Genomic DNA, 41,177 nt, shown 5'->3' on the forward strand with positions numbered 1-41,177 from the left:
TTTTCGCTGTCAACAAGTTTTTTTCATTTTCGCGAAAGTTTTTTTCGCGGCCCCGTCGGGGCAACTCGTTGGCGCGAGGGAGACTTATGTCTCATTTTCAAACCCGCGTCAAGAACTTTTTTTGCCATCCGGGAAAATTTCTTTTCCCGCCGCCCTTTCGGACGTGGCCGGCTCGTTGGCGCGAACGGCTTTATGCGCCTTTTCGACCCCACCGTCAAGCATTTTTCCGCAAAAAATTGAAAAAATGTTTTCGAACCGTCAAAAAGGCGCTTCCGCGTCGTGCAGCTCTGTTTTTCAACCAGCTGTTTGTGACAGTACGTCTTCCCCCAGAAAAAGTAAAGCGCTTCATGACATTTTTCATACAATATGTTTGCAGTACGGATAAATCAAATAAAAACATTATGATATGACATAAGAGCCAGCCTCCCGCAAACAACAGAAAGGCAGCCGTCACAAGCCGGACAGTACGGAAGGAGCCCCTCCAGGCAGTCCGGGACACGCCGCCGCAGTCATGAAGTCCCCTGGCTGCCACAGGCAAGCCCGCATCCTGCCGGTGTGGACAGCCGCCATGCCTGGATTGGCATATCCCTCTCATGCCCTGCCTGTGCATCCATGCTCTCGAAGCACTCCAGGACCACTGGAATATATGGATTTTTCTGACCATATCACAGTTTTCAGGAACCTCACGAAGCATATAAAAAAGGCGCCCTGCCTTGCAGCAGGGCGCCTTCATCAGTTCCTGGGGTGCAGGATTATTGCGCAGGGCTTTCATCCATATCGATGACACGGCCCTGCAGCCAGACATAGGCATCCACTTCATCGCCTTCCTGGGGATCGTAATCCCGCAGGACCATCTTGCTGGCGTAGATGGGCAGCACCATGTCCGGACGCTGGTCGAAGGGGAAGCGCACGTACAGGACCTTGATGTCCATTTTTTCCAGCTTCACGTCGTCCACGCGCTCCACCTTGGTGCGCACCTGGTATTCGGCAAAGCGGCGGCCGGGCATGATGAGCTGACGGCCGGTCATGGAGATCTTCAGGGGCGGCACGTCCAGGCGGGTCTTGCCGGAGTTCTCGGCCAGCCACTGGGCGGCCCAGGCTTCGTACTGGGGGCCCTGGGTGATGTTCACGTCATCCAGCAGGGCCTTGCGCAGGGCGATGGCCAGACCGGACAGCAGGAAGGTCTGGGTGACGCCGGGGGTCAGGTCATCCTTGTCGCGCAGATACAGGGGATCATAGAACCACATGGGGTTCTTGCCCTCGATCATGCTCACGGCCACGTTGGCACCGCCCCCCTGGCTCCAGGGATGGATGTCTTCCACGGTCAGGTCATTGGGCAGGCCTTCCAGGAAAGGCACGGCGGACAGGGGCTTGAACTTTTCCCCTTCGTCAGCCTGCATGAGCACGGCAGCACGCGACGGCTGGTCCTTGGGCCAGGCCATGAGCACATAATCCTTGCCGCTGCGCTTCCACTGCCAGGCGGGGCGGGTGCCGCCATCGTGCAGCACCGTACCCACCACCTGCGGCATGACGGCCATGGGGTTCTGGCCCAGCAGCACGGCCCAGGCATCGCCCAGGGCCTCGTCATGCTGGCGGTTCTCGCCGCGCAGCATGGCCTTCAGCTCTTCTTCCGAGGGCTGACGGGCAGCGTCGGCGCCTTCCATCTGTTCCGCCTGTTCGGCAGCGGGAGCAGCGTCCTGCACTTTTTCTTCGACCTGTTCGGCCTTGCTCTTCTTGGTCATGGCTCGTGCCTCCGATTAACGACGGTCGCCCCTGCCGCCACGGTCGCCACGGTCGCCGCGTTCACGACGGCCGCCACGATCGCCACGGTCACCACGATTGCCGCGGTCACCGCGATCGCGCTGGGGACGGGCGGTCTCTTCGGGGTTCCAGGGATGGCCCTGTTCTTCCAGCAGCACAGCCTTGCGGCTGGCGCGGATGCGGTCACCGTTGATCTCGATGACCTTGACCACCATGTCTTCGCCCAGACGGGCCACATCGCCGGGCTGTTCCACGCGGTTCACGTCCAGCTGGGAGACATGCACCAGGGCTTCCACGTTGGGCAGCACTTCGACGATGGCACCGATCTCCATGATCTTCTTGACCTTGGCGGTGTAGTTCTTGCCCAGTTCGGGACGCTGGTCATAGTAGGTGACCATCTCGCGGGCCTTTTCCAGGGCGTCGGCCGTGGGGGCGAAGATGGACACGCGGCCGGAATCTTCGATGTCCACGGAGGCGCCGGTGGCGGTGGTGATGGCCTTGATGTTCTTGCCGCCGGGGCCGATGATCAGACGGATGATGTCAGGATTGACGAAGATCTCGGCATGCTGGGGAGCGTAGCGCGACAGTTCCTTGCGCGGCTCGGGCAGGGCCTTGGCCATCTCGGCCAGGATGTGCAGGCGGCCTTCGTGGGCCTGCTGCATGGCCTGGCGCATGATGTCGGTGGTCAGGCCGGTGATCTTGATGTCCATCTGCACGCCGGTGACGCCTTCGGCGGTACCGGCGATCTTGAAGTCCATGTCGCCCAGGGCGTCTTCATCGCCCAGGATGTCGGTGAGCACGATGAACTTGTCGCCTTCCTTGATCAGGCCCATGGCCACACCGGCCACAGGGGCGCTGATGGGGATACCGGCATCCATGAGAGAGAGGCAGCCGCCACACACGGCAGCCATGGAAGAGGAGCCGTTGGATTCCACGGTCTCGGAGACCACGCGCACGGTAAAGGGGAAGTCGGCGTCGGCCGGCATGACGGGACGCAGGGACTTCTCGGCCAGGGCGCCGTGGCCGATCTCGCGACGGGAGACGCGCACGGGCTTCACTTCGCCCACGCTGAAGGGCGGGAAGTTGTAATGCAGCATGAAGCGCTTGGTCACGTCGCCGCTCAGGCTGTCCATGCGCTGTTCATCGGTGGAGGAGCCCAGGGTGGTCACCACCAGGGACTTGGTCTCGCCGCGGCGGAAGATGGCCGAACCGTGGGCGCGGGGCAGCACGCTGGTCTGGATCTGGATGGGGCGCACGGTCTTGGTGTCGCGGCCGTCGATGCGCACGCCTTCGTTGACGATGCGGGCACGCACGATCTTCTTTTCCAGGTCGCCGATGATCTCGCCCACTTCCTTCAGGGCTTCGCTCTCGGCCCAGGCGGGGTCATTGAGCAGGGCTTCCATGACCTTGTCCTTGACGGCCTTGCGGGCGTCCTTGCGAGCCAGCTTTTCGGGCACGCGCAGGGCTTCTTCGATGCCGGCCTCGCGGGCCAGTTCCTGCACGCGGGCCACCAGCACCGGATCGTCCTGATGGGGGGTGAAGGGCATCTTTTCCTTGCCGGCCAGTTCGCGCAGCTTGAGCTGGGCGTCGATGAGCGGCTGGATCTCCTTGCGGCCCCATTCCAGAGCGTCGATGATGACGTCTTCGGGCACGAAGGTGGCTTCGCCTTCCACCATGGTCAGGGCATCGCGGGAAGCGGCGAACACGATGTTCAGGTCGCTGCGCTCCTGCTCTTCAAAGGTGGGGTTGAGCACGAACTGACCGTCGATGCGGCCGATGCGGCCACCGGCCACAGGGCCTTCGAACGGCAGGGGCGAGAGCATGACGGCGGCGGAAGCGCCGGTCAGGGCCAGCACGTCGGACTCGTTCTCCTGGTCGGCGGAGATGACGCTGGCCAGCACCTGCACGTCTTCGTTCAGGCCCTTGGGGAACAGGGGACGGATGGGACGGTCGATGAGGCGGGAGACCAGGGTCTCACGCTCGGAGGGACGGCCGATCTCGCGGCGGAAGAAGCTGCCGGGGATACGGCCGGCGGCGTACATCTTTTCGGAATATTCCACGGTGAGGGGGAAGAAGCCCTTGTCGAACTCCAGAGCCTGGGAGCAGACGGTCACCAGCACCACCGTGCCGCCGCACTGCACCCAGACGGCGCCGTGGGCCTGGTTGGCCAGACGGCCGGTCTCGAAAATGATTTCCTTGCCGCCCACGGTGGCCGTGACGCGGGTAGGATTGAAGATATCCTGGTTCATGTGGACCTCGTATGAAGGGGATTCCGGCAAAAGCGGGCAACAGCGCCCCGCTGTGCGGCCCTGGGCCACAGGTGCTGCCCGGTCTTCCCGGACCCCCCTTCCTGCTAAATGTTGTCGTGAGGCGAGATTGCAAAAAGGGGGGGCTTGGCCCCCCCTCTCAAACCATCGTAATTACTTGCGCAGGCCGAGCTTGGCGATCAGCGCACGGTAACGCTGAATGTCCTTCTTCTTCAGGTAGTTCAGCAGCTTGCGGCGCTGGCCAACCAGCTTCAGCAGACCGGTGCGGGAGTGGAAGTCCTTCTTGTGCACCTTGAAGTGACCGGTCAGGCCTTCGATGCGGGCGGTCAGCAGGGCCACCTGCACTTCCGGGGAGCCGGTGTCGCCTTCGTGTTTGGCGTGAGCGTCGATAACCACTTTCTTCTGTTCAGCGTCCATAGCCACAGCAGTTCTCCTTTACGGATGTAAGTTAATTCCAGAGGCCCCTCAGCACGGTCCAGCAGGGACCCTGGGGCGTTTCGGAACGGCGGGCCAGAGCCAGGGGCATGCCCTGACGCTGCAAAAGCGCCTTGTCGCCCACATCGTCGCGGCAGGGGATGGCCATGCCGTTACGGATGCGGGCCTCGGCGGCTTCGTCCAGCTCCAGCACCGGCCAGTGGGGCAGCGCCTCGGCAAGGGGGCGCAGGTGCTTCACCAGCAGGCCCGGATCGGCCGACAGTTCGTCCAGTCCGCAGGCCACTTCGAGACCGAAGGGGTGACTGTACTCCCGGGTCAGTTCCGTGAGCACGGCTCCGCATCCCAGTCGCATCCCCAAGCTGTGGGCCAGGGAGCGTATATAGGTGCCGGAACTGCATGCGACCCGAAAGCGTACAAACGGCAGCTCGACCTCGAGCACGTCCGCTTGCGAAATTTCCATGCTTTTGACCTTCTTGGGCACTTCCTTGCCCTTGCGCGCCAGCTTGTAGAGGGACTGGCCCTCGTGCTTGGCCGCGGAATAGGCGGGCACTTCCTGCTCGTGCAGGGTCAGCCAGTGGGCCACCTCGGCGCGCACATCGGCTTCGGTCACCTGCTGCCACGGGGATTCCGTCAGCACCTCGCCCTGGATGTCCCAGGTATCGGTGGTGAGGCCCAGGCGCAACTGGCCGCTGTAGACCTTGCCGCCGTCGGCCAGAAGATGCGAGGCGATCTTGGTGCCCTGTCCCAGCAGCACCAGCAGCACGCCGGAAGCCATGGGGTCCAGGGTGCCCGCGTGGCCGATCTTGCGCTGGCCCAGGCGCTTGAGCGCCGAGAGGCAGCGGGCCGACGTGGGGCCGGAAGGCTTGTTGAGCACCAGGACGCCGTCCAGCTGGGGCAGCGGCGCCGGTTTGCGTGCGGCGGTGGAAGTCTGTTCGGTCATACGCAAAAAATAATGATAGCAAGCCTGCGGCATGAAGTCAAAAGCGCAGGCATATGGCGGCAGGCAATAGCCTGTTGCGGGCCAAAGGTCAAGCGATTTGTGGGGCCCCGCCGCGCGGCGGGGGCGGCGAACTGTCCGGGAAATCTATAGACGCTGCCCGCCTTGCCGGACTTTACGGAGATGCCACATACGGCCGCCGGACCAACCGGATGCGCGCAGGATCCTCCCACGCGACCGCTTGCCGGGCCCTGCCCCGGGCCCGACCGAAAGCCTGTACCCGCCATCCGCATTGATGTAGCATCCGGCATCCAAGCCAGTATGGGGGCAGACCATGAACAACTACAGGCAGATAGTCAGCATCGCCCTTCTCATCACGTCCGTCGTGCTCATCCTGACCGGAGGGCTGATCCTGCTCCACCTCGATTCGCTCACCGTCATGCATCTGCACAAATATTTCGGCGTGGCTTTCATGGTAACGGCCCTGCTGCACATGGGCATCAACAGCAAGCCCCTGCGCCATTACCTGGGCATGCGCTCGCTGGTTGTCCCCCTGCTGGTGGCGGCCGTCCTGCTGGTCGCGGCCGTCGCGGCCTACGACATGACCCGGCACCACGGCTACGGGAGATATGCCCGCGACACGACGTTCTTCTGCCGCTAGACCGGACATTCGCAGCAGCCATCCGGCATCCCGATACGCCGGGACAGCCCCGGCACGCTGTCTGCCTAAAAAAACGGCCCGCCGGAAAGCATCCGACGGGCCGTCCTCTCTTTTCGGAAAATCGTCTGCGGCCTAGGCTTCGGCCTCGGCCTTGAGGGCCTCGGTCTGGGCGGCGGTGGCCAGAGCCTCGAACAGGGGCTCGACTTCGCCTTCCATGATGCGGTCCAGAGAGTACAGGGTCAGGTTGATGCGGTGGTCGGTGCAGCGGCCCTGGGGGAAGTTGTAGGTACGGATGCGCTCGGAGCGGTCACCGGAGCCCACCTGGGCCTTGCGGTCGGCGGAAAGTTCGTTGTTCTGGCGCTCGCGCTCGGCGGCCAGGATACGGGAGGCCAGAACCTTCATGGCGCGGGCCTTGTTCTTGTGCTGCGAACGTTCGTCCTGGCAGGTCACCACGGTACCGGTGGGGATGTGGGTGATGCGCACGGCGGACTCGGTCTTGTTGACGTGCTGGCCGCCGGCACCGGAGGCGCGATAGATGTCGATGCGCAGGTCTTCGGGGCGGATCTCCACGTCCACTTCCTCGGCTTCGGGCATCACGGCCACGGTGGCGGCGGAAGTATGGATGCGGCCCTGGGTCTCGGTGGCGGGCACGCGCTGCACGCGGTGGGTACCGGCCTCGAACTTGAGGTGGCTGTACACGCGGTCACCGGAGATGAGGCAGATGATTTCCTTGTAGCCGCCGCTGTCGGAAGGGGATTCGCTCATGATCTCCACCTTCCAGCCCTTGATCTCGGCATAGCGGGTGTACATGCGGAAAAGGTCGGCGGCGAACAGGGCCGCTTCTTCACCGCCGGTACCGGCGCGGATTTCAAGGATGGTGTTCTTTTCGTCCAGCGGGTCCTTGGGCAGCAGCAGCACCTTGATCTTGTGCTCCAGCTCGGGCAGCTCGGCTTCGGCGGCGGCGATCTCTTCCTGCGCCATGGCCTTGATGTCCGGATCGCTGTCGTGCAGGAGCTGCTTGTTCTCTTCCAGTTCCTGCGTGAGGCTGCGATGACGGCGGAACAGCTCCACCACGTCGCGCAGGTCCGCATGCGCCTTGGTCAGCTTGCGGTACTGATCCTGGTCATTGTAGACGTCAGGCTGGGCAAGCGCCTGTTCAAGCTCCATATACTTTTTTTCAAGACCTTCCAGCTTGGCAAACATGCGAACTCCAGAAAATGTATGGCCCCGCCGGGGCGACTAGGCGTCGCGCCGGTAGGGAGCCGTGATGATATTGTCGCCCGCCTGGGCGCCCAGGGCTTCGCGCAGGGCCACCACCGCCACGTCGAGCTGGCGCTCGTCGGGCTCGGCTGTGGTCATGCGCTGCAGGGTCAGGCCGGGGGCCCGCAGCAGCGTGGCCATGAAGCCGTCGGGCATGTGGGCAGCGTAACGGATAAGCTCATAGGCCAGCGCGCTGATGGGCACCATGAGCAGCAGTTTGAACACGATGGTCAATGCCTGCTTGGCCACCGCCCCTTCCGGGCAGTAGATGAACAGCAGCAGGGGCACCAGCACCGCATGCAGGATGATGGAGATGCTGATGACGAACAGCAGGAACGTGGTGCCGCAGCGGGGATGCAGGCGGCTCATGCGGGCCGCCGTGGCGGCGTCCACGTCGCCCCCGGCTTCGAAGGCATGGATGACCTTGTGCTCCGCGCCATGGTACTGGAACACGCGCCGGATATCGGGCACGAAGGAGATGGCCCAGATATAGCCCATGAAGATCAGGCACTTGAACAGGCCGTCCCACAGATGGAAGGTGAGCCCTTCCACCCCGCCGCCCAGCTCCAGCCACTGCATGAGCAGCGACAGCAGGTGCGGCACGACCACGAACAGGCCCACGGCCATGGCCAGGGAAAGCAGCAGGGTCAGCACCAGATGCCAGCCCTTGAGCTCTTCCTCGGTGCCTTCGGCCTGATGTTCCGCGGAACGGTTGAGCGCCTTGATGCCGTTGACCAGGGTCTCGATGAGCACGGGAAAGCCGCGCACGAAAGGCTTTTTCAGCCAGGGATGCCGTGTCAGCGAGAACCAGGGCATGCGCCGGGCCACGATCTCGCCGTCGGGACGGCGCAGGGCCAGCGCGTAGGCGTCACCATTGCGCATCATGACGCCTTCCAGAACGGCCTGCCCGCCCACGGTGGGGCAGCCGGCCGTCAGCATCAGGGAAACAAGACGGGACAGGCGCATAGACTCCCTCAAAAAAACGCCAAGCCTCCGGCGGGAGCGTGAAACCAAAGATTCCAACGCCTCCGCCAGAGGTGGGATAACGTTCGCGTCCAGCAGACGCGGGGCAGCACACCGCTTGCGCGGCAGCGCCTACTTCTTTTCAAATTTGGCGTACTTCTTGCGGAAGCGGTCGATACGGCCGGCCGTATCCAGGAAGCGCTGCTTGCCGGTGAAGAAGGGATGGCAGGCGGAGCACACTTCGACGTGCACTTCTTCGCCCTTCGTGGAGAGCACCTGTTCCTGATTACCGCAAGCGCAGGTAATGGTGGCGTTGAACACCTTGGGATGGATATCTTTCTTCATGATCCTTACCTCGTATGGCAACGGCATATGCCGTCAATAGTCGTCTTCTGCGCGGCTTTTGCGCATCAGGGCCCAAATCAATAGCCCATAAACGCAGCTTTGGCAAGTCCCCTGCCCCGGCGGAAGGGCGTTTTCCCGGAGTTTTTTCCCGCTCCGGGCAAGGCCGGGCCGCCCGTCACGGCAGGGGCCCGAAGATAAGGACGTTTGCTGCGGACAGCGGACAGCAGGCAAAGGCCGTGCCCCGGCAGGCACAGCCGGGAGGGCATCCGGGGCAAGATGGCCGGCCATCCAGACGAAGATACGGGGCAGGGACCTCCACCGCCGATCCCGTCACACGGGGCCACGCCGGTAATCTCCACCGAAAAACGGATACGCCCCGCCCATGTATGCGGGCCCCGGCCTGCCCCCTCCGCCCGGGGCCGGTTGCCAGCGCCGGGCCGACAGGCTACAGTGCGGCCATGTGTGCAAAAATCGCCCGCCAGCGCGCGGATCAACTGGTCTTCATGCAGGGCCTGGCCGAAAGCCGTGAACAGGCCCGCCGTCTCATCATGGCCGGCAAGGTGGCGCTCTCCTCCGAAGGACTGCCCCCCGGCGCCCCGCCCCAAAAGGTGGACAAGCCCGGGCATCCCTATCCCGAAGGCACGGTCTTCGAGCTGCTGGGGCAGGAGCGCTTCGTCAGTCGCGGCGCCTACAAGCTGCTGACCATCCTGGACAATTTCAAGCTCGACGTGAGCGGCATGGTCTGTCTTGATGCCGGTGCCTCCACCGGCGGTTTCACGGACTGTCTGCTCCAGCACGGCGCCACGCGCGTCTATGCCGTGGACGTGGGCAAGAACCAGCTGCACGAGAAGCTGCGTGCCGACGAGCGCGTCATCAATCTGGAAGGCGTCAACCTGCGCGCCGCCGCGCCCGAGCTCATCCCCGAGCCCGTGGACCTGGTGGTGGCCGACGTGTCCTTCATCTCCCTGACGCTCATCCTGCCGCCCTGCATGACCTGGCTCAAGCCCGGCGGTCTGGCCGCCGTGCTCATCAAGCCGCAGTTCGAACTGGGCCCCGGCGAGACCGTCAAGGGCGTCGTGCGCGACGAGGCCGCCCGCCAGCGCGCCGTGGACAAGATCGTCCGCTTCTGCACCGAGAACCTGCACCTGGAGAGCCGGGGCGTGCTGCCCGCCGCCATCAAGGGCCCCAAGGGCAACCAGGAATATATGGCCCTCTTCGCCCGGCCCTGACCGGAGCTGTGAGGGGGTGTTTTTTTGAGGGGAGGGGGAACCCCTCTGCTAGCGCGAGAGGGGTTCCCCCTCCCCTCAAGCTCCCCTCCTCTTCCCCAGCGCGTTTTATTGGGGAATAGGGGAAAGCAGGGGACGCCCTCCGGTATCAGCAAGGCTCCATGACGACCGCTACAAACGATAAAAAGCCCTGCCTTCGTTGAAGGCAGGGCTTTTTATATTTACCGGGCTACCGGCGGCAGGCATCAATCCTGTGAGGCCGTCCCACCGGCATGGCTTTCCTAAAAGCTGTACAGGAAGGCCGGAGTCTCGCGCCCCAGCAGGGCATCGGCATCAAGGCCGAACCAGGTCTTGAGGCTCTTTTCCCACCATTCGTCTTCGCTGGGGGGCGTCAGCAGGGGCTGGTCCACGGGCACCTTGCAGACATCGGCCAGCCAGCGGTGCGCGGCCTGCTGGCCGCCCAGCTCGTCCACAAGGCCCAGCTCCACGGCTTCGCGGCCGGTGAAGATCTTGCCCGTGGCCAGACGCGCGGCGCGGGCGCGATCCATATGACGGCCCTGGGCCACGATGTCCACGAACTGCTCGTGCATGTCCTTGAGCACGCCCTGGAAATAGGCCTTTTCTTCCGCGGTGAGCGGCTCCAGCATGGAACCGGCGTCCTTGTAGGGGGCGGTGGTCAGGGTCTGGCGGCCAAGGCCCAGCTTGTCCAGCAGGCCCCGGATCTGGGGGATGTCCATACGCACGCCGATGGAGCCGGTCACGGTGGAGGCATTGGCGAAGACGCGCTTGCCCGCCATGCTGACCATCAGGCCGCCGGAGGCCGCTGTGCTGCCCATGCTGACGGCGATGGGCTTGTCCTTGCCCAGACGGGCCAGGGCCTCATACAGTTCCTGCGAGGCGGCGGCACCGCCGCCGGGGGAATCCACACGCACCAGCACGCCCTTGACGCCGGGCATGCGGCCCAGTTTGTCGATCCAGCGCAGCTGGGCGTCGATGTCCATGATGGGGCCGGTCACGCGCACCAGGGCGATGCGCTCGCTGCCCAGACCGGTGGCCTGGGAGACCATGAAGGCCGCGATGCCGCCCAGCAGCAGGATCAGCAGGCCCCAGAAGATCACGGGATGACGTTTGCGGAAAGGCACCCGGAAAAGGTGCAGCCAGGCCTTTTGCGGCACATGCGAAAGCGGGCAGGACGTGGAGCAGGAGAAGGAAGGAGCCGCCGGGGCGCCCTTGCCGTTGCGGACGCTTTTGCCGGCCGGGGCCTCGCCGTTCATGCTCAGGGGATGTTCCGTGAAGTCGTCGGCTCCGGGAGCATCCAGACGCAGCTCGGGCGCAGCCTGCCGGGTACGTTCGGGATCATTGATTTGCATGGGAGTGTTCGGGTAAAAAATGCCGGGATGGCCGCCAAAGTGCGGCCCCTGCCCCAGCGGGACAGGCTCCAAGGACACGCCGCCCGCGACGCACCGGAACGTGCCGTGCGGCAGGCGGGGAATGCGTCCCGACCCTAAGCCCATCCAACAGGAAAAACAAGGAGCCATCATGGAGACATTGTCCGTGGCCACGCGCAGCCGCTGCGAAATGCGCGACATCACCGCCCAGGTCCGGGAACTGGTGGCCCGCGGCCGCCAGCAGGGCCGCCGCAACGGTGCCCTGCTGCTTTTCTCGCCGCACACCACCTGCGGCCTGACCATCAACGAAGGGGCGGACCCCGACGTCCGCCGCGACATGGTGCGCTTTTTCAGCGCCATGGTGCCGCAGGACGCTGATTTCGACCATGCCGAAGGCAACAGCGACGCCCACATCAAGACCACCCTGCACGGCCCCAGCCTGATGCTCATCGTGGAGGACGGCCAGCTGCAGCTGGGCCGCTGGCAGTCCATCTATCTGTGCGAAGGCGACGGCCCCCGGCAGCGCACGCTCTGGGCCCGGTGGCTCCCCGGCGCGGAGGATGCACGCCCATGAGCATGCCGCACGACATTTCCCTGATCCTGACCCTCACCGGAGGTCTGGGGGCAGCCCTCGTCCTGGGCTTCGTGACCCAGAAGCTCCGTTTGTCGCCCCTGGTAGGCTACCTGCTGGCGGGCATCCTGGTGGGGCCGCATTCGCCGGGCTTCGTGGCCGATGCGGGGCTGGCCTCGCAACTGGCCGAGATCGGCATCATCCTGCTCATGTTCGGCGTGGGCCTGCATTTCCATCTCAAGGACCTGCTGGCCGTACGCGGCATCGCTCTGGGCGGGGCCGCAGTGCAGATCACGCTCACGACACTGTCCTGCATGTTCCTGCTCCAGTTCTGGGGCTTTTCCCTCTGGGCGGGCGCGGTCTTCGGCATGTCGGTCTCCGTGGCCAGCACGGTGGTGCTCACCCGCGTCCTGGCCGACAACCATGTGCTGCATACCCCTACCGGCCATGTGGCCCTGGGCTGGCTGGTGGTGGAGGATCTGTTCACCATCCTGCTGCTGGTGCTCCTGCCCGTTGTCCTGGGCGCCGGAGAAGGCAATATCTGGTGGATACTGGGCAAGACCCTGCTCAAGCTGGGCGCGCTCACGGTCTTCACCCTCGTGGCCGGGCAGCGCCTGATCCCCGCCCTGCTGGGCTATGTGGCGCGTACGGGCACCCGCGACCTGTTCACGCTGGCGGTCATCGTACTGGCATTGGGCATCGCCGTGGGGTCGGCCCTGTTCTTCGACGCTTCCATGGCCTTCGGGGCCTTCCTGGCGGGCATGGTGGTGGGCCAGTCCGATTTCAGCGCCCGCGCCACCGCCGAGGCCCTGCCCCTGCGTGATGCTTTCGCGGTGCTGTTCTTCGTATCCGTGGGCATGCTCTTCGACCCCGCCGCCCTGCTGGAACAATGGCCCCTTTTCCTGCTGGCCCTGGGCGTCATCGTGCTGCTCAAGCCCCTGCTGGCCTTCCTGGTCTGCCTCGCGGCCCGCAAGCCGCTGCGTCTGGCCGTTTCCGTTGGCCTTTCGCTGGGGCAGATAGGCGAGTTCACCTTCATCCTCATAGCCATGGGGGTCAGCTTCGGCCTGTTCGACAGCAGCATCAGCAACGCCGTCATCCCGGCGGCCCTGCTCTCCATCACGCTCAATCCGCTGCTCTTCCGGCGCGTGGGGGCCCTGGCCCGCCTGCTGGCACGCCTGGGCCTGGGCGCCCGTCTGCCCCGTATGGAGCACGGACAGACCGATGCCGACGGGCTGCCGCGTGTGGTGGTCGTGGGCTTTGGCCCCGTGGGCCGCAGCCTGTGCCGTATCGTCCGGGCGCACGGCATGCTGCCGGTGGTGGTGGAAGCCAATATCGACACGGTCCGTCGCCTGCGCGGGCTGGGGCGTCCGGCCGTCCACGGCGACGCCACCCAGGCCGAAGTGCTGCGCGAAGCCGGTCTGGCACAGGCGCAGGCCCTGCTGCTTTCGGCCCCGGCCATCCCGGCCAGGGAAGTGGTGCCCATCGCCCGTGCCATCAACCCGGATCTGCGCATCTTCGTCAACACGCCCTTTGCCAGCGAGGCCGACAGCCTGCGCAGCATGGGCGTAGAGGGCGCCTTCAGCGGCGAACGCGAGGTGGCCCTGAGCATGTCCCGTTTCCTGCTGGACGATCTGGGTGTGGGGCGTACCGGCCTGGAAGCGGAACTGGAACGTGTACGCGAAGTCTTCGCCGAGAGCCCCTCGACGCAAAAAAGCTGATCGACGCCGGGCCGTCTTGACCGCGGCCCGGCAAAGGATGCCTCATGCGGTCTTTGTCCGATCCTTTTCCCCGCATCATCCTGCATCTGGACATGGATGCCTTCTTTGCCTCCGTGGAGCAGATGGATCACCCGGAGTGGCGCGGCAAGCCTGTCATCATCGGCGGCGAGACGCGCGGGGTGGTCTCCACCGCGTCCTATGAGGCGCGGCGCTTCGGCGTGCATTCGGCCATGCCCATGACTACGGCCCGGCGGCTGTGTCCGCAGGCCATCTTCGTGCGCGGCAACCGCCGGCGTTATGTGGAGATATCCGGCCGCATCATGGCCGCCCTGCAGGACTTTTCCCCGCTGGTGGAACCGGCCAGCATCGACGAGGCCTATCTGGACGCCACCGGGCTGGAACGTCTGTTCGGCCCGGTGGAGCAGCTCATCCCGGCCATCAAGGCCCGGGTACGCGAGGTCACCGGCGGCCTGACCTGTTCCGTGGGCGCGGCGCCGGTCAAATTCCTGGCCAAGATCTGTTCGGACATCAACAAGCCCGACGGCATCTACATCCTGCGGCCGGACGACGTGGACAGCTTTCTGGGCGGGCTGGACGTGCGCCGTCTGCCCGGCGTGGGCAGACGCATGGTGGCCGAGCTGGAGGCCCTGGGCATCCGCCGCGTGGAGCAGCTGCGCCGCTACGGCCCGGAGCTTCTGGAACAGCGTTTCGGCAAATGGGGACGGGAGCTGCACGCCCGGGCCCGGGGCATCGATCCCCGGCCGGTGGTGCCCGAACACGAGGCCAAGAGCGAGAGTGCCGAGACCACCTTTGCCCGCGACACCCGCGACCGGGAATTCCTCAAGACCATGCTCCTCGGTCATGCCGAGCGCGTGGGGGCCTCGCTGCGCCGTCACGGCCTGCGCGGCCGTACCGTGACCCTCAAGGTCAAATTCGCGGATTTCCGTCAGATCACCCGATCCCGCACCCTGCCCGAAGCCACGGACAGCACCGAGACCATCTACGAGACCGGTACCGCCCTGCTGGAAGCCGAAGCCCTGCCCCAGCCGGTGCGGCTCATCGGCCTGGGCGTGTCCGGTTTCGGCAACGCCCCCACCCAGGAGCTGCTGCCCGGCGTGTTCCGCGGCGTACAGGGCCGCGACCCCGAGCAGGAGGCCCGACGCCGCCGTCTGGACGCCGCCCTGGACAACCTGCGGGGCAAATTCGGCAAACAGGCCGTCCAGCGCGGCCGCCTCTTCCGCCCACGCGATGATGGCGAGGATGATTAAGATGATGTTTTGAGGCGAGGGGTTCCCCCTCCCCTTCCCCAGCGCGCTTTACCAGACAGGCCGCCCCTGACGAGACGGCCTGTCATGCGTCGTTCTCTGGGGCATTCCTATAAGACGCAGAGTGCCTGCAGGATCTCACAGCGGCCCAGAATCCAGTAACTGTTGCTCCACGCATATGGACTGTCTGGCCCCTGTGCACTGCGATCCTTGCCGCCTACAGGCTGTCGTCCCGTGTATTGAGCGCGCCGCTTGGGCGGCGTGCGCCGAAGGCGCTGTGCTGCCCCGCCTACGGCGCGCCGTCACAGCACTGGGGACCAAGGCGGGGCACGGGGGTGCAGGGGGCCTGGGGGCGCCGAGCCCCCGGCCCCTTGCCGCCCGCCGCGCAGGCGACCCGCCCCTTTCCCCACAAAAACAAAAAAGGCCGGAAGAAGGAGAATTCTTCCGGCCGGGCCGCCCCCCAAGGCAGCCCCGCACTGCCTGCCCGCCTGTGCGTCGGGCGCAGGTAGTCGGCTGTGGAGAAATATGGTGTGCGCTGTCAGGCCATCTCCGCAAAAAGATGCCCGGCAGGACGCAATGGCTAAAATTCAAAGCGTTCCAGTTCCGGCACGGAAAGATCGGCATGGAACAGGGCCGAATCCCCGGCATCGGGCCGCAGCAGCAGGCGCAGGCACAGGGAGACCATCAGGCAGGCCACCCCGGCCGGGGCCGTGGCGATGACGCCTTCGTGGCGGGCACTGCCCGCTTCCTCGCTGGTCAGCCCGGAAGCGTAGAGTTCCCGCAGATGCAGGCGCCCGGAACGGGCCGCGCGTGCGAAACCCTCGGCCCGCAGCACGGAGCCGTGCACGAACGGCACCCCCGCCGCGGCGGAACGTTCTTCCAATAGCATTTTCAGCGCAAGGTCGTCCAGACAATCCAGGGCCACATCCACATCTTGCAGCATGTCCGGCAAATTTTTTTCATCCGCTTCCGCATGCCGCACATCCAGGGCCAGATAGCCTGCCATGTCGCACAAACCGCGCGCCGTGGCCACGGCCTTGGGCTGGCCCAGCGTGCTTTCCGTGCAGAAATACTGACGATTGAGGTTGCTCTCCTCAAAGATGTCGCTGTCGCACAGGCGCAGGCCCCCCACGCCCAGCCGCGCCAGCAGGGAGGCCACATGCCCGCCCAGACCGCCGCAGCCCAGCACGAAGACACGAGTTTGCAACAGATGAACCATTGCATCAGCGGAAAAAACACCGTAGTTTCTACGGAAGCGTTCCGGCCAGATGCCGTCTTGCAGGAGCGCGACCATCACCTCCCGTTCGGGAAGGACGGCCCCTGCGGCCAGCTGCCGGATGGCAGTGCCGCCGACGAAGGGCGTACCGTCCGCAGCCCGGCGCAGCACATGCGGCCCGGCCCATGAGGCCAGCGAGCCGTCGTGCAGGAACGCGCCGAGGCGCTCCCGTATCCTGGACGCAGTCCAGGGCGGGAACGCCGCGGAACATGCCCCTTCCCCAGGGGATGGCGATGTGATGGGTGTCATGATCAACGGGCGTCTAACCTCCTCCGACAGCAGGAAAAAAGGCCACACGAGCACCGTCGCATATCTTGCTCTGGACCTCTTTTTGACGCCCGTTGATCATGACGATTTTTATCTCTTCCAGCGGCAGTCCCACCATCCTTGCCACATCGGCAGCCGTGGCGTCTTCGGGCGCATCAAGCGTTATCCCCGCTTCTGGGTCATATCCCGGTACATAGTCCCGCAGGGTCGTGCTCAGTTTGACGAGTATGCTCATGCTGCCTCCGATGATGGCGTCCGCCGGTCAAGAAAAAGTGTGACGATCCGGGCCCGCCCCAAAGGCGGGCCCGGTCTCAGTCTATGCTACTTCTTGATCCAGTTGAAGACCGTCTTCAGCTCTTCGTGCGAGATGTCGAAGGTCGTGTTGTGCGGGGCCACGGGCTCGTCCACGAAGAAATCGGGCAGGTGGTCGGCGGATTCGGTGATGCCGGCACGACGGTTGAAGTCGATTTCGGTGGAGAGGATGCGCTGGCCCAGGGTGACCACGTCGTCACCGGTCAGCTGCCAGCCGTACTTGGCGTTGAGCATGTCCACGATGGCGGCCAGGGCATCCGGGATGTCCAGGATGGCGAAGGCGGTGAACAGGCACAGGCCCACGGAGTCCACGGAGGCCGTGGCGATCTGCAGGTTGCGGGACAGTTCGATCTGGCCTTCGGGCTTCAACGGATCGACCTTGCCGCCGCAGCTCAGGATGTTGGCGGTCACGGCGTAACCGGCGGTGTGGTCGGCGCCCATGGGGGTGGTGGCGTAGGTCACGCCCACGCCCTTGACGGCGCGAGGATCGTACGCGGGCAGGCTCTGGCCCTTGACGCAGGGCACGCGGCGCACGCCGAACACGCGGCCGGTGGTGGCGGTACCGCAGCCGATGATGCGGCCCAGGGGGGTACCGTCGCTGATGCCCTGCATGGCGGCCTTCACGGCCTCGGCATCACCGTAGGGGATGCCGCCACCGGCCATGGCAACGCCCACGGCCACGCCCACGTCGATGGTGTCCACACCGATGTCGTCACACATGTAGTCGAAGCGGCTCACGGCGTCGATGTCGCTGATGCCGCTGTGAGGACCGAAGGACCACAGGGTCTCGTATTCAGGCCACTTGCTCTGGAACTTGCCCTGCTTGTCGGGGAACAGGCCGGAGCAGCGGATGATGCAGCCGCTCATGCAGCCGTGGGCCACGGCACCTTCGCCGCCGCGTTCCTTGGTCAGGCGGTTCATGGTCTCGCCGGACACGCCTTCGTGCTTGTCGAACTGGCCCACGGTGAAGTTGGCGGTGGGCAGACCGCCGGCTTCGTGCAGGATGTTCACCAGCACGCCGGTGCCGTATTCGGCCAGGCCCTTGCCGGTGATGGGATGCTCGGTCAGAGCCTTGGCGAAGCGCTTGGAAGCTTCGCGGAAGGCCTTTTCATCCGCCAGAGGATGGTTCTTGCCGCCCTCGGGGTTGATGATGATGGCCTTGAGGCCCTTGGAACCCATGACGGCGCCCACGCCGCCGCGGCCGGCGTGACGCATGGGACGCAGCTCGCGGTCGGTGAAAGCGATACTGGCGGCGGTCAGCTTGAACTCACCGGCGCGGCCGATGGTCACATAGCTGCACTTGTCGCCGTAGGTCTCCACCAGTTTGGCGACGGCGTCGAAGTTGTTGAGGCCGGCCACGGTGGAGGGCACCAGCTTGGCGGAGTCCTTGCTCAGTTCCAGCTGCCACCATTCGCCTTCGGTGGCCATGTCTTCAACGATGATGGCCATGATGCCCAGCTTGGCCAGATGGCCGCCGGGCTGACCGCCGGAGTTGGATTCCTTGATGCCTTCGGTGAGGGGGCTCTTGCAGCCCACGGAAATACGGTTGCCGTTGGGGCTGTTGGTGGCGCCCAGCAGGCCGGGAGCGAACACCAGCTTGTTGTGGGGGCCCAGCGGCGTACAGATGGGGTTGACTTCGCGCGCCACGATGGTGGAGGTCAGGGCACGACCGCCCAGACCGGCGTATTCTTCGGGGATATCTTCAAACACACAGGTCTTGGCGGCCATGTTGACCCGCAGGAAACGGAACATGAAACTCTCCTTTGATTGATGCGAAACAAGGCAGTTCAGCAGTACATCCATCCAGTTTGACCCACCTTAGTCCCGCAAAAAAAAATTGGTCAAGAAAACGGAAAAACAGACACGCTTCCGGCCCTGCCCCTCCCCAAAACGGACACGCTTCCGGCAGGGATGCGGCCCTTGAAGCGCTGATTCTTAAAAAAATTTCATAAAACACGACAAAAAACACGCTTTTGCCCGGCAATATCCAAGTCTGGAGCAAAAGCGTGTTTTTTGTTGACAGTCAGGACGGAAAAACTGCCTTCCCCTCATGCAGACTAACCATCTGGCAGCCCTCGAAAAGACCGTTGGCGACAGAAAAACGAAACACGCCTTTCCTCGAAAAAACAGGGAAAAGCGTGTTTCGTTTCAGCAGCCCTGACCGTTGTCTTTGACCGGGAACAAAGCTGTCATAACCAGCAAAAAAGGCTGTTAAAAAAGCAGCACATAATTTTTTAGTCAACTGCAAAACAGAGCATAATACAGCATGATATTTAAAAAAGACTCTTAGAAAAGATGTATGGGGACAGATCTTAAAATCCATCCCCATACAGGAGCTCTTTTCCACAGAAAAGATTACCGTGGTTGCGCTCCCAACTGCCCTCTGCTAAAGAGCAAATAAAAAGTATCCTCTTATTCTATATACTGTCAAGGATATTCCTATGCAGGTACGTGACGACGTTATCCTCGGACTGGACATAGGCGTGGGCTCTCTGGGCTGGGCCCTGCTGGAAGAAGACCTTCAAACAGGCGAACAGCGCCTGCTGCAACGGCAGACCCCGCAGGGAGAGACAACCTATGCCCTGGGGGTGCGGCTGTTCCATGTTCCCGAAAACGCCAAGACCAAGGAGCTGCTGAACGTAAAGCGGCGCACGGCCCGCATGCAGCGCCGGACGACGGCGCGGCGGGCCCAAAGGATGCGGCGTGTCCGTGCCCTGCTGGACAGCCTGGGAGTGCCCGGCGTCCGGGATGCCGATGCGTTCCATCTGGGCAAAGGGCGGGGCGCGCAATGCGATCCGTGGCAATTGCGCCGCGAGGGGCTGGAGCGACGGCTGGAGGCCCGGGAATGGGCCGTGGTGCTGTTGCATATCGCCAAGCATCGCGGTTTCCGTTCCAACAGCAAGACTGACCGCAGCGGCAGTGACAAGGAGATGGGCCAGGTATTGCAGGCTGTCTCGAATCTGCAGCAGGAAGTGGAGGCCAGCGGCCTGACCGTCGGTGCCCTGCTGGCCTCGCGGGAGCGACGTCGCAACCGGGCCGACCATACCGGCGCACCGCGTTATGACCTGTGCATGCTGCGCAGCTTGCAGGAAAACGAGGTGGATATCCTGTTCACACGCCAGCGGGAGCTTGGCAACCCTCTGGCCGGAGAGGAGGTCCGGTGCCGTTATGCGGAGTTGGCCTTCGCGCAGCGGCCGCTGGCTCCCGTCAGCCATATGGTGGGGCCGTGCGCCTTTCTGGAAGGGGAGCGCCGGGCCCCGCGCTTCGCCCCCACGGCCGAACTGTTCCGTTATGTCCAGGCGCTGTGCAATATGCGCCTGCGACAGGAAACAGGGGAAGAGACGCCCCTGAGCGAGGAACAGCGGCAGGCGGCGTGCGCCGTTTTCGGCAGCGTGCAGTCCGTCACCTACAAAAAATTGCGGCAGGTACTGCGCCTGCCTGCCGGTTGCCGTTTTGCGGGCCTTTCCTACGGTGTGACGGAAAAGGGCAACGTCCAGGATCCCGAAAAAGCGGACGTGGTCATGCGTACCGGCAAGTGTTGCCAGGGCACGGCCTGCCTGAGGGGCATCCTTGGCGATGCATATGAAGCCCTGCATGAACAGCGTCTGGACGAGGCCGACGCCGCCCGGCTGGCCGCCACGGGCGCCCTGTCCGCCCCGGCGGCGGCCCTGCTGGCGCGGGGCATGGCGGGGCTGCGCCTGACTGATGCGGTGGCCCGCATCGTGTCCGAACTCAATGATCTGGACCAGATCCGCGCCGTGCTGGCCCTGTTGCCGCTGGCCGCGCCCCGGATCGCGGCCCTGTCACAGGCCGCCGGGGAAGGGAAGCTGGGCATCTTTCAGGGCACGGCACGTCTGAGCCTGCGGGCCATGGAAGCCATCCTGCCGCATATGCTGGCTTGCGGCGAATATGCCGCCGCCTGCGAGCTGGCCGGGTTCGACCCGCGCGCGGCCCAAAAGACCGACGTGACGGACATCCGCAATCCGGTGGTCCTGCGCGTCTTCCGCGAGGTGCGCCGCCAGTTCTCCGCCATCTGCCGCGAGTTCGGCTTTCTGCCCGGCCGGGTGCATGTGGAGCTGCTGCGCGAGGTAGGCAAGAGCGGTGAGGAACGCAACCGCATCTCGCGGGGCCTGGAACGGCGCACCAAAGAAAAGGAAGCCGCCCGCAAAGCCGTGGCCCAATTACTGGGCAATAGCCCGGAAACGGTCAGCGCCGGGGAAGTGCAGCGCTATGAACTGTGGAGGCAGCAGGACGGGAAGTGCGCCTATTACATGCTGTGGCGCCATGCGGGCGGCGAACGTGCCTACGGCGATGCCATGCCGCAAGGCAGCATCCCCCCGGACTGGCTGGCCGACGGCGTCAATGCCGTGCAGGTGGACCACATCCTGCCGCGCAGCCGTACCTTTGACAACAGTTTCCACAACCTCTGCCTGTGCTGCCACGCGGCCAACCAGGCCAAGGGCGGCAGGACGCCGTGGGAATGGCTGGGGGCCGCACAGCCGCAGGCCTGGCACGACTTTGAGCAATGGGTCCAGAGCCTGCCGCTCAAGGGCCTGAAAAAGCGTAACTACCTGCTGCGCGACCTGAACGCCGAGGTACAGGGGCGCTTCCATGCCCGCAACCTGACGGATTCCGGTTATGTGGCCCGCCTGACCCTGCGCTGGCTGGAGGAGGAGTACGCCCGCCATGACGTGCCCATGCAGGACGCGGACGGCAGGACGCGGCGGCGTTTCTTCGCACGGCCGGGGCAGGTGACGGACTTTTTACGCCGCCACTGGGGCGTGCAGGCCCTGAAAAAGATCGACGGCCAGCGCTCCGGCGACCGGCATCACGCCCTGGACGCCCTGCTGGTGGCCGCGTGCAGCGAAGGGATGCTGCAACGCATGGTGCGGGCTTTCCAGCGGGAGGAGAACGGCCCCGAACGCCTGCACATCCCCTGCCCGTGGCAGGATTTCAGCGCCACGGTGGGGCGGGCCCTGGGCTCGGTCTTCGTCTCGCGCGTGGAACGCGGCCGCACCAAGGGCCCCCTGCACGAGGAGACCCTGCGCGCCATACGCGAGGAACGGCAGCCCGACGGGGAGACGCGGCGCGTGCTGTACGAGCGCAAGGCCGTGGCCAGGCTGACGGCGGCCGACCTGGACAAGATCAAGGACGCCGCCCGCTGCCCGGACGTGGTGGCGGCCCTGCGCCGCTGGCTGGATGCGGGCAAGCCCGGGGATGCCCTGCCCCGCTCGGCACATGGCGACATCATCCGGCATGTGCGCGTCTGCGCCGGAGAGTTCAGCAGCGGCGTGGTGCTGCAACGGGGATCGGGACAGGCCCAGGCCAGCAACGGCGGCATGGTGCGCACGGACATCTACAGCCGTGACGGCAAGTTCTACATGGTGCCCGTCTATGCCAAGGACGTGGCGGACAAGCGCCTGCCCCTGCGGGCCTGTGTCGCACACAAGGACGAAAAGGACTGGCGCGAGATGACGGCGGATTACCGTTTTCTCTTTTCCCTGACGCCGGACTGCTATGTACTGACGGAAAACCGCAAGGGAGAGGTCAAGGAGGGGTATTTTGCGGGTGCCAACAGAAATACGAGCGCCATCAGCCTGAGCCTGGCTCATGACAAGCAAAACGTTATTCAGGGCATCGGCATCACCACGTTAAAGCGTTTTGAAAAATACCGGGTGGACCGTTTCGGCCGCCTGTCGCCGGTCCGCCGCGAGGCCGATCCCCGGGGCCGGCCATGAGCTGGCGGGGCCTGTGCATCAGCAGCCCGGCCCGGCTGGACCTGCGGGCCGGACGCCTGCTGCTGCGCCGGGAAGGGGAAGAGGACGTGGCCCTGCCGCTGGAAGACCTGGGCTTTGTGGTCATCGACACGCCCCAGGCCCGCCTGAGCGCGGCCCTGCTTTCGGCCTGCGCGGAACAGGGCTGCCTGCTGCTGACCGTGGATGCCCAGCACATGCCCTGTGCGGCCGTGCTGCCGCTGGCGCCCTATTACCGGCAACTGTCCACCCTGCAGGCCCAGGTCGCACTGGGAGAAGTACGCAAAAAACGGCTGTGGCAGGCCTGCGTGCGGGCCAAGATCGGCAATCAGGCGGCCTGCCTGCGCCTGCTGGGCCGTGACGGCGCGGAGCGGGTGGCGGCCCTGCGGACAAAAGTGGGCAGCGGCGACCCGGACAATGTGGAAGCCGCGGCCGCCCGCCTGTACTGGAGCCGCCTGTTCCGCCACTTCCGGCGTGACCCGGACGCCGAGGACAGGCGCAACAGCCTGCTGAACTATGCCTATGCTCTGCTGCGGGCCTGTGTGGCACGGGAACTGGCGGCACGGGGCTTTGCCCCGGCGCTGGGCATCCATCACCGGGGCCCGTACAATGCCTTCAATCTGGCCGACGACATGATGGAAGCCTGGCGACCTTTCGCGGACCTGCTGGTGGCGCGCCATCTGGAGGCGGGCCCGGCCGGGGACGACGCGGAACTGGCTCCGGCGGACAAGGCCGCGTTGCTGGGCCTGCTGCACGGGCAGGTGGACTGGGAAGGGGGCCGCTGCCTGCTGCCCCAGGCCGTGGGCCGTCAGGTGGAAGCCGTGCGTGCCTATTATGCCGAAAAAGGGCCTCTACCGCCCTTTCCCCAGCTTGGGGAATAAGGGGGGAGCATGCCCGCGGAAGAGGTGCGATACATGCGTTTGCTGGTCTTTTTCGATCTGCCGGTCAAAACAAAGGATGACCAGCGGGAGGCCAACCGCTTCCGCAACTTTTTGCTGCGGGACGGCTATGACCGGGTGCAGCTCTCGGTCTATGCCCGCGTTTGCCGGGGCCCGGAAAATGTGGAGACCCATATCCGGCGGCTGCAAAAGAACCTGCCGCCGCACGGCTGTGTGCGCCTGCTGCAGGTGACGGAAAAACAGTACGGCCGCATGAGATTGCTGGTGGGGGACATGCCGGTCATGGAAAAGGAGGCGGCCACGCAATTGCTGCTTTTCTAAAAAGTGCTGCCCATACAGCGCCCCATACGGAAAAACCTTGTGCTCTTACCGGAAAAAAACACTGTTTTCTCCAGTAAAAACACAAGGTTTTCCATTTTCCAGATTAGCAGAGGGAAATTGGGAGGGCAACCACGGCGGCCGTTGCCGCTTGTCCCCGCGTGTCCAAAGATTAGCAGAGGGAAATTGGGAGGGCAACCACGGCGCCAAGACAACGTGGCGCAAGGTTAACCGGAGATTAGCAGAGGGAAATTGGGAGGGCAACCACGGCCTGCCGGTCAGCCCCTCATGCCCGCAATGGAGATTAGCAGAGGGAAATTGGGAGGGCAACCACGGCTGGGTCAATTCTCCTTCGGGGCCGGTGAGCAGATTAGCAGAGGGAAATTGGGAGGGCAACCACGGCCAGGAGTTTTGGCGGTACTGCGATCAGAACAGATTAGCAGAGGGAAATTGGGAGGGCAACCACGGCGATGCGGCTGACGTGGAGAGCGCCCGCTTCAGATTAGCAGAGGGAAATTGGGAGGGCAACCACGGCACGAGGCGCCCGCGAACTGACGGAGGGCGAAGATTAGCAGAGGGAAATTGGGAGGGCAACCACGGCAAATGATTATGCCGAACAGGTCGCCTATGAAGATTAGCAGAGGGAAATTGGGAGGGCAACCACGGCGCCGCCCTCGGTGAATCACTACTGGCGCCGAGATTAGCAGAGGGAAATTGGGAGGGCAACCACGGCCAGCCAGACGCCTGACAGCCGCGCACAGACCCGTATGAGCGGTTTTTGGCGGGGAGGATGGGGGTACGGGGGAAGGAGGGGGCCCTTTTTTCCGCAAGAAAAAGGGCCCCCTCCTTCCCCCGTCTCACCCCTGGCCCGGCCCTCTAGCCTTCCAGGCTCCAGCCCTGGCCCAGTTTGAGCTGTTCCCCGCCCAGGGCCTGCATGAGCGCGGGATCGTGGGTGGAACAGACGATGGCCGCGCCTTCGGCCCGGCACCGGGCCACGGCGGCGGCGATGGCGCGGGCGCTGCGCACGTCCACGTTGGAGGTGGGCTCGTCCAGCAGCAGGGCGCGCGGACGCAGCACCAGGCGCGAGGCCAGGGCCACGCGCTGGCGTTCCCCGCCGGAAAGGGCGTTGGGCCCGCGGCGGCGCATGGCATCGGGATCATCGAAGCCCACCTGCCGCATGGCGGCCTGATAGGCGTCCTCCAGACCGTCCCGACGGCCGCGCAGCTTCAGGCCCAGCACCACGTTCTCGAACACGGTGGTCTTGAGCAGATAGGGTTCCTGGAGCAGCAGGCTCACCTCGCGGCGCGGGTCCTCGCCGCCATGATAGATGATGCGGCCCTCGTCGGGCTCTTCCAGAAAGGCCAGCAGGCGCAGCAGGGTGGACTTGCCGCTGCCGTTGTAGCCCACCAGGGTCAGCACCTGGCCGCTGTGGATACGCAGCTCGTCCACGCCCAGGGCGGGCAGGTCCAGCGCGGTCACGCGGCCGTAACGGCGCACCAGGCCGCGGACTTCGTACAAAAGGCTCATATGCGCCCCCGGTGCTTGATGAAGGTCATGAGCACGTTGATGGCAAAGGCCATGAACAGCAGCACCAGGCCCAGCGCGATGCCCTGGGCGAACTCGCCCTTGCTGGTCTCCAGGGCGATGGCCGTGGTCATGGTGCGGGTATGATAGCGCACGTTGCCGCCCAGCATCATGGCGATGCCCACCTCGGTGATGACGCGGCCGAAGGCGGTCAGGCAGACCATGGCGATGGCGAAGCGCACTTCGCACAGGCTCAGCCAGGCCAGTTGCAGGGGCCGGGCGCCCAGGGTCAGCAGGGTCTGGCGGCAGCGGGGGTCAAGGCCCTCCACGGCCTGGGCCACCCACGAGACCACGATGGGCAGGGCCAGCAGGGTCTGGCCGATGGCCATGCCCGGCAGAGTGAAGAGCAGGCCCCATTCGCCCAGCGGGCCGCGATAGGTGATGAAGGCATAGACCAGCAGGCCGATGAGCACGGTGGGGAAGGCCAGCAGGGTGTCGGAGATGAGGCGCAAAAACTTTTTGCCGGGAAAATCACAATAGCCCAGGGCAAAGCCCATGGGCAGGCCCATGAGCAGCGATGCCGCCATGGCGTAGGACGTGGACACCAGCGTGGCCGTGATGGCCGAGAAGGTGGCGTCGTCCATATTGGCCAGCAGGGCGAAGGCCGCCCAGAAGCCGTTGACCAGATAGTCCATAGAGCACCAGGAATGCGACGGAGGGAATCCGTGGAGGGAGGTCGAAAAACAAAACGGGGACGGCCCGGAGACCGTCCCCGCCAACGGACGGAAAAACGCTACTTGCCGGCGTTGGGGAAGAAGAGCTGCTTGCCTTCCAGCTTGAACTCGGCGATGCGCTTCTGGGTGGAGGGGGCCACCCACCAGTCTTCAAACTTCTTGCCCAGGTCGGCCTTGGTCTTGGGGCACTGCTTGGGGTTCACGGTGATGACGCTGTACTGGTTGAACAGGGCCTTGTCACCTTCCACCACGATGGCCAGGGGGTTCTTGGCGCCCTGCTGGGCGTTGAACTTGATCCAGGTGCCGCGGTCGGTCAAGGTGTAGGCGCTCTTTTCAGCGGCCATGTTCAGGGTGGCCATCATGCCCTGGCCGGCGGAGATGTAGAAGGCTTCCTTGTCGGGATTGAGGCCGGACTGCTTCCACAGCTTGAGTTCGGCCTTGTGGGTGCCGGACTGGTCGCCGCGGCTCACGAAAGAGGCCTTTTTGTCGGCGATGGTCTTGAGGGCGGCGGCGGTATCCTTGCCCTTGACGCCCGCGGGGTCAGCCTTGGGGCCCACCACCACGAAGTCGTTGTACATCACCTGTCGGCGGTCGATACCGTGACCGGCCTTGACGAATTCCTTTTCAGCGGCGGGGGCGTGCACCAGCAGCACGTCGGCGTCACAGTTCTTGGCGATCTCCAGGGCCTTGCCGGTGCCCACGGCCACCCATTTCAGCTCGATGCCGGTCTCTTTCTGGAAGGTGGGGGCCAGGAACTCCAGCAGGCCGGTATCCTGGGTGCTGGTGGTGGTGGCCATCATCAGCGTGTCGGCAGCCTGGGCCGGAGCGGCCAGGAAGGCGGCGGCCAGCACGGGCAGGAACAGTTTTTTCAGGTTTTTCATGATACGACTCCTTGATTGGTTGATGATGCGCCGCCGGTTCGGAACGGCGGCCCCTTGCGGGAAATATCAGTCCAGACACAGGCGCGCGGCCCGTGACGGGAAATGGGCGTAGACTTTCTGGCCCTCGTAGATGCCCACCCGGAGCAGGCCCGGCGTCTCCACCGTGGCGCACAGGCGCGAGCCGTCGCCCAGTTCCAGCGAGACGAAGGACTCCACCTGATCCTGGTGGATGCTCTGCACCGTACAGGGCAGGCAGTTGCCCATGCTGAGCGTGGCACGGCTGCGCGAGAGCACGATCTGTTCCGGGTCCACCAGCACGGTGACCACCTGGTTGGCGTGGATCTCCATATGCACGAACTGGCGCGTGCCGCACTGCACGCCAAGGCGCATGTCGCCGAAGGTGCGCACGCTCACCGAGGCCATGCGCATGCCCACGGAAATGTCCTCCACGATGCCCAGAAAGGAATTGCAGAGCGGGTCCGTGCCGGACGAGGGCCCCAGGGTCTTGTTCTGGACCATGCGCCGCGCGGCGCCGTCGGAGAAGTTGAGGAAGGCCGCGATCTGCGAAGGCTTTTGCTGGCCCAGGAATTTCTGCACCAGGTTGACCGGCACATGCAGGTCCAGAAGCTCCAGCCCGCGGGCGTAGCGGATGGCGCGCGGCCCCACCAGGGCCCTGTCCAGCCCCAGCGGCCGGGCCACGGCATAGAAGCTCTTGCGGATGAAGCCCTGGTCGAAGTGCAAAAAGTCCCTGCCCATGCTCTCGGCCTCGGGCAGGCTCAGGATGCGGCGCACATGGCGCATGGCGCTCAGGGGCAGCAGTACGTCCCGGCTGTTGGGACCCGGAACATGCACCATACCGGTCACGGTGTCCACATCCTTGCGGGCGTCCAGCTCCAGCGCCTCGCCAAGGCGCAGGCCGCCGTAACGCAGCAGCAGGAACAACAGATGCAGCCGGGCACGCGCCACCTTGCGCTGGGGCGTGGCGGCCTCGGCTTCCCACTGCTCCCAGCAGCGGGAAAGGGCTTCCAGTTTTTCTCGGGTCAGATGGGACACTGCGGCGGCTCTCTTTAGGGGCTGAACGTCTCGCGAAGACTGCGCAAGGCATACGACATTTCCCGGCTCTTGTCACGTTTTCGGCAGAATCAGGAATGATTTTTCCATGTTTTGGTGACCACCCCTCCGGCGGCGGGCAGCGGCAACAGACAGCCGGACGCGCACGCGCCGCTCCTGTCCGCAGGATGGCGCGAAAGCACGCCATGTCCGCTTTTTTCCGGCCCCTGCCTTGACACGGCAGCTTTTATGGCCCTAAATAGCCGTGACACGGATTTGTAATTTGTAACACCAAAACCGGATGCGACCGTCAGGCCGACCGGAGGATGTCATGCCGACCCTCATAGCCTCCCTGCTGCGCAAGGCAGCGCTGCTGGTGCTGATGCTGCTGGCGCTCTCGCTGGCGGTCTTCTACATCTCGCGCCTGACGCCCGGCGATCCCCTGCAATCCTATTACGGCGATGCCGTGCAATCCATGAGCAGCGCCGAGCTGGACGCCGCCCGCCGGCGCCTGGGCCTGGACGGCCCCATCTGGGAACAGTACCAACGCTGGGCCGGCAATGTGCTGGACGGCGACTTCGGCATGTCGCTCAAATACAAGCGCCCGGTGGTGGATGTGGTCCTGCCCCTGCTGGGCAACACACTGTTGCTGGGCGGGCTGGCCTACGCGCTGGTTTTCGTGCTGGCCATCGCCCTGGCCCTGCTCTGCGCCCGCTTCGAGCACAGCGCCCTGGACCGCCTCATCTGCCGGGTGGGCACCACGGCCTATTATGTCCCGGCCTTCTGGCTGGGCGTGCTGCTGGTGCTGGTCTTCAGCGTCAATCTGGAATGGCTGCCCAGCAGCGGCGCCTACGGCTACGGCAAGGCCGGCGACATCGCCGACCGCGCCCGTCATCTGGTGCTGCCGCTGGCCGTCATGGTGGCCAGCCACCTGTGGTATTACGCCTACATGATCCGCAACAAGCTGCTGGACGAAGTACGGCGCGATTATGTGCTGCTGGCCCGCTCCAAGGGCCTGGGCCGCACCCGCGTGCTCTGGAGCCACTGCCTGCGCAACGTCATGCCCACGGTGGTGGGCATCATGGCCATCTCCATCCCGCATGTGCTCAGCGGCACCTATGTGGCCGAAGCCGTGTTCAACTATCCCGGCATCGGCCTGCTGGCCATCTCCAGCGCCAAGTATCACGATTACAACCTGCTCATGCTCATGGTCCTGTTCACCGGGGCCATGGTCATCATCAGCAGTCTGCTGGCCCAGAGCATCAACGAGGCCATCGACCCGCGCATCAAGAGCGGTGAGGTGGTCTGCTGATGGACGAGACCCGTACGGCCCCCCACAGCGCCGTGACCCGGCCGGAGGAGGCCCTCCCCGACGATGCCTTCGAGCTGGTGGGCGCGGGCTGGCGGGAACACCGCCCGGCCCTGCGCCGTCCCGGCTGGCGGCAGCGCCTGGCCCGTCTGCCCCTGCTGCCCCTGTGCCTGCTGCTCCTGCTGGTGCTGGGCTGCCTGTGCGCGCCCTGGCTGGCCAACCACGACCCCGCCGAATTCTACCTTGCCGACCGCAACACCCCGCCCGGCAGCCGGTTCTTTTTCGGTACAGACTCCCTGGGCCGGGACATCTATTCCATCATCTGGTTCGGCGGCCGGGCCTCCCTGCTCATCGGCCTGTTGAGCGCCGCGGTCATCACCGTGCTGGGCGTGGCCTACGGCTGCCTGTCCGGCATCGCCCCGGCCCGTACCGACGCCCTGCTCATGCGCCTTGTGGAGCTCGTCCAGAGCATCCCCGTGCTGCTGGTGCTGCTGCTGGCCGTCTCCCTTCTGGGTCCCCAGAACGCCCTGAGCATCGCCCTGCTCATCGGCGTCACGGGCTGGTTCGCCCTGGCCCGCATCGTGCGCGGCGAGGTGCGCCAGATACGCCACAGCGAATACATCCTGGCCTCACGCTGCATGGGAGGCAGCTTTGGCTGGATCATGCGCCGCCATCTGGTGCCCAATGTGGTCTCGGCCATCCTCTTCGTGGTCATCTCGGCCGTCAGCACCAGCATCGCCATGGAATCCACCCTCAGCTTCCTGGGCCTTGGCCTGCCTGTGGACGAACTTTCCTGGGGCAGCATGCTGGCCCTGGCCGACAAGGCCCTGCTGCTCAACACCTGGTGGGTGATCCTCATCCCCGGCCTGTTCCTGGTGACGGCCCTGCTCTGCATCACGAGCCTGGGTCACCACTTCCGCCGCAACAGCATCCGGGGCCCCAGCAATCTCTGAACACCGGCAGGCCCCGCCTGCCCCGGATACATGCCGCCCGCCCGGGGGCATCTCCGTTCCCCCGTCCGCCGAGAAACTTCAACCCGGGCCCCGGGCCCGCCGCCGAGGAACCCCGCCGTGAAACGATCCCTGCTGTCCTGCTGCCTGCTGGCTCTGGCCCTGCTGACCGCCCATCCGGCCCCGGCCGCCGACATGGCCAACACCCTGGTCTATGCCGGCGAGAACGAGGACACCATCAACCCCGTGCTCAGCCCCCATCAGGAACTGCCCACCATCATCTTTTCCGGGCTCATGAAGTTCGACGCCAAGGGCCTGCCCGTGCCCGACCTGGCCAAAAGCGTGGACTATGATCCCAAGACCCTGACCTATACCTTCCACCTGCGCGACGGGGTCAAATGGCACGACGGCGCGCCCTTCAGCGCCCGGGACGTGGTCTACACCTACACGGCCCTGACCAGCGACAAGACCCTGACCTCCACCATCACCAGCAACTATCAGGACATCAGCCGGATCTCGGCCCCGGACGAGCGCACCGTGATCATCCGGCTGGCGCGGGTCAATGCGGCCATGCTGGACAATTTCTGCATGGGCATCCTGCCCGCCCACCTCTATGAGGGCCACGACATCAACACCGTGCCCGCCAACCATGCTCCCGTGGGTACCGGCCGCTTCAAGTTCGTCTCCTGGGACACGGCCGGCGGCATGATCGTGCTGGAGCGCAACACGGACTATTACGGCAAGGTGCCGTCCATCGAGCGCATCGTCTACAAGACCGTGGCCGTGGAGAGCACCAAGGCCCTCATGCTGCGTTCCGGCGAGGCCGACCTGGCCTGGCTCAACGCCAAGTATGCCCGCACCTTCCGCGGCAAGGACGGCTTCACCACCGTGGACTTCACCACCGCCGACCTGCGCACGGTGGCCATGGACTTCCACACGCCCTTCTGGCAGCGCAACAAGGACTCCATCGCGGTGCTCAACTACGCCGTGGACAAGCAGGCCATCGTGGACGGCGTGCTGGCGGGCCAGGGCTTCCCGGCCTTCAGCCCCATCCAGACCAGCCCTCTGGGCGGCAACCCCGCTGCCGACGTCTATCCCTATGACCTGAAAAAGTTCGCGGCCGAGATGGAGCGCCTGGGCTGGAAAAAGGGCCCGGACGGCATCTACGCCCGCAACGGCGAGCGCTTCTCCTTCATCATCCAGGTGCGCGACTACGAAGAAGAGCGCGTGGACATCATCAACGTCCTGTCCCGCCAGTTCAAGAAAGCCGGGGTGGAAATGAACATCGCCCTGGTCACGCGCTTCGACTGGAAGGCCGGTTACAACGGCTATCTGGCCGGTTTTGCCGCCGAGTTCGACCCCGACGGCGTGTTCAAGAGCTTCGTCACCGGCGCCAGCGACAACAACATGGCCTATTCCAGCCCCAAGGTGGACGAGCTGCTGCGTGAGGGCCGCGCCACCGAGGATCCCGCCAAGCGCAAGGCCGCCTATCAGGCCTTTGAAGTGGCCTATGCCGCCATGCCCGCGCAGCTGCCCCTGGTCTACCTGCACGGCAACTATGTGAGCGTGGCCGGTCTCAAGGGGCTGGATACCACCCGCGTCCTGGGGCATCATGCCGTGGGCGTCATGTGGAACATCGAAGACTGGACCCTGCAGCGCTAGACGCCGCAGGAAGATGTTTCTGACGGGGGTGCCGTCGTCCGCAGGCCGGACGCGGTGCCCCCGTCGTCTGCCGTCCTGCGGCCCCCTGTCCCGAACCTGACGCGCCGCACCGGCCGGATGGCCCGCCGGGAAAAGACGCGGGCGCGGCTGCCGTCCCCGCGCCGTACGCTGTCCGGCGCCCTTCTCCAACCTCAACCCCGTCCCTGCCATGACGCCCCTGCTGCAACTGGAAGACCTGCACATCACCTTCGCTACCCCCGCCGGACAGGTACAGGCCGTGCTCGGCGTCGATCTGGAACTGCACGCCGGGGAGACCCTGGCCATCGTGGGCGAATCGGGCTGCGGCAAGTCCGTACTTTGCCGCTCCATCCTGCGCCTGCTGCCGGACAATGCCCGCATCTCGGGCCGCATCCTGCTGGAAGGCCGCGACATCGTGCCCTGCAGCGAGCGGCAGATGCGCGCCGTGCGCGGCCCGCAGGCTGCCATGCTCTTCCAGGATCCCATGGCCAGCCTCAACCCCACCCTGCCCGTGGGCGACCAGATCATGGAGGCCCTGCGCCGCCATCGCCGCATGCGCCCGGAGCAGGCCCGGCAGCGGGCCCTCGAACTGCTGGAACTGGTGGGCATCGACGATCCCGAGGCGCGCATGCGCCTGCAACCGCACTATTTTTCCGGCGGCATGCGGCAGCGCTGCGTGCTGGCCATCGCCCTGGCCCTGGGGCCGCGCATCCTGCTGGCCGACGAGCCCACCACCGCGCTGGACGTGACCGTGCAGGCCCGCATGCTGGATCTGCTGCGCGACGTGCAGCGCAAGACCGGCGTGGGCATCATCCTCGTCTCGCACGATCTGGGCGTGGTGGCCCGCGTGGCCGACAGGGTGGCCGTCATGTACGCGGGGCGTCTGGTGGAGACCGGCAGCGCCGCCGATGTCTTCTACGATCCCCGGCATCCCTACACCTGGGGCCTGCTGGGGGCCCTGCCCGCGCTGGCCGTGCGCAGCGGGCAGTTGCGGGGCATCCCCGGCATGCCGCCCAGCCTGCTGGACCCGCCGCCGGGCGATGCCTTTGCGGAGCGCAACGCCTGGGCCATGAAGGTGGACTACCAGCGCATGCCGCCCTTTTTCGAGGTCAGCCCCGGGCACAAGGCCGCCACCTGGCTGCTGCACCCGCAGGCCCCCAAAGTGGAGCCTCCCCTGCACATCACGCCGGGCCGGGGCAGTGCCAGCCTGTGCTGGACCGACAGCGCCCATGCGCTGGAGATGTCCGACAGCCGCTATGCCTTCGGAGAGGGGCACCAGCGCCTGCATGACCGTCTGGCCGCCCAGCAGGGAACAGCCGCGGCAACCACAAAGGACCATGCGCACGGCCACGCCCCCAACGATGACGGCCGCCCCCTGCTGGAATTGCAGGATCTGCGTCTGCACTTCCGTCCCGGCAGGGGCCTGACCGTCCGGGCCGTGGACGGGCTCGACCTTGCCGTCCGCCGGGGCGAGATGTTCGGTCTGGTGGGGGAATCCGGCTGCGGCAAGTCCACGCTGGCCCGCGCCGTCATGGGCCTGTATCCGCCCACCACGGGCCGCATCCTCTTCGACGGGCACGACATCCACGACCAGGCCCCGCACCTGCGGCAGGAACGCCGGCGCCAGATGCAGATCATCTTCCAGGATTCCTCCGCGGCCCTGAACCCGCACATGCGCGTGGAAGACATCATCGCCGAGCCCTTCGTCATCCAGAACGTCTTCCGCGATGCCCGCCAGCGCCGGGAAGAAGTCGTCCGCCTGCTGGGGCATGTGGGTCTCGATGTCGGTTTCCTGGACCGCTATCCGGCCGAGATCTCCGGCGGCCAGCGCCAGCGCGTGGCCATCGCCCGCAGCGTGGCCCTGGAGCCGCGCTTCATCGTGGCCGACGAGCCCGTGGCCTCGCTGGATGTCTCCATCCAGGCCCAGATCATGGCCCTGTTCCGCCATCTGCGGCAGGGGCACGATTTCACTTTTTTGTTCATCGCCCACGATCTGGCCATGGTGCGCTACCTCTGCGACCGCGTGGGCGTCATGCGTCACGGCCGCCTGGTGGAGCTGGCCCCCACGGAAGAGCTGTTCGCCCGGCCCCTGCATGCCTACACCCGGGCCCTGCTCTCGGCCATGCCCGTGCCGGATCCCCTGTTCGAGCAACGCAAGGAGATCCTGCCCTGTCCTGATGACGAAAGCGACGGCACGTGGCGCGAGGTCCATCCCGGCCACTGGCTGCGTGGCTGAGTGTCGGGCGGGGAGGAAGGTGTTTGGGAGAGTTGTGGGGGAAGGGGCGTTTTTTGGTAAAAACTGCCCCTTCCCCCACGCCCCCATCCCCGAAAAAACTTTTGCTCTGGTGATGTCGCCTGTCCCCGCCGCTGTCCGGAGGGCAGGGATGGCGCTGTGTTCCCGGCATGGGCACGAAGGAGAAAGAGAGAAAACGCTGGAAGGCCGCTCCATGGTGAGCGGCTTTTTTCGTGGTGGACACCGGGAAAGGGCAAGACCTGATGTTTCAATCCACAGTCGCCCCATCCGCCAGCTGAGCTTTAGCCGTTGTGACGCAGGAAGCTACGGATAAAGACAGCAATGTGTTACGCGGCAAGACAGCCCATGAAAGCGCTGTCGCTATCCGTAAGCCCGCTGGTGCGGGCAACGGCTACCGCCTCCGCAGCCGACGGACAGGGGTCGTGCGGACTGTCTCCCTGAAGGGAGAGGTCTCAAACCACAAAGGAAATTTTAATAAAGAAGGCAGGTTGCCTGCCCCGGAACGGGCCGGAAGGAGAGGATGCCGGGCAAAGGCTGGAGACGGCGAAGAGGGGGCCTCAACGTAGCCTCCATCTCCTGTCGGCCACAGGGCATGAAAAAAGGGCGCCCGAGGGCGCCCTTTTTGTGTTTGATGGGGAAGGGGTTATTTTTTCAGCTCTTCTTCGATGGCCTGCCGCATCTCGGGCGAGATCTTCGGATCCTTGAGGCCGGCCTCCCAATGGGCGCGCCCCTTGTCCTTCTGCTGCAGGAAGTAGCTGTAGAGCACGCCCAGGCTGTAACGCACCGTGGCGTCGTCCCGCAGGGCCACCACCTTTTCCAGGGTCGCGGCCGCTTCCTGCGGCTTGCCCTGATTGTGCAGGATGACGCCCAGCATGTAGAGGGGCTGGGGATCGTTGACGTCCAGGGCCACGGCGCGCTGGGCAAAGGTGGCTGCGGCGTCCCATTCCTGGGTGGCCATCAGGTGTTCGGCCAGATGCATCAGGGCATCCTTGTTGGTGGGCTCGGCGGCCACCTTCTGCATCAGGCTGGCCAGCAGGTTCTGTTCCTGTCCCATGCCCTGCGGGGCCGTGGGACGTTCGGTCACCAGATGCGGATTGCTGACACGTTCCTTGATGGTGACGCCCAGCATGACCAGCAGGCTCAGGCCCAGCAGCAGGATGATGGCGCGGGCGGTGAAGGAAAGACGGCTATCAGTCATGCAGGATCTCCATCTGGCGCAGACGGGCATCCAGACGCCGCTGGGCACAGCCCATGAAGACCAGGTACGCGGCCAGACCCAGCCAGACGGCGGCACCGGCCGCCACCAGCCACAGGAAATTGCTGTCCATAGGGCACTCCTTGAAAGCGGGGATCCCGCTTGTATCCGTTGAAAACAGGGCTCACCGAGCCCGGACGGAGCACGGCTCCGCCTGTCCGCTCCCCGGGAGCGGCGCATCCGCGGCCGTCATCCCGCCGCATGCGGCGGACAGGACAGACCGGGGACCGAAAATCAGTCTTCCGCCTGCAGGCGCAGGCTGTCCAGCCGGTCGCGCAGGCCCAGCTGGCGGGTGCGCAGCCACACCAGGCCCGCCCAGAACAGGCCCATGGCCGCCACACAGGCGATGGCGGTCAGCTTCATCTCAGGTTCCAGCCCGCCGCCCTTGGAGGCGAACACCGCCGGATGGATGGAGCGCCACAGCCGGGCCGAAAGGAAGACCAGCGGCACGTCCAGAAAGGCCACCACGCCCACCACGGCGCAGATCATGCGCTTGCGCTGGGGCGGCAGGTCCAGGCCGCGCAGCACCAGATAGCCCGCATAGATGAACCACATGACCAGCGTGGTGGTCAGGCGGGGATCCCACGTCCACCAGACGCCCCAGGAGCGGCGGGCCCAGATCATGCCCGTGACCAGGGCCAGACCGGCCAGCAGCACGCCCACTTCGGCAGCGGCCGCGCAGACGCGGTCAGCGGCCGGGGAACGCCGGATCAGGTAGACGATGGACGCCACGAAGACCACCAGAAAGCTGATGAGCGCCCACCAGGCCAGCGGCAGATGGGTATAGAAGACCTTCTGCATCAGGCCCAGCTGGGCTTCCACAGGGGCATAGAAAAAGATCAGCCACTGGCACACGGCCAGGGCCGCACCGCCCAGCAACACCAGCAGCAGGGGCCACACGGAAAAGGCGCGTTGCATCATTCGTCTCCCGAATACATGAAGCCGAACAGCAGCAGTCCGGCAGCCAGAAAGACACCGTCGAAGGCGGCGGCCAGCCCTATCCACGAGGCCGGGCCGTCAGGCGCGGGCGCACCGAACACCTGGGCCGCCACACCGATCCCCGCCAGCAGCAGGGGCACCAGCAGGGGGAAGAGCACGATGCTCAGCAGGGACTCGCGCGCCGCGCCGCCCTGCGAGAGCGCGCCCAGCAGCGAACCCAGGGCACACATGCCCACGTCCACCAGCAGCAGCGTGCCGAGGCCCACGGGCCAGAGCGCGCCTATCTCCTGCGACAGGAAGACCACGGCGGCGGGCAAAAAGAACATCTGGGCCACCAGCAAGAGCAGCAGCCCGGCCAGGGCCTTGCCCAGCCACACGGCCTGTATGGGGGCCGGGGCCAGCAACAGGCCAAGACGCGCGCCGTTGGCCTCTTCCAGCGCATAGAGCGTATTGAAGATGAGCACCTGACAGAAGGCCGAGCCCAGCCAGAACACGGCGCCCGCGCCCTGCGGGCTCATGCGTTCGCCCACGCCCTGCGACAGGCTGAACACGAACAGCAGCAACAGGCCCAGCAGCAGGCCCTGCACCAGCCCGCTGCCGCGGGTGAAGGTCAGCAGCAGGTCCTTGCGGGCCACGGTCAAGGCAAAGGATATCATGCGGGAACCTCCCCGGCAGTGGACGCGGCCACATTCCCCGTGGCCGCGTTGAGCACGGAATCCACGGCGGCAAGGCCCTGCGGCGGCCCGTCATAGGCCAGGCGGCGGTTCTCCAGCAGCAGCAGGCGGTCGGCCAGGGGGCTGTCGCCCGCCAGATCGTGGCTGACCACGATGACGCAGGCTCCTCGCTCCCGGGCGGCCAGCATCTCGCGCCGCACCAGGGCCATGGAATTGACGTCCAGGCCGGTGCCGGGCTCGTCCAGCAGCACAAGGTCCGCGTCCAGCAGCAGCACCCGCGCCAGGTTCAGGCGCTGGGCCATGCCGCGCGAGAACACCCCGGCCCGCTCCTCGGCATGGGCGGCCAGCCCCACATGCTCCAGCAGGGTCAGGAGCTCCGCCCGCGAGGGGCGCAGGCCGTGGGCCCGGGCCCAGAACTGCAGGTTCTCCAGCGCGCTCAGGCCCGGATAGACGAAGGTGGCGTGCCCCAGATAGGCCAGGCGCGGCCCGTCTTCACGGGCGACGCCGCCCGCCCCCGTGCCGTCGAAGATGACCTCGCCCGCCGAGGGACGGGACAGGCCGGCGATGATGCGCAGCAGCGTGCTCTTGCCCGCGCCGTTGCCCCCGGCCAGCAGGGTGATGCTGCCCGCCGTGAAGCGGCAGCTCACCCCTTTGAAGACCACCTTGAGGCCGTAGAGCTTGGCCAGGTTCTCAAGACGCAGCATGATGGCGGCCTCAGGCCTGCGGCCCATTGTCGGCGGGAGCGTCGCTCCCCGCTTCGGGCGTCTGCTTTTTGCGGCCGCGGGCCAGCATGAGGAAGGGGAACAGGCACATGAGCGTGCCGCCTATCCACATCCAGTTGACCAGGGGCTCCACGCTGAAGCGGATCAGCACCGAGGCGTTCTCGTCCAGGCCCAGGAAGGAGGCATACAGCTCGTTGCCCAGACCGGGGACCACATCCACTTCGGAGAACTGCATGGTACCGAACTTGTCGTACATGCGGCGCTGCGGCTTGAGCTCGCCCAGCAGCGTGTCGCCTTCATAGATCTTGAGGCGCGCTTCCAGATAGTCGTGGTCCACGGCGCGGCCCTGCTGGGCCTCCAGCAGCTCCACGCGGTAGGCACCGGCCTGCTGCACGCCCTTGCCGTTCTGGAAGAGCAGGTCGTATTCCTGCTTGTAGGGGCCGGAGAAGGCCATGCCCAGCACCAGCACCGCCAGGCCCACATGCAGGCCCGCGGCGCCGACGGCACGCCAGCCGCCCTTGCCCGGCAGGGAAGGCAGGCTGGCCAGCAGCCCGGCCAGACAGGCCACGGAGCCCGCCGCGGCCAGCAGGGCCACGGGCTGGCGGTAGCCCAGGAAGAAGAAAGCGGCGCCCGAGGCCACGAAGGCCCCCAGAGCGAGCCAGAAGCGCGGCGCGTCACGCAGGCCGCCGTCCCAGCGCAGCCAGGGACAGACCATGAGCAGCAGCATGATGAGCATGCCCAGGGGCACGCAGACACGGTTGTAGAAATTGGCGTCCAGGCCGTGGGGCTCCGGCGTCCAGAGCAGGCTGATGACCGGCCACATGGTGCCCACGAGGATGATGACCGAAAGGGCCAGCAGCAGCCAGCAGACCATCACCAAAAAACCTTCGCGGCTGACGATGCCCGCCAGCTCGCGCCCGCGCGCGGGCACGGAGAAGGCCGCCCAGAAGGAGATCAGCAGGCCCCCCAGCACGAAGACCGTCAGGGGCGTGCCCACGCTGCCGTCACCGAAGGCGTGCACGGACTGCACCACGCCGCTGCGCACCAGATAGGTGGCGAAAAAGGCGGAGATGGTGGTCAGGCACATCAGGGCCACGTTCACGCGATGCAGCTTGTTGCGGCGCTCCTGCACGATGAGGGTGTGCAGGGCCGCCGTGCTGATGAGCCAGGGGATGAGGGAGGCGTTCTCCACCGGGTCCCAGGCCCAGTAGCCGCCCCAGCCCAGTTCCATGTAGGCCCACCACATGCCCAGGATGATGCCCGCGGTCAGGAAGGCCCAGGCCAGCAGGGTCACGGGGCGGGTCACACGGTGCCAGCCGTCCTCGCCCTCACCGCCGGAAAGGCTCTGGGCCAGGGCAAGACAGGCGGGCACGGTGAAGCCGCCGTAGCCCAGGAAGAGCAGCGGCGGGTGGAAGATCATGCCGGGGTTCTGCAGCAGGGGATTGAGGCCGTTGCCGTCCGGCGGCACGGGCGACTGCATCTCGAAGGGATTGCTCCAGCAGGAGAGGATCAGGGCGAAGAAGGCCATGATGGCGTAGAAGAAGCCCCAGTACCAGAGCCGCGTGGCGGGCGTCAGGCGTTTGTAGGCGGGCGTCAGGGCAAAGATGCTGCCGCTGATGGCCACGGAAAAGGCCCAGAACAGCATGGAGCCCGGCTGCCCGGCCCAGAAGGCCGTCAGGCGGTAGAAGGCGGGCAGCACACGGTCCGTGTAGCTGGCCACATAGACCAGGCTGAAGTCGTTCCAGAACAGGGCGTGCAGCAGCAGGGCCGCCGCCAGGGAAAGGGCGCCGGTGATGGCCCAGTGGACCTTTTCGATCAGCGCCAGGGCGTCGCCGCGCTGCTGCCAGAGCTGCAGAAGCGCCAGCGCACTGCCGCCCAGAGCACAGATCAGGGTCAGCAGCTGCATGGCATAGGCAATGAAATACATGGGGCTCCTTTGGGCACGCCACGACCAGCCATGGCGGCACATTTCCGGTGAGGACGCGACCGGCCCCCGAGGCCCGGCCGTGCGTCAGGAAGGGTACGGCCTGCGCCGCCCTAGCTCTTGCGGTTTTCCTTCTGGTACTTGGAAGGACACTTGGTCATGAGGGTCTTGGCCATGAAACGGCCGTCGGGCTGCAGGCCCCCTTCCACGATGACCTCGGCGCCCGCCTTGAAGGTATCCGGCACGGCGCCCTTGTAGACCACGGGCAGGGTCAGGCCCGCATCGTCCTTGTCCTGCAGCAAAAAGCTGGCCCCGGGGCCGTCCACGTTCTTGAGCAGATTATCGGGGGCCACGGTGCCGAACAGGCGGGCCGCCTGCAACTTATCGGCCGTGGCGGCCCTGGCTTCGGAGACGTTGAGGAAATAGACGGTATTCTCCGACAGGCCGGAAAAGACCAGATAGCCCAGACCACCCAGGAACAGCAGGGCGGCCACGAGATACATACAGGTGTTTTTCTTGCGGGGCATGGGGTCTCCTTGCATGAAAGAACGTGCCTTTCCCGGCACGAAGCTGCTGCATACCCTAGCACAACCCTGCCTTTTTGACAAGTAAGAATCGCTCCTGATAGGACAGCAAAGCCGCATGAATCCAGTGTGCGCGCACGCACACTCCGGCCGGTATCACCGGGCTAGCCTGCCGTATTGGCGAGAGCCGTCAGGGAATCGTCGGGCAGGGAATCCAGGCAGTGGCGGCGGGCGTATTCCTGCGTGAAGCTGACGAAGAGCTCCGCCGGGGACGAGAGCTCCTGCCGTGCCGGCCGGTACAGGAGCATGGCGCGCCGGAGCACCGGATAGACAGGGGTGGCCACAAGGCCGAAGCCCCGGGCCAGCAGGATGGAAAAACGCCCGGCCAGCGCGATGCCCGCGCCGGTGGCCGCCAGAGCGAACGCCGTTGCCATGTGGTGCACCGTATGCGCCACATGGAAGTCTTCCTCACCGCCCACATCCGCCGAGATGTAGTGGATGGACTCCCGGCCGACGGCGATGACGTCCGCCTTGCGCACCTGCTCCCAGGAGACGGCCTCCCCTGCCAGCAGGTGCTGGGGCAGCGAGAGCATGTGGACAGACGTTTCAAAAAACAGCTCGCCCGTCACGCCCGCTTCCAGATCACGGGCAGGGCCGTAGCCGAGGTCGGCGCTGCCGTCCACCACGGCCTGCTGGACCCTGGACATGGGCAGATCCACGAGCTCGACCCGCATCTCCGGATACCGGCGCATGAAGCGGTAGGCCAGCAGCGGGATCAGCGTACAGCCCAAAAGCGGCGCCGCCGCGATGCGTACCCGGTGGATGCGGGCATCGTGCAGTTCCGTGGCGCATTGCTCCATGCTGCGGAACACGTCCTGGGCCCTGCTGGCCTTTTCGAAAAATATCTTGCCCGCCGCCGTCAATTTGACGACTCGCCTCCCTCTGTCAAAAAGCTGGACGCCTATCTGGTCTTCCAGATCCTTGACCAGGTTGCTGACCGCGCTTTGCGTGATGTGCAGCGCCGCACCGGCCGCCGTGAAGCTGCGGAGCTCCGCGACCATCAAAAAGGCATCTACCTGACGAATGGTGATATTCATAGTTCATCCCGGGCTGCTGGCGGATTCGTGACGGATGC

The 41,177-nt window shown here is 65.4% G+C and carries 37 protein-coding genes and 1 CRISPR repeat array; of the genes, 13 read left to right on the plus strand and 24 right to left on the minus strand.

Annotation, left to right across the window (positions count from 1 at the left end; translation table 11 throughout):
• On the plus strand, nucleotides 1-240 hold a 240-nt coding region (locus ACQRCJ_RS06615), incomplete at its 5' end, for a hypothetical protein (protein WP_427799514.1).
• Nucleotides 241-752: 512 nt separating this feature from the next.
• Here the strand turns inward: ACQRCJ_RS06615 and ACQRCJ_RS06620 are convergent.
• The 4 genes from ACQRCJ_RS06620 to truB form a co-directional block, all read right to left on the minus strand.
• On the minus strand, nucleotides 753-1,742 hold the full coding sequence (locus tag ACQRCJ_RS06620; protein ID WP_427799515.1) for a hypothetical protein: 990 nt from the start codon (nucleotides 1,740-1,742) through the stop codon (nucleotides 753-755).
• 15 nt (nucleotides 1,743-1,757) lie between these two features.
• Complete coding sequence (gene pnp / locus ACQRCJ_RS06625; protein ID WP_204626447.1) at nucleotides 1,758-4,010, minus strand: polyribonucleotide nucleotidyltransferase; 2,253 nt, start codon at nucleotides 4,008-4,010, stop codon at nucleotides 1,758-1,760.
• A 171-nt stretch (nucleotides 4,011-4,181) separates the two neighbouring features.
• Nucleotides 4,182-4,451: a 30S ribosomal protein S15 gene (gene rpsO / locus ACQRCJ_RS06630; protein ID WP_040369636.1), complete on the minus strand. Its 270-nt coding sequence runs from the start codon at nucleotides 4,449-4,451 to the stop codon at nucleotides 4,182-4,184.
• A gap of 25 nt (nucleotides 4,452-4,476) precedes the next feature.
• Nucleotides 4,477-5,403 carry a tRNA pseudouridine(55) synthase TruB gene (truB, locus tag ACQRCJ_RS06635; RefSeq protein WP_006006655.1) on the minus strand — a complete coding sequence of 309 codons (927 nt, stop codon included), beginning with the start codon at nucleotides 5,401-5,403 and terminating at the stop codon, nucleotides 4,477-4,479.
• Between the two features lie 331 nt (nucleotides 5,404-5,734).
• On the opposite strand from truB, the gene ACQRCJ_RS06640 reads away from it, so the two are divergent.
• Entirely contained in the window at nucleotides 5,735-6,061 is a 327-nt protein-coding gene (locus ACQRCJ_RS06640) for a hypothetical protein (protein ID WP_321032245.1), read from the plus strand.
• Between the two features lie 132 nt (nucleotides 6,062-6,193).
• Here the strand turns inward: ACQRCJ_RS06640 and prfA are convergent, their stop codons facing one another.
• From prfA to rpmE, 3 genes are all read right to left on the minus strand, one after another.
• A complete protein-coding gene (gene prfA, locus ACQRCJ_RS06645; RefSeq protein WP_168935832.1) occupies nucleotides 6,194-7,264 on the minus strand; it encodes a peptide chain release factor 1 in 1,071 nt (356 codons plus the stop codon).
• Between the two features lie 36 nt (nucleotides 7,265-7,300).
• Complete coding sequence (locus ACQRCJ_RS06650; RefSeq protein ID WP_240937697.1) at nucleotides 7,301-8,287, minus strand: DUF1385 domain-containing protein; 987 nt, start codon at nucleotides 8,285-8,287, stop codon at nucleotides 7,301-7,303.
• Nucleotides 8,288-8,416: 129 nt separating this feature from the next.
• A complete protein-coding gene (gene rpmE / locus ACQRCJ_RS06655) occupies nucleotides 8,417-8,629 on the minus strand; it encodes a 50S ribosomal protein L31 (RefSeq protein ID WP_040369638.1) in 213 nt (70 codons plus the stop codon).
• Nucleotides 8,630-9,087: 458 nt separating this feature from the next.
• On the opposite strand from rpmE, the gene ACQRCJ_RS06660 reads away from it, so the two are divergent.
• Nucleotides 9,088-9,858 carry a TlyA family RNA methyltransferase gene (locus tag ACQRCJ_RS06660; protein WP_168935833.1) on the plus strand — a complete coding sequence of 257 codons (771 nt, stop codon included), beginning with the start codon at nucleotides 9,088-9,090 and terminating at the stop codon, nucleotides 9,856-9,858.
• A gap of 278 nt (nucleotides 9,859-10,136) precedes the next feature.
• Here the strand turns inward: ACQRCJ_RS06660 and sppA are convergent, their stop codons facing one another.
• Nucleotides 10,137-11,225: a signal peptide peptidase SppA gene (gene sppA, locus ACQRCJ_RS06665; RefSeq protein ID WP_204675116.1), complete on the minus strand. Its 1,089-nt coding sequence runs from the start codon at nucleotides 11,223-11,225 to the stop codon at nucleotides 10,137-10,139.
• A gap of 169 nt (nucleotides 11,226-11,394) precedes the next feature.
• On the opposite strand from sppA, the gene ACQRCJ_RS06670 reads away from it, so the two are divergent.
• From ACQRCJ_RS06670 to ACQRCJ_RS06680, 3 genes are read left to right on the plus strand one after another with little or no spacing between them, the layout of a single operon-like run.
• Nucleotides 11,395-11,817 (plus strand): secondary thiamine-phosphate synthase enzyme YjbQ, encoded by a 423-nt coding sequence (locus ACQRCJ_RS06670; RefSeq protein WP_204626443.1) that lies wholly within the window; start codon nucleotides 11,395-11,397, stop codon nucleotides 11,815-11,817.
• Nucleotides 11,814-13,532, plus strand: a complete 1,719-nt coding sequence (locus ACQRCJ_RS06675; RefSeq protein WP_204626442.1) for a cation:proton antiporter — start codon at nucleotides 11,814-11,816, stop codon at nucleotides 13,530-13,532. The genes ACQRCJ_RS06670 and ACQRCJ_RS06675 overlap by 4 nt, the downstream gene beginning before the upstream one ends.
• 44 nt (nucleotides 13,533-13,576) lie before the next feature.
• The gene (locus ACQRCJ_RS06680) at nucleotides 13,577-14,800 is read left to right on the plus strand and encodes a DNA polymerase IV (RefSeq protein ID WP_297159038.1); all 1,224 of its coding nucleotides are present in this window, start codon (nucleotides 13,577-13,579) and stop codon (nucleotides 14,798-14,800) included.
• A gap of 577 nt (nucleotides 14,801-15,377) precedes the next feature.
• Here the strand turns inward: ACQRCJ_RS06680 and ACQRCJ_RS06685 are convergent.
• The 4 genes from ACQRCJ_RS06685 to ACQRCJ_RS06700 form a co-directional block, all read right to left on the minus strand.
• Nucleotides 15,378-16,184 carry a ThiF family adenylyltransferase gene (locus tag ACQRCJ_RS06685; RefSeq protein ID WP_168935836.1) on the minus strand — a complete coding sequence of 269 codons (807 nt, stop codon included), beginning with the start codon at nucleotides 16,182-16,184 and terminating at the stop codon, nucleotides 15,378-15,380.
• Nucleotides 16,185-16,335: 151 nt separating this feature from the next.
• Nucleotides 16,336-16,575, minus strand: coding sequence for a MoaD/ThiS family protein (locus ACQRCJ_RS06690; RefSeq protein ID WP_006006681.1), 240 nt, complete (start codon nucleotides 16,573-16,575; stop codon nucleotides 16,336-16,338).
• An 86-nt stretch (nucleotides 16,576-16,661) separates the two neighbouring features.
• Nucleotides 16,662-18,404 carry an aldehyde ferredoxin oxidoreductase C-terminal domain-containing protein gene (locus ACQRCJ_RS06695; RefSeq protein ID WP_168935837.1) on the minus strand — a complete coding sequence of 581 codons (1,743 nt, stop codon included), beginning with the start codon at nucleotides 18,402-18,404 and terminating at the stop codon, nucleotides 16,662-16,664.
• Nucleotides 18,405-18,675: 271 nt separating this feature from the next.
• On the minus strand, nucleotides 18,676-18,981 hold the full coding sequence (locus tag ACQRCJ_RS06700) for a hypothetical protein (protein ID WP_168935838.1): 306 nt from the start codon (nucleotides 18,979-18,981) through the stop codon (nucleotides 18,676-18,678).
• Between the two features lie 112 nt (nucleotides 18,982-19,093).
• On the opposite strand from ACQRCJ_RS06700, the gene cas9 reads away from it, so the two are divergent.
• From cas9 to cas2, 3 genes are read left to right on the plus strand one after another with little or no spacing between them, the layout of a single operon-like run.
• The gene (cas9, locus tag ACQRCJ_RS06705; protein ID WP_427799516.1) at nucleotides 19,094-22,390 is read left to right on the plus strand and encodes a type II CRISPR RNA-guided endonuclease Cas9; all 3,297 of its coding nucleotides are present in this window, start codon (nucleotides 19,094-19,096) and stop codon (nucleotides 22,388-22,390) included.
• A complete protein-coding gene (gene cas1, locus ACQRCJ_RS06710; protein ID WP_427799517.1) occupies nucleotides 22,387-23,286 on the plus strand; it encodes a type II CRISPR-associated endonuclease Cas1 in 900 nt (299 codons plus the stop codon). The genes cas9 and cas1 overlap by 4 nt, the downstream gene beginning before the upstream one ends.
• Nucleotides 23,287-23,295: 9 nt before the next feature.
• Entirely contained in the window at nucleotides 23,296-23,625 is a 330-nt protein-coding gene (gene cas2 / locus ACQRCJ_RS06715) for a CRISPR-associated endonuclease Cas2 (protein WP_204626565.1), read from the plus strand.
• Between the two features lie 100 nt (nucleotides 23,626-23,725).
• A CRISPR array of direct repeats spans nucleotides 23,726-24,355; the repeat unit is 36 nt; unit sequence AGATTAGCAGAGGGAAATTGGGAGGGCAACCACGGC.
• 143 nt (nucleotides 24,356-24,498) lie between these two features.
• Here the strand turns inward: cas2 and ACQRCJ_RS06720 are convergent.
• From ACQRCJ_RS06720 to ACQRCJ_RS06735, 4 genes are all read right to left on the minus strand, one after another.
• Nucleotides 24,499-25,149, minus strand: coding sequence for an ATP-binding cassette domain-containing protein (locus tag ACQRCJ_RS06720; protein ID WP_204675074.1), 651 nt, complete (start codon nucleotides 25,147-25,149; stop codon nucleotides 24,499-24,501).
• On the minus strand, nucleotides 25,146-25,841 hold the full coding sequence (locus ACQRCJ_RS06725) for an ABC transporter permease (protein WP_006006694.1): 696 nt from the start codon (nucleotides 25,839-25,841) through the stop codon (nucleotides 25,146-25,148). Before ACQRCJ_RS06725 ends, ACQRCJ_RS06720 begins: the two co-directional genes overlap by 4 nt.
• A gap of 98 nt (nucleotides 25,842-25,939) precedes the next feature.
• Complete coding sequence (locus ACQRCJ_RS06730; protein ID WP_006006696.1) at nucleotides 25,940-26,761, minus strand: substrate-binding domain-containing protein; 822 nt, start codon at nucleotides 26,759-26,761, stop codon at nucleotides 25,940-25,942.
• 66 nt (nucleotides 26,762-26,827) lie between these two features.
• Nucleotides 26,828-27,814 carry a TOBE domain-containing protein gene (locus ACQRCJ_RS06735; RefSeq protein ID WP_168935842.1) on the minus strand — a complete coding sequence of 329 codons (987 nt, stop codon included), beginning with the start codon at nucleotides 27,812-27,814 and terminating at the stop codon, nucleotides 26,828-26,830.
• Nucleotides 27,815-28,142: 328 nt separating this feature from the next.
• Here ACQRCJ_RS06735 and ACQRCJ_RS06740 point away from each other — a divergent pair, with 328 nt between their 5' ends.
• From ACQRCJ_RS06740 to ACQRCJ_RS06755, 4 genes are all read left to right on the plus strand, one after another.
• Nucleotides 28,143-29,123, plus strand: coding sequence for an ABC transporter permease (locus ACQRCJ_RS06740; RefSeq protein WP_427799518.1), 981 nt, complete (start codon nucleotides 28,143-28,145; stop codon nucleotides 29,121-29,123).
• Nucleotides 29,123-30,073, plus strand: a complete 951-nt coding sequence (locus ACQRCJ_RS06745; RefSeq protein ID WP_427799519.1) for an ABC transporter permease — start codon at nucleotides 29,123-29,125, stop codon at nucleotides 30,071-30,073. The genes ACQRCJ_RS06740 and ACQRCJ_RS06745 overlap by 1 nt, the downstream gene beginning before the upstream one ends.
• Nucleotides 30,074-30,190: 117 nt before the next feature.
• Nucleotides 30,191-31,732, plus strand: coding sequence for an ABC transporter substrate-binding protein (locus ACQRCJ_RS06750; RefSeq protein ID WP_427799520.1), 1,542 nt, complete (start codon nucleotides 30,191-30,193; stop codon nucleotides 31,730-31,732).
• A 208-nt stretch (nucleotides 31,733-31,940) separates the two neighbouring features.
• Entirely contained in the window at nucleotides 31,941-33,986 is a 2,046-nt protein-coding gene (locus ACQRCJ_RS06755) for a dipeptide ABC transporter ATP-binding protein (RefSeq protein WP_427799521.1), read from the plus strand.
• 661 nt (nucleotides 33,987-34,647) lie between these two features.
• Here the strand turns inward: ACQRCJ_RS06755 and ACQRCJ_RS06760 are convergent.
• From ACQRCJ_RS06760 to ACQRCJ_RS06795, 8 genes are all read right to left on the minus strand, one after another.
• Nucleotides 34,648-35,202, minus strand: a complete 555-nt coding sequence (locus ACQRCJ_RS06760) for a tetratricopeptide repeat protein (protein WP_168935086.1) — start codon at nucleotides 35,200-35,202, stop codon at nucleotides 34,648-34,650.
• Nucleotides 35,195-35,332, minus strand: coding sequence for a CcmD family protein (locus tag ACQRCJ_RS06765; protein WP_006006716.1), 138 nt, complete (start codon nucleotides 35,330-35,332; stop codon nucleotides 35,195-35,197). The genes ACQRCJ_RS06760 and ACQRCJ_RS06765 overlap by 8 nt, the downstream gene beginning before the upstream one ends.
• Nucleotides 35,333-35,493: 161 nt before the next feature.
• Nucleotides 35,494-36,180 carry a cytochrome c biogenesis protein gene (locus tag ACQRCJ_RS06770; protein ID WP_168935084.1) on the minus strand — a complete coding sequence of 229 codons (687 nt, stop codon included), beginning with the start codon at nucleotides 36,178-36,180 and terminating at the stop codon, nucleotides 35,494-35,496.
• Nucleotides 36,177-36,854: a heme exporter protein CcmB gene (locus ACQRCJ_RS06775; RefSeq protein WP_006006720.1), complete on the minus strand. Its 678-nt coding sequence runs from the start codon at nucleotides 36,852-36,854 to the stop codon at nucleotides 36,177-36,179. Before ACQRCJ_RS06775 ends, ACQRCJ_RS06770 begins: the two co-directional genes overlap by 4 nt.
• Complete coding sequence (gene ccmA / locus ACQRCJ_RS06780; RefSeq protein ID WP_303931303.1) at nucleotides 36,851-37,576, minus strand: heme ABC exporter ATP-binding protein CcmA; 726 nt, start codon at nucleotides 37,574-37,576, stop codon at nucleotides 36,851-36,853. Before ccmA ends, ACQRCJ_RS06775 begins: the two co-directional genes overlap by 4 nt.
• Before the next feature lie 10 nt (nucleotides 37,577-37,586).
• Complete coding sequence (locus ACQRCJ_RS06785; protein WP_204626549.1) at nucleotides 37,587-39,521, minus strand: heme lyase CcmF/NrfE family subunit; 1,935 nt, start codon at nucleotides 39,519-39,521, stop codon at nucleotides 37,587-37,589.
• Nucleotides 39,522-39,631: 110 nt separating this feature from the next.
• Nucleotides 39,632-40,045: a cytochrome c maturation protein CcmE gene (locus tag ACQRCJ_RS06790; RefSeq protein WP_168935077.1), complete on the minus strand. Its 414-nt coding sequence runs from the start codon at nucleotides 40,043-40,045 to the stop codon at nucleotides 39,632-39,634.
• A 161-nt stretch (nucleotides 40,046-40,206) separates the two neighbouring features.
• Nucleotides 40,207-41,139 (minus strand): LysR family transcriptional regulator, encoded by a 933-nt coding sequence (locus ACQRCJ_RS06795; RefSeq protein WP_427799522.1) that lies wholly within the window; start codon nucleotides 41,137-41,139, stop codon nucleotides 40,207-40,209.
• Between the last annotated feature and the right edge of the window lie 38 nt (nucleotides 41,140-41,177).

It is taken from the genome of Desulfovibrio sp. SGI.102 (genome assembly GCF_050314315.1).
In the GTDB taxonomy this organism is placed as follows: domain Bacteria; phylum Desulfobacterota; class Desulfovibrionia; order Desulfovibrionales; family Desulfovibrionaceae; genus Desulfovibrio.

What these genes read in the sequence shown, in the direction of transcription:
- ACQRCJ_RS06620 (WP_427799515.1), bottom strand. Translation starts at nt 1,742, where the DNA reads ATGACCAAGAAGAGCAAGGCCGAACAGGTCGAAGAAAAAGTGCAGGAC.
- pnp (WP_204626447.1), bottom strand. Translation starts at nt 4,010, where the DNA reads ATGAACCAGGATATCTTCAATCCTACCCGCGTCACGGCCACCGTGGGC.
- truB (WP_006006655.1), bottom strand. Translation starts at nt 5,403, where the DNA reads ATGACCGAACAGACTTCCACCGCCGCACGCAAACCGGCGCCGCTGCCC.
- ACQRCJ_RS06640 (WP_321032245.1), top strand. Translation starts at nt 5,735, where the DNA reads ATGAACAACTACAGGCAGATAGTCAGCATCGCCCTTCTCATCACGTCC.
- prfA (WP_168935832.1), bottom strand. Translation starts at nt 7,264, where the DNA reads ATGTTTGCCAAGCTGGAAGGTCTTGAAAAAAAGTATATGGAGCTTGAA.
- ACQRCJ_RS06650 (WP_240937697.1), bottom strand. Translation starts at nt 8,287, where the DNA reads ATGCGCCTGTCCCGTCTTGTTTCCCTGATGCTGACGGCCGGCTGCCCC.
- rpmE (WP_040369638.1), bottom strand. Translation starts at nt 8,629, where the DNA reads ATGAAGAAAGATATCCATCCCAAGGTGTTCAACGCCACCATTACCTGC.
- ACQRCJ_RS06660 (WP_168935833.1), top strand. Translation starts at nt 9,088, where the DNA reads ATGTGTGCAAAAATCGCCCGCCAGCGCGCGGATCAACTGGTCTTCATG.
- sppA (WP_204675116.1), bottom strand. Translation starts at nt 11,225, where the DNA reads ATGCAAATCAATGATCCCGAACGTACCCGGCAGGCTGCGCCCGAGCTG.
- ACQRCJ_RS06670 (WP_204626443.1), top strand. Translation starts at nt 11,395, where the DNA reads ATGGAGACATTGTCCGTGGCCACGCGCAGCCGCTGCGAAATGCGCGAC.
- ACQRCJ_RS06675 (WP_204626442.1), top strand. Translation starts at nt 11,814, where the DNA reads ATGAGCATGCCGCACGACATTTCCCTGATCCTGACCCTCACCGGAGGT.
- ACQRCJ_RS06680 (WP_297159038.1), top strand. Translation starts at nt 13,577, where the DNA reads ATGCGGTCTTTGTCCGATCCTTTTCCCCGCATCATCCTGCATCTGGAC.
- ACQRCJ_RS06690 (WP_006006681.1), bottom strand. Translation starts at nt 16,575, where the DNA reads ATGAGCATACTCGTCAAACTGAGCACGACCCTGCGGGACTATGTACCG.
- ACQRCJ_RS06695 (WP_168935837.1), bottom strand. Translation starts at nt 18,404, where the DNA reads ATGTTCCGTTTCCTGCGGGTCAACATGGCCGCCAAGACCTGTGTGTTT.
- ACQRCJ_RS06700 (WP_168935838.1), bottom strand. Translation starts at nt 18,981, where the DNA reads ATGGGGATGGATTTTAAGATCTGTCCCCATACATCTTTTCTAAGAGTC.
- cas9 (WP_427799516.1), top strand. Translation starts at nt 19,094, where the DNA reads ATGCAGGTACGTGACGACGTTATCCTCGGACTGGACATAGGCGTGGGC.
- cas1 (WP_427799517.1), top strand. Translation starts at nt 22,387, where the DNA reads ATGAGCTGGCGGGGCCTGTGCATCAGCAGCCCGGCCCGGCTGGACCTG.
- cas2 (WP_204626565.1), top strand. Translation starts at nt 23,296, where the DNA reads ATGCCCGCGGAAGAGGTGCGATACATGCGTTTGCTGGTCTTTTTCGAT.
- ACQRCJ_RS06720 (WP_204675074.1), bottom strand. Translation starts at nt 25,149, where the DNA reads ATGAGCCTTTTGTACGAAGTCCGCGGCCTGGTGCGCCGTTACGGCCGC.
- ACQRCJ_RS06725 (WP_006006694.1), bottom strand. Translation starts at nt 25,841, where the DNA reads ATGGACTATCTGGTCAACGGCTTCTGGGCGGCCTTCGCCCTGCTGGCC.
- ACQRCJ_RS06730 (WP_006006696.1), bottom strand. Translation starts at nt 26,761, where the DNA reads ATGAAAAACCTGAAAAAACTGTTCCTGCCCGTGCTGGCCGCCGCCTTC.
- ACQRCJ_RS06740 (WP_427799518.1), top strand. Translation starts at nt 28,143, where the DNA reads ATGCCGACCCTCATAGCCTCCCTGCTGCGCAAGGCAGCGCTGCTGGTG.
- ACQRCJ_RS06745 (WP_427799519.1), top strand. Translation starts at nt 29,123, where the DNA reads ATGGACGAGACCCGTACGGCCCCCCACAGCGCCGTGACCCGGCCGGAG.
- ACQRCJ_RS06755 (WP_427799521.1), top strand. Translation starts at nt 31,941, where the DNA reads ATGACGCCCCTGCTGCAACTGGAAGACCTGCACATCACCTTCGCTACC.
- ACQRCJ_RS06760 (WP_168935086.1), bottom strand. Translation starts at nt 35,202, where the DNA reads ATGACTGATAGCCGTCTTTCCTTCACCGCCCGCGCCATCATCCTGCTG.
- ACQRCJ_RS06765 (WP_006006716.1), bottom strand. Translation starts at nt 35,332, where the DNA reads ATGGACAGCAATTTCCTGTGGCTGGTGGCGGCCGGTGCCGCCGTCTGG.
- ACQRCJ_RS06770 (WP_168935084.1), bottom strand. Translation starts at nt 36,180, where the DNA reads ATGATGCAACGCGCCTTTTCCGTGTGGCCCCTGCTGCTGGTGTTGCTG.
- ACQRCJ_RS06775 (WP_006006720.1), bottom strand. Translation starts at nt 36,854, where the DNA reads ATGATATCCTTTGCCTTGACCGTGGCCCGCAAGGACCTGCTGCTGACC.
- ccmA (WP_303931303.1), bottom strand. Translation starts at nt 37,576, where the DNA reads ATGCTGCGTCTTGAGAACCTGGCCAAGCTCTACGGCCTCAAGGTGGTC.
- ACQRCJ_RS06785 (WP_204626549.1), bottom strand. Translation starts at nt 39,521, where the DNA reads ATGTATTTCATTGCCTATGCCATGCAGCTGCTGACCCTGATCTGTGCT.
- ACQRCJ_RS06790 (WP_168935077.1), bottom strand. Translation starts at nt 40,045, where the DNA reads ATGCCCCGCAAGAAAAACACCTGTATGTATCTCGTGGCCGCCCTGCTG.
- ACQRCJ_RS06795 (WP_427799522.1), bottom strand. Translation starts at nt 41,139, where the DNA reads ATGAATATCACCATTCGTCAGGTAGATGCCTTTTTGATGGTCGCGGAG.